This is a genomic window from Paenibacillus massiliensis subsp. panacisoli DSM 21345, from assembly GCF_000426545.1.
Lineage (GTDB): Bacteria > Bacillota > Bacilli > Paenibacillales > Paenibacillaceae > Paenibacillus > Paenibacillus panacisoli.
The window spans coordinates 31,517-73,166 of sequence record NZ_KE384537.1 but is presented as its reverse complement, the minus strand read 5'-3'; the positions used below and the strand labels follow the sequence as shown (position 1 = coordinate 73,166).

37 protein-coding genes and 1 pseudogene are annotated in these 41,650 nt (G+C 48.8%); 26 read left to right on the top strand and 12 right to left on the bottom strand.

Features of this window, described 5'->3' with window-relative positions:
- Positions 1-807 precede the first annotated feature (807 nt).
- The 8 genes from K331_RS32085 (at position 808) to K331_RS0128385 (ending at position 9,601) form a co-directional block, all read left to right on the top strand.
- Positions 808-1,275 carry a hypothetical protein gene (locus tag K331_RS32085; RefSeq protein ID WP_156897735.1) on the top strand — a complete coding sequence of 156 codons (468 nt, stop codon included), beginning with the start codon at positions 808-810 and terminating at the stop codon, positions 1,273-1,275.
- Positions 1,276-1,495: 220 nt separating this feature from the next.
- Positions 1,496-2,485 (top strand): hypothetical protein, encoded by a 990-nt coding sequence (locus tag K331_RS0128415; RefSeq protein WP_028592948.1) that lies wholly within the window; start codon positions 1,496-1,498, stop codon positions 2,483-2,485.
- Complete coding sequence (locus tag K331_RS0128410; RefSeq protein WP_028592947.1) at positions 2,485-3,768, top strand: hypothetical protein; 1,284 nt, start codon at positions 2,485-2,487, stop codon at positions 3,766-3,768. The genes K331_RS0128415 and K331_RS0128410 overlap by 1 nt, the downstream gene beginning before the upstream one ends.
- 9 nt (positions 3,769-3,777) lie before the next feature.
- Entirely contained in the window at positions 3,778-4,443 is a 666-nt protein-coding gene (locus tag K331_RS30785; RefSeq protein WP_084165610.1) for an ABC transporter ATP-binding protein, read from the top strand.
- Positions 4,444-4,951: 508 nt separating this feature from the next.
- Positions 4,952-5,755, top strand: coding sequence for a VanW family protein (locus tag K331_RS0128400; RefSeq protein WP_028592946.1), 804 nt, complete (start codon positions 4,952-4,954; stop codon positions 5,753-5,755).
- A 107-nt stretch (positions 5,756-5,862) separates the two neighbouring features.
- The gene (locus K331_RS0128395) at positions 5,863-7,353 is read left to right on the top strand and encodes an aminotransferase-like domain-containing protein (RefSeq protein WP_028592945.1); all 1,491 of its coding nucleotides are present in this window, start codon (positions 5,863-5,865) and stop codon (positions 7,351-7,353) included.
- A gap of 129 nt (positions 7,354-7,482) precedes the next feature.
- Positions 7,483-8,421: a D-alanine--D-alanine ligase gene (locus K331_RS0128390; protein WP_028592944.1), complete on the top strand. Its 939-nt coding sequence runs from the start codon at positions 7,483-7,485 to the stop codon at positions 8,419-8,421.
- Entirely contained in the window at positions 8,414-9,601 is a 1,188-nt protein-coding gene (locus K331_RS0128385) for an aminotransferase class I/II-fold pyridoxal phosphate-dependent enzyme (protein WP_028592943.1), read from the top strand. The genes K331_RS0128390 and K331_RS0128385 overlap by 8 nt, the downstream gene beginning before the upstream one ends.
- A gap of 167 nt (positions 9,602-9,768) precedes the next feature.
- Here the strand turns inward: K331_RS0128385 and K331_RS0128380 are convergent, their stop codons facing one another.
- From K331_RS0128380 to K331_RS0128360, 5 genes are all read right to left on the bottom strand, one after another.
- Entirely contained in the window at positions 9,769-10,557 is a 789-nt protein-coding gene (locus K331_RS0128380; protein WP_028592942.1) for an energy-coupling factor transporter transmembrane component T family protein, read from the bottom strand.
- Positions 10,532-12,136 (bottom strand): ABC transporter ATP-binding protein, encoded by a 1,605-nt coding sequence (locus tag K331_RS33260; protein WP_226383719.1) that lies wholly within the window; start codon positions 12,134-12,136, stop codon positions 10,532-10,534. The genes K331_RS0128380 and K331_RS33260 overlap by 26 nt, the downstream gene beginning before the upstream one ends.
- Positions 12,137-12,138: 2 nt before the next feature.
- Entirely contained in the window at positions 12,139-12,738 is a 600-nt protein-coding gene (locus K331_RS0128370; protein WP_028592940.1) for an ECF transporter S component, read from the bottom strand.
- A gap of 572 nt (positions 12,739-13,310) precedes the next feature.
- Positions 13,311-14,846, bottom strand: a complete 1,536-nt coding sequence (locus tag K331_RS0128365; protein WP_028592939.1) for a flavocytochrome c — start codon at positions 14,844-14,846, stop codon at positions 13,311-13,313.
- A 227-nt stretch (positions 14,847-15,073) separates the two neighbouring features.
- A complete protein-coding gene (locus tag K331_RS0128360; RefSeq protein WP_028592938.1) occupies positions 15,074-15,652 on the bottom strand; it encodes a hypothetical protein in 579 nt (192 codons plus the stop codon).
- A gap of 372 nt (positions 15,653-16,024) precedes the next feature.
- Here K331_RS0128360 and K331_RS0128355 point away from each other — a divergent pair, with 372 nt between their 5' ends.
- The gene (locus tag K331_RS0128355) at positions 16,025-17,035 is read left to right on the top strand and encodes a MerR family transcriptional regulator (RefSeq protein ID WP_028592937.1); all 1,011 of its coding nucleotides are present in this window, start codon (positions 16,025-16,027) and stop codon (positions 17,033-17,035) included.
- Positions 17,036-17,349: 314 nt separating this feature from the next.
- Here K331_RS0128355 and K331_RS0128350 read toward each other — a convergent pair whose 3' ends face one another.
- Positions 17,350-17,829 carry a GAF domain-containing protein gene (locus K331_RS0128350; protein WP_018887404.1) on the bottom strand — a complete coding sequence of 160 codons (480 nt, stop codon included), beginning with the start codon at positions 17,827-17,829 and terminating at the stop codon, positions 17,350-17,352.
- Between the two features lie 241 nt (positions 17,830-18,070).
- Here K331_RS0128350 and K331_RS0128345 point away from each other — a divergent pair, with 241 nt between their 5' ends.
- The 3 genes from K331_RS0128345 to K331_RS0128335 all read left to right on the top strand — a co-directional run bounded on the left by K331_RS0128345 (position 18,071) and on the right by K331_RS0128335 (position 21,006).
- Positions 18,071-18,370: a hypothetical protein gene (locus tag K331_RS0128345; protein ID WP_028592936.1), complete on the top strand. Its 300-nt coding sequence runs from the start codon at positions 18,071-18,073 to the stop codon at positions 18,368-18,370.
- Positions 18,371-18,726: 356 nt separating this feature from the next.
- Positions 18,727-19,305 carry a GNAT family N-acetyltransferase gene (locus tag K331_RS0128340; RefSeq protein WP_028592935.1) on the top strand — a complete coding sequence of 193 codons (579 nt, stop codon included), beginning with the start codon at positions 18,727-18,729 and terminating at the stop codon, positions 19,303-19,305.
- A gap of 192 nt (positions 19,306-19,497) precedes the next feature.
- On the top strand, positions 19,498-21,006 hold the full coding sequence (locus tag K331_RS0128335; protein WP_051290092.1) for an MDR family MFS transporter: 1,509 nt from the start codon (positions 19,498-19,500) through the stop codon (positions 21,004-21,006).
- Between the two features lie 114 nt (positions 21,007-21,120).
- Here the strand turns inward: K331_RS0128335 and K331_RS0128330 are convergent, their stop codons facing one another.
- The gene (locus tag K331_RS0128330) at positions 21,121-21,588 is read right to left on the bottom strand and encodes a MarR family winged helix-turn-helix transcriptional regulator (protein WP_018887400.1); all 468 of its coding nucleotides are present in this window, start codon (positions 21,586-21,588) and stop codon (positions 21,121-21,123) included.
- 305 nt (positions 21,589-21,893) lie between these two features.
- Between K331_RS0128330 and K331_RS0128325 the strand changes: the two genes are divergently transcribed.
- Positions 21,894-22,310 carry a hypothetical protein gene (locus tag K331_RS0128325; RefSeq protein ID WP_036636124.1) on the top strand — a complete coding sequence of 139 codons (417 nt, stop codon included), beginning with the start codon at positions 21,894-21,896 and terminating at the stop codon, positions 22,308-22,310.
- Positions 22,311-22,540: 230 nt separating this feature from the next.
- Here K331_RS0128325 and K331_RS0128320 read toward each other — a convergent pair whose 3' ends face one another.
- Positions 22,541-23,812, bottom strand: coding sequence for a BaiN/RdsA family NAD(P)/FAD-dependent oxidoreductase (locus tag K331_RS0128320; protein ID WP_028592932.1), 1,272 nt, complete (start codon positions 23,810-23,812; stop codon positions 22,541-22,543).
- Positions 23,813-23,960: 148 nt separating this feature from the next.
- Between K331_RS0128320 and K331_RS0128315 the strand changes: the two genes are divergently transcribed.
- The 3 genes from K331_RS0128315 (at position 23,961) to nadE (ending at position 27,311) form a co-directional block, all read left to right on the top strand.
- The gene (locus tag K331_RS0128315) at positions 23,961-25,670 is read left to right on the top strand and encodes an ATP-binding protein (protein ID WP_226383718.1); all 1,710 of its coding nucleotides are present in this window, start codon (positions 23,961-23,963) and stop codon (positions 25,668-25,670) included.
- A 171-nt stretch (positions 25,671-25,841) separates the two neighbouring features.
- Complete coding sequence (locus tag K331_RS0128310) at positions 25,842-26,276, top strand: BrxA/BrxB family bacilliredoxin (protein ID WP_028592930.1); 435 nt, start codon at positions 25,842-25,844, stop codon at positions 26,274-26,276.
- A gap of 225 nt (positions 26,277-26,501) precedes the next feature.
- On the top strand, positions 26,502-27,311 hold the full coding sequence (gene nadE / locus K331_RS0128305; protein WP_028592929.1) for an ammonia-dependent NAD(+) synthetase: 810 nt from the start codon (positions 26,502-26,504) through the stop codon (positions 27,309-27,311).
- 145 nt (positions 27,312-27,456) lie between these two features.
- On the opposite strand, the gene K331_RS0128300 is transcribed toward nadE, so the two are convergent.
- On the bottom strand, positions 27,457-28,284 hold the full coding sequence (locus tag K331_RS0128300; RefSeq protein ID WP_028592928.1) for an alpha/beta hydrolase family protein: 828 nt from the start codon (positions 28,282-28,284) through the stop codon (positions 27,457-27,459).
- A 202-nt stretch (positions 28,285-28,486) separates the two neighbouring features.
- Here K331_RS0128300 and acpS point away from each other — a divergent pair, with 202 nt between their 5' ends.
- The gene (acpS, locus tag K331_RS0128295; RefSeq protein ID WP_028592927.1) at positions 28,487-28,885 is read left to right on the top strand and encodes a holo-ACP synthase; all 399 of its coding nucleotides are present in this window, start codon (positions 28,487-28,489) and stop codon (positions 28,883-28,885) included.
- A gap of 27 nt (positions 28,886-28,912) precedes the next feature.
- Positions 28,913-30,307, top strand: coding sequence for an A/G-specific adenine glycosylase (gene mutY / locus K331_RS0128290; protein ID WP_028592926.1), 1,395 nt, complete (start codon positions 28,913-28,915; stop codon positions 30,305-30,307).
- A 212-nt stretch (positions 30,308-30,519) separates the two neighbouring features.
- Here mutY and K331_RS0128285 read toward each other — a convergent pair whose 3' ends face one another.
- Positions 30,520-31,131, bottom strand: a complete 612-nt coding sequence (locus K331_RS0128285) for a superoxide dismutase (protein WP_018887391.1) — start codon at positions 31,129-31,131, stop codon at positions 30,520-30,522.
- 602 nt (positions 31,132-31,733) lie between these two features.
- On the opposite strand from K331_RS0128285, the gene K331_RS0128280 reads away from it, so the two are divergent.
- The 7 genes from K331_RS0128280 to K331_RS0128250 all read left to right on the top strand — a co-directional run bounded on the left by K331_RS0128280 (position 31,734) and on the right by K331_RS0128250 (position 38,137).
- On the top strand, positions 31,734-32,159 hold the full coding sequence (locus K331_RS0128280; protein ID WP_018887390.1) for a GNAT family N-acetyltransferase: 426 nt from the start codon (positions 31,734-31,736) through the stop codon (positions 32,157-32,159).
- Positions 32,160-32,285: 126 nt separating this feature from the next.
- On the top strand, positions 32,286-32,879 hold the full coding sequence (gene lepB / locus K331_RS0128275; protein ID WP_028592925.1) for a signal peptidase I: 594 nt from the start codon (positions 32,286-32,288) through the stop codon (positions 32,877-32,879).
- Between the two features lie 254 nt (positions 32,880-33,133).
- Positions 33,134-35,023, top strand: a complete 1,890-nt coding sequence (gene queG, locus K331_RS0128270) for a tRNA epoxyqueuosine(34) reductase QueG (RefSeq protein WP_051290093.1) — start codon at positions 33,134-33,136, stop codon at positions 35,021-35,023.
- Between the two features lie 47 nt (positions 35,024-35,070).
- Positions 35,071-36,099, top strand: a complete 1,029-nt coding sequence (locus tag K331_RS0128265) for an HD-GYP domain-containing protein (protein ID WP_028592923.1) — start codon at positions 35,071-35,073, stop codon at positions 36,097-36,099.
- A gap of 105 nt (positions 36,100-36,204) precedes the next feature.
- A complete protein-coding gene (locus tag K331_RS0128260; protein WP_404821539.1) occupies positions 36,205-36,456 on the top strand; it encodes a YneF family protein in 252 nt (83 codons plus the stop codon).
- A 54-nt stretch (positions 36,457-36,510) separates the two neighbouring features.
- Entirely contained in the window at positions 36,511-37,104 is a 594-nt protein-coding gene (folE, locus tag K331_RS0128255) for a GTP cyclohydrolase I FolE (RefSeq protein WP_028592921.1), read from the top strand.
- A gap of 193 nt (positions 37,105-37,297) precedes the next feature.
- Positions 37,298-38,137 carry a lipoate--protein ligase family protein gene (locus tag K331_RS0128250; RefSeq protein WP_028592920.1) on the top strand — a complete coding sequence of 280 codons (840 nt, stop codon included), beginning with the start codon at positions 37,298-37,300 and terminating at the stop codon, positions 38,135-38,137.
- A gap of 88 nt (positions 38,138-38,225) precedes the next feature.
- Here K331_RS0128250 and K331_RS0128245 read toward each other — a convergent pair whose 3' ends face one another.
- Both K331_RS0128245 and K331_RS0128240 read right to left on the bottom strand, forming a co-directional pair.
- A complete protein-coding gene (locus K331_RS0128245) occupies positions 38,226-39,338 on the bottom strand; it encodes a superoxide dismutase (protein ID WP_028592919.1) in 1,113 nt (370 codons plus the stop codon).
- 253 nt (positions 39,339-39,591) lie between these two features.
- The gene (locus tag K331_RS0128240) at positions 39,592-40,626 is read right to left on the bottom strand and encodes an alpha/beta hydrolase (RefSeq protein WP_028592918.1); all 1,035 of its coding nucleotides are present in this window, start codon (positions 40,624-40,626) and stop codon (positions 39,592-39,594) included.
- A gap of 545 nt (positions 40,627-41,171) precedes the next feature.
- On the opposite strand from K331_RS0128240, the pseudogene K331_RS32560 reads away from it, so the two are divergent.
- A pseudogene (locus K331_RS32560) lies at positions 41,172-41,650 on the top strand (collagen-like protein); the annotation flags it as partial.

Genomic DNA, 41,650 nt, shown 5'->3' with positions numbered 1-41,650 from the left:
CCAATCGTCGCACTCTACACGAGTGCGTGGATTGAAATCCGTTGACGCTCCGCCTCCGCCCGGAAAGTTGTCTAGTCGCACTCTACACGAGTGCATGGATTAAAATCGTCAGAAGGCCCGCGAATGGATCGGTTGTCATGTAGTCGCACTCTGTATGAGTGCGTGGATTGAAATCTAATCTATACATGAACATAAGATGCACTGATATTTCCAATCGAAGGTATGAGTCTTTTGACTGGAGAGTAGTGCTTGAGGCCATGACTTTCGAGGGTGGAACCCCCGTTCACGTCGTAGCTGAAAACTGCACGAATTATGCAAATCGGGTGGGATACGGCATTTGGCTTTGAAGGTTGGATGTTATATATCGATAGAATCATACAAAGATGTCGTTACAATATTCCGAGACGCGCAATCTGACATAGAGGTCAGTGCGCGTTTTTTTAGTGGATGTTTGGCGAAAAGCAGGATTATGGAAAGAGTAGATGAGATTACTGCTGTCAGTTAAAACCACTAAATCTAGCTTATAAGCCAATTAAAATATATGCAAGGAATGAGACGTGAGTGTAGCGCCAGTGGGTACACAAATTGTAATGGATACTACAAATTTTGGAATAAGGATAATTTTGAGTGCAAAGATAACCTCCTTACTATGATAGGTTCATTGATTACAAAAAAAATAATAACAGATATACCTGAAAAATAAACTTACAATCTCGAAAAAAGAAATAATTTACAAAATATATTTATTTATGGTATATTTCTGATGTAAATTTATTTACAAATTATCAATAAAAAGGAGATGGGATTTTGTTTAAAAAAAGATTGCTATTAGCTGTACCTATTTTGGCACTAAGTCTTTTTAGTATTGGTAGTGTTACTAATGCCGCAGAAGGAACTTTCTTAGGACAAACTTCAGGTTTACAAGGAGTATATGGTGGTTGGAGTGAAGACGAAGGATATTTTACTATTCAACCTGCAATTAGTCCCAATGCAATTACTCCTTTTGCACCAAGTGCGGCGCCTAAATGGCATAAAGCTGATATTAGATCGTATTCTGCAGGCGCCTCTGTTATACGTGAGTACATTGTTGCAACTACAGAATGGCCAGATGCATATCATTACACTGTTGCGCAATACGAAAATAAATACAATGGTAATGTCCAAGCAAGTAGTGGGCGAGTTTACGGAATGGACCAAACAACTGCAATCAGTGGAGATGTAGATGGAGAATTTCGAGGGCTTTATTTAAAAGCAAAATCATATTATGGTAGATAATAGTATAGCATGTATTTTGTTGATCGATTAGATATATAAATTAAAAAGAAGAATTAGACTGATTTTATGTTGATGATCATACCCTTAATGTACCCCTTCGTCCTATTATTACATACATAGTTATAAACAAAATTAATGAAGGGGTTACCCTTTTCTAAATTTCCTCCGATAAGCAATTTTTAAAATGTAGATAGCTAAACATGGTTAAGGATGCGATAAATTGTCATTATCTCAGATCAGTCAACGCCGGTTTTTTCGCCTTGGAATTGATGCTAGATTTTATATTTTGTTTTTAGCTCTGCAGATGCTGTCTGTAGGGATATTTTACTTTCTTGCCTATATAGATAATCTCAATATGCTACACAACGGCTACGTCAGTAAGCAATCCATCACGTTCAGAATGACGAGCATCCATCAACCACTAAGGTTTCCTGAACAGGATTATTTACTGATGCAGTATAATCCTGTCCAGCCGCAACTAAAAATAGTGCGAATTAGTGGTGATATCAAGCTTCCACCATTGCAGAGCCAGTCTGATCGACCGGATGACATAGATAAGTGGAATACAGAAGCACTAATAGGAAAGGCGTTAATTGGTGATAAAGTGAATCCTCAATTTATTCCTGAAGGTTATGTATTTGCAGGACAATTTGATGTTCCCGCCGATTATCAATTAAGTACCCAGCAGTGGCTGTTTCCAGCTTCTAATAAGGTGTCACTAGCAGATGGTGAATTGTTTGTTATGAGTTCTCCTAATGCTAATACGATGGATCTAGTTCAAACAGTCTCCAACCACAATCCGATTGAACTTATACATACCGAATTCAAGGGCACGTATGCCTTGTTATCCAATCAATGGCTTGTGCATCTCCTATGGGTAGTATTAGTATTTACGAGCTGTGTAGCAATCTTGATCATGCTATATTGGCTGAGACAGGAGCGGGCTTTCATTCGTATTTGCAATGAACATGGGTGCACGTTTTGGCAGATGTACATGCATATGCTCGTCTATAAATTGTCTCCATTAATTGGAGCAAGCTTTGTAATGGTGTTACTTTGCATCTCAATCTTCCAGACACTCATGCAGGTATGGAGCAGGCATTGGCAGCTTCAATCATGGTATATGGTAGGTGTATTTAGTCTACTTATCATCCTTATTACCTTCGTTATAACATGTTGGTACAGTACAAGGTCAAGGAGAGTTCGTTGATGAAGATGGTTTATTTGTTATTCAAAGGACATAAAGGCTTCCACCTATTTCATATATTTCTAGCAGCCATACTATTCTTGCTGGTCCTTCTAATGCTGTTGAATATCCTCCAGTCTCGGATTGAGCTTCAGGCTACTTCAAGTTTTAAAGATAAAAATATGTATCAATTGGCAGATAACCTGTTCAATGACAAGGAGAGGTTGTTCTTTCAGCAACAAGCTAGTTACAGCATCCTCAAAAATTTTGGTGATCGTCTGAAGACAGAGCCGCGCTTTCAATATGCGGTTGTTAACTGGCAGCCAATCCATGTTGTAGATTTTAAGGGTGATGAGATTTTTGAAGCCTACTATGAATTAGGCCAATCGCAGGATTCGCAGACATACAGGGGGTCTACCTACCGGAATATAAAGTCTTTACAGATGAATCAGGGTTCGTTTGATGTCTTTCAGATCAGGATCAGTTCTGGTCATGGCTTCCAGGATAATGATTATACATATGACGGTTCTAAAGAGACAATCCCCTTAATATTAGGTGCTGAGTTGAAATCTTACTACAAACTGGGCGATACGATTTCTCTGATGCTATATAATGAGCCTTTCACAGGGGAGGTTATTGGATTTACTGACCCTTCACAGGTGGTTGTTAGTGCGAGATCACAGGAGACATTGATTGATCGTTATATCATCATGCCAGCACTACAGTTTGACAAGATTACGCCTGATTTGCTACGTAGTCATGAAGATACGCCATTTATACGTGCTTCACTATTTAGTTCGATTAATGGCTTTGTATTTACAACCGAACAGCCACAGGAAGTGCAACGTATAATGGATACGATCTCCAACGAGGTGAAATTCTACGACTATTCTATCATCGGTGCTGATGGTGGGGTTTTGGGCGTGTTGATTCAACTTACAGACCAGAATCGAAATTTATTGTATTTAACTGTAGCTGTAGCTTTTGTCCTGATCTTGTTGCTGTATTTATGGACAATAGCTATACACATTCGGTACAGTCTAAAAACCTATGCAGTCTTACTTATCAGTGGATATCATCTGCAGAATATTCCCCACATAGTTGTCGTGCAGTTGGTGATTATGATGCTGCTGGGGAGTGTGCTGCCAATGCTGCTACTTTTACTTGTATGGCAACAGGCATGGATTCTACTGTTAGCCTACATTCTGTCGGTGTTGCTGGTGGTTGGTATATTAGCAGGAATGACACTTCTTTGTACCAGACGGGTCTTGGCTCGGATCGACATGATTCAACAATTGAAGGGATGAGTGTAGCTTGTGGCGACGATTGAATTAGACCAGATGGACAAGGCATTTGGCAGAAAGGTAATATTTCAGAAGGTTCGGTTGGCGGCTAGAGCAGGTGAATGTGTAGCTATTAAAGGGAAAAGCGGTACCGGAAAAAGCACGCTATTAAATATATTGGTTGGCTTGGAGGTTGCTACTACAGGGAGCTATCTGCTAAATGGGATTGAGATGACCAGGCAAACGGCACAGCAGAAAGCCCAGATACGTAGTAATCTAATCGGTTATATTCCTCAACAAAGTCCGGTTATATCAAGATTGACAGTACAAGAAAATATCTGCATACCGATCTGGGTAGGAAATGGTAAGCACAGCAGTGAGCAAATAGAATACATGATGGATTTATGTGATAGGCTTGGAATGACGTCTTTGTTACAGCAGAAGGCAGGCAAGTTATCTGGCGGAGAAATTCAGAGAGTTGGGTTAATCCGCGCTTTGTTAAAAAAACCTGAACTGATCATAGCAGATGAGCCGACAGGTGCGCTTGATGATGATACGGCTACCAGAGTAATCCAATTAATTCAAGAGCTATGTCAGCAAGGAGCGACGGCAGTGATTGCTACACATAGTCAGCATGTCGCTTACCATTGTAACAGGGTACTGGAGCTTACATACGATGGACTTCTTGATTTGACTTAGGCCTATCGCGGAACATTTATGTGGATATTTTTGAGTTTTTATTCATGTACAATATAATATCTCCGGATGAAGAAGAGAGGAGCATACCAGTTTTAGAGACAGCCTTGGGAGTAGTAATCTTCATTTTTACGTTGTTTTCCGCTGTCGCACTCTTCACGAGTGCATAGATTGAAACCCTGCAACGTTTTGATCCCAGCCGTTTTGACTGTATACGGTTGTGGATTTGAACGATCTGAAGAGAGCGTGGTTAGCGGAAAGCGGGGAAGCCCTAGAGAAACGGAGTGCCCATCTTTAAGCTTGCTGTTCATCCGCTTTCCATTGTATTCGAAAGAACAGCAAGCTTAACCATGTTCGACAGGGCTCCCCGCTTGCAGCGGCTCTACACTCACATTTAATCTGGTCAAGGTAATAGTTGTACTTTTGATAAGTGCTCTGCTTAAAATGGTCATTGTCGGTCTGTTACGCCATCGTTTGAATAGTCGTACTCTACAAGCAGTGGAGGGATATCATGAAACCAAAACAAAGATCAAGGCTTAGACTACTAGCAGGATCTTGTTATTTCAGGTTCAGAAGATACTTGAAGTGGTATTTTGGACATGAGAAATTTGCTTCTCGCATAGAGAATGAAGAACTTCCGTATATCACCTTTACACACCAGACCCCTCTGCTAAGAAAGCTTAAAGAGGTCGATATGTGGCTGCAGCACAACAAAATCATTAATCTGAAGATCGCCAAGCAAAAGCTAAATAAGATCACGATCGCTCCGGGAGAGACTTTTTCATACTGGAAGCTAATCGGCAAGCCTACCAAAAGAAAAGGCTACGTGGAAGGAATGACGTTATTCTACGGGACGTTCAGGCCTGGTGTGGGGGGAGGGCTTTGTCAGTTATCCAATCTCATTTACTGGATTACGTTGCACACGCCGTTGGTCGTGACTGAAAGGCATAGACACAGCTATGATGTGTTCCCAGATGCGAATCGGACACAGCCATTTGGTAGCGGGGCCACGTGTTCATATAATTATCTTGATTTGCAGATATTCAACCCGACAGATCAACCCTACCAGCTAGTCATTGACATCGACAAGGAGTACCTGTACGGTGAGTGGAGAACGACAGCGAAGCCTACCCACATTTATGAAATATACGAACGAGATCATAAGATCACCCAAGAATACTGGGGTGGCTATGTAAGAACTAATATGATATATAAAAGAAAATATAATCTGCATCAAGAGCTTGTATCCGATGAGTTAGTCACGAAGAATCATGCGCTTATGATGTACCAGCCATTTTTAGAGTCACCGCTGTAATCTCTATAATAGAAGAACCAGAACCACCGCAGGATGAAAAATCCAGCAGGGTGGTTCTTTTTTTCACCTGTCTAGTATGCCATCATTATAGCTGGGGGCGATAAAGGATGTTCCAGGATTTCAGGCTGGTCGGAGACCGCCCGGTTGCATTACAAGTGAAAGAATACGTCACACGTTTAATTATAAAAGGATCACTCCAAGCGAACCAGAAGCTGCCCTCCACGAGAGAAATGAGCACGCTGCTGCAGGTGAGCCGCAATTCGGTCATTGCAGCCTATGAAGACTTGCAGGATGACGGTTATACGTATGCCCTTCCCGGCAAGGGCAGCTATGTCGCAGCCATGGTTGGTCAGTCGGCGGCAGCTCAAGGAGTGGCTGATGACACGGCAGCTTGGCAGATGGACTGGAAGTCCAGAATGAACGATTATGCTGTCGCAGCCGTAGAGCTGGACATGATGAAGAAGGGCATTCGTGCGCCCAAAGGCACGATTTCGTTCACAAGCATTGCCCCGGATGAGCAGCTGTTCGATCTGGGTGATGTGAAGCGTGCCTTCATGGACCGGATGGCCATCGAAGGGCAGGTGCTGCTCAACTACGGCTACGCCAAGGGCTACAAGCCGTTAATGGATTATCTGATGCGTTATATGGAGAATAAGGGCGTCGATCTGAGCGGCAAGGATATGCTGATTACCAGCGGGTTCACCGAGGGGTTCGACATCGTGCTCTCAGCACTGCGTCCTACGGTGCGTCGTGGGGCAGCACTTTGTGAGAATCCGACCCACCATACGGCGATCAAGAATTTGAGGCTGCATGGTTTTGAGATTACAGGCATTCCGATGCAGCGCGATGGTCTGGATGTGGATCAGCTAGAGCAGGTATTGGAGCAGCAGACCGAACAGTTCGATCTGGCCTATCTGACACCCTCGTATCACAATCCAACAGGCATCGTCATGTCACCCGCCAAGCGTAGTGCCGTAATGCAATTGCTGACGCGCTACCAGATCCCAGTGATTGAGGATGGCTTTAATGAGGAGCTACGTTATTCAGGAGCACATGTGGCTCCATTAATCGCGACAGCAGGGAAGGGGAACGGAGTCATCTATATCGGCAGCTTCTCCAAGGTGCTGTTTCCTGGTCTGCGAGTGGGCTGGGTGCTGGCTGACAAGGCACTCATTGATACGCTGGAGAGCATGAAAAGGGCACGTACCATTCATACATCAACGATAGATCAATCGATTTTATATCAATATTTGCTGAACGGAAATTTTGATAAATATGTAAAAAAAGCGCGTGCCGAATACAAGCGCAAATATGAATGGACCAAGACATGCTGTGAGACGCATCTTCCAGAGGCCCAACTGTCTGGTGATGGGGGCTTGCATCTGTTTCTTACTTTTCCGGCTGGCCTCGATACACGTCAATTGCTGGAGGCTTGCTTAGAGCAAGGGGTTATTTTTACGCCAGGGGACAGATTCTTCGTGCAAGCAGGCGAGGGGGAGAACACGTTGCGGCTAGGATTCTCGCGAGTAACGGATGAGCAGATCGAAGAGGGGCTTCGGATGATCGGTGAGCAGGCGCGTCGCTTGCTCGGGAAGTAGAGTTATATTCAGAAATTGTGGAGCAGCAGCAATCGAGAGGATCATTCACGTGGCTTCCTCTCACATAGCCTTCTATTACTAATTCAGGAAGTGCCACACAACGAGATGAGGGGAGAACAGAGTGTCATGATGAAAATCGGCGTAATTATGGGTGGAGTATCCTCCGAGCGTGAGGTGTCCCTACAGACGGGTCAAGAGATGATCAGGCATCTGGACCGTAGTCGCTATGACGTGGTGCCCTTGGTGATCGGGCAACGCTCCGATCTGATCACGCAGGTACAGCAGACAGGGATCGATCTAGCGCTACTGGCGCTGCATGGACAATATGGAGAGGACGGCACAGTACAGGGAGCTCTTGAGACGTTAGGCATTCCGTATACAGGCAGCGGTATTCTGGCAAGCAGCCTATGCATGAATAAGCAGCTCTCCAAGCAGTTACTGAAGGCAGCGGGCGTACTTACCCCATCGGGGCTATGCTGGCAGGGGATGAACGAGTATGATCCACAGGCAGTAGAGCGGCTGGGCTATCCTGTCATTGTGAAGCCGAATACGGGAGGCTCCAGCATCGGCATCCAGCTCGTGCGAAATGAACATGAGCTACTGCCAGCCGTTCAGGAGGCGGAGAGTCTGGGAGAGTCGATCCTGATAGAGCCCTACATTCAAGGCAGCGAGCTTACTTGTTCGATTCTGGATGGCGAGGTGTTGCCGATCATCGGCATTCAGTCAGCACATTCGGAGTGGTTCGATTACAGAGCGAAATATGAGATTGGTGGTGCTGAGGAGAAGGTCATCCAGCTTCCGCCCGAGATCGAGCAGCGTGTGCGTAAAGCGGCACTAATGAGCTACCGACAGCTGCAATGCAAGGTCTATGCCAGGGTCGATATGATTTTGCGCCAGGATGTGCCTTACGTGCTGGAAGTGAACACCTTACCGGGAATGACGGCTAACAGCCTGTTGCCGAAAAGTGCAGCGGCAGCGGGAATCACCTTTTCACAGCTGCTGGATCGTATTATTACGAGCTCACTTCATGAACGAACACAGGAATGGGGGATGGCCCAGCATGTGTAGCGAAGAGCAGACAGGGAGCTTCCTATCCTCTCGTGTACGGGATATTCGACCATCGGGCATTCGGGCTTTCTTCGATCTGAATGCAGCAGGAGGGGATACTATTGCGCTCGGGGTCGGAGAGCCTGATTTTGTGACCCCGGCGAAGGTACGCGAGGCTTGCATTCAGGCCCTGCGGGATGGACGGACGAAATACACCTCGAATGCAGGCATGCTAGAGCTACGGGAAGAGCTCGCAGCGTATCTGTCCAGCAGCTTCGCGCTGTCCTATGAGCCTGAGCACGAGATCATCGTAACCGTGGGCAGCAGTGAGGCCGTCGATCTGGCGCTGCGGACCGTGATTGATCCGGGTGACGAGGTGCTCATTCCCTCACCAAGCTATATTGCCTATGAGCCCATCTCTCATCTGCATGGCGGAGTCATTGTAGAGGTGGCAGCTACAGCAGAGGAGCAGTTCAAGCTGACTCCGCAAGCGCTGGAGGCAGCCATTACTCCGCGTTCGAAGGTGCTCATGATTAATTATCCATGTAATCCGACGGGTACAGTGATGACAGAACAGGATTGGTTACCGATTGTAGAGCTGGTGATCCGGCATAATCTGGTTGTCATTTCCGATGAAGTGTATGCCGAGTTAACTTATGGGAGACAGCATGTGAGCATCGCTGCTCTACCGGGAATGAAGGAGCGTACGATTGTGATTAGCGGCTTCTCCAAGGCGTTCGCTATGACGGGCTGGAGAGTAGGCTATGCGTGTGGCCCGCGTGAGTTGATTGCGGGTATGCTAAAAATCCACCAGTACACAGCTATGTGCGCACCTACCATTGCCCAGATTGCTGCGCTTGAATCTCTGCGTTATGGGCTGACAACCAAGGACGAGATGATGGCTAGCTACAACGAGCGCCGCAAGCTGTTTGTCGCGGGTCTGAATGCGATCGGGCTAGCCTGTCACGAGCCAGAGGGAGCTTTTTATGCTTTTCCTTCTATTGCGGCTACGGGTATGTCATCGGAGCAGTTCGCGCTCAGGCTGCTGACGGAGGCTAAGGTAGCTGTCGTACCTGGGCATGTATTCGGATCAGGCGGTGAGGGCTATATTCGTTGCTCCTATGCAACCTCACTCGTCGATCTGGAGAAGGCACTGGAGCGGATGAGCCGTTTCATGCAGATCATGCAGCCTGTTGGATGAAGAGCATGCATTACCAGTGCTGTGATGAGCATCCTTCCTTCAAGCACAAAGAAGATCGCCCAGTCCTACCTGTGTAGGTGTCATCTGGCGGTCTTCTTTTCATAGCTGCAACCATTTCGACCCTAATCATGAATCGTATGGTGCGAGTGTGCGTATCATGGCCATGCTTATCGAACATCCAGAGCATCGAAGTAGGGGAACAGGCTCCCCGTCCAGATCGCTGCCGCAAATACCCCCGTAAAATAGATGCCCAGCCAGATATCTGCTTGCGAGTAACCTATTACATAATAATAGGTGCGCTTCTTATCGGAGAGTCCTTTGGCCTCCATGGCAATGGCTGTACGCTGCGCGCGGCGGATACTTTGCGCAAGTAGAGGGATCGCATACATCTTGATATGGGCATACAGATTCCAGCGGCTGACATGGCGCCTCGTGCCCCGGATTAACAAGGCATGCCGGAGTGTCTGGAATTCGTCCAGCAGCATAGGAATCATCCGCATGGCCGCAAGAAAGCTATATGCATACTTTGGGGGAAGCCTCCATTGCTGCATCAGAGAATAGAAAAGTCTCACAGGTCGTGTCGTCAGACCGAACAGCAGTCCAGCAACTGCCATACAGAGGGCGCGGCAGCCCAAGTGAATACCACGTAGAAAGCTCTCCTCCGTAATATGCACAAGTCCCCACCTCCACCAAGTTGTCTCTCCCGTCCCGAAGAACATCATCCCCGTAGATGTTGAGATAAAGATCAGGATGAATGGTGAAGCATACAGCAGCAATCGTCTCCATGGATGCCCAGACCATAGGAGCAACAGCAGCATTCCTGCAGCAAGATTAATCATGATATTCAGATTGTGAATCCAGATCACCGCTGGAAAGAGAAGGGCGAACACGAGCAGCTTCAAGCCCGGGTTAACCCGATGCAGCCAGGTCTCATGATGAGGGAAAGTTATTTGCATACTCAACCCTCCCGTGTCGGACCCGCCATTCATCCGTGCAGTAGCGGCGGACCACTTCGGCATCATGAGTCACCATGATGATTGCCGTCCCAGCACTACGAAGCGACTCCAGCAAATCCAGAATGGAAAAGGTGTTGCGGGCGTCCTGACCAAAGGTAGGCTCATCCAGCAGTAGCACCTCAGGCTCACGAATAATGGCGGTGGCAATACTCAAGCGGCGTTTCTGCCCGAGCGATAGCTGATAAGGATGTCTGTGCTCCAGGTGCAGCAAGCCGAATCGGGCCAGGAGCTGCTGCACCGTATGCCTCCGCTGCTCTGGATTCGGAAGATCGAAGAGTACCGAATATTCCACCTCTTCATACACCGAATTGGTGACGAACTGGAACTCGGGATTCTGAAATACGAAGCCAATATGCTCTGCCAGTTGTTCTGTCTTACCTGCAGGCCGATGGCATAGCTCGTATCGTCCCGTCGTCTTGAGCAGACCCATCATGGATAGCAGGAGGGAGCTCTTGCCCGCTCCGTTTGGACCGGTGATCCCAATCCATTGACCGGGAAAAACCTGGACCTTCTCCACTCGGATAACCTCCGTTTTGCTTCGCATTCCGGCAAAGTTACCTAGTTCCATGACCGGGGAAGCACCATTACAATAGAGGTTGTCTTTGCCATAAAGGCTATTGGCTACGAAATGGGCCTGCTCTGCTGCATCGTTCGACAGCCGCGGAGAGGTCGCCTCACTCCACACCCCAGGGTACCAAATGCCGAACGCTCTCAACGTATCCCGAGAGGTGGCGAATACCTCTTCCGGAATTCCATCGGCGATGATTTCTCCGTCGGGAGACAGTACGACAATCCGATCCACCAGTTGAATAATGTCACTTATCTTATGCTCCACGATGATCAAGGTCTTATCCGCAGCTATGCTCCTGATCGTGTCCCAGACCTGAAGGGTTCCTTCTTCATCCAGTAACGCGGTAGGTTCATCCAGGAATAGTACCTCTGCCTCTGCAGCGAGCACGGAAGCGACAGCCAGCCGTTGCTTCATTCCTTGTGACATCGCCTGAATAGGCATTCTGGCTGCTTCTTCTGCCAATCCGACCTGTGTCAGACAGTCGAGTATGCGTGATGGCATCTCCTCGCGCGGAATACAGCGGTTCTCCAGCACGAAGGCTAGTTCTTCATCGGCAAAAGACATACAGAACTGGGTATCCGGGTCCTGGAATACTACACCCGGACGTTCAGGTGTGATGATTTCATCACATTTCATTGGCACCTCGACAGAGTGGGGGATCATGCCGCTAAGTACCTGTAGCAGTGTTGATTTGCCGCAGCCGCTTGGCCCAAGCAGCAGTAGCTTTTCCCCTTTGCGAACGGACAGGGACAAGCCCTGAAAGAGTAGCTCTCGTGCTTCTGGGAACTTCAGTCGCAGATTGCTAACACCCGCAGCGATATCGGGAGTGTGCCCTAAATGCTTCAGATGCTCCACATGCTCCAAATGATCCTTATGCTCTACATGCGCCAGTCCCCAATGCCGCTCATGTTCTACGTGTCTCGAATGCTCCACCCCCTTAAGAGCCATACTCAGTTCAAAGCCTCATAGTCCTCACGAGATGCCGGGCGGAGTGATTGGGTCACTCCAGTCAGCTCAAGCGCCCTCGACAGATAATAAGCGAAGATGCCTGCAATGATGATGCTTCCTAGCAGACGAAGACCGATGAAGAGCGTATAGTTCCAGGCCGTCAACGATTCGATGTATCCATAGTGGAAATCAAGCAGAAGTGAGCCGGCTGCCGCGCCGATTGCGGCCAAGCAAGTCACCCACAGATTGTTTTTTCGGTAGAGAAACAGGGCAAAGAACAGCTCTGCACCCAGTCCCTGCACCAAACCATAATACAGGGTAGAGATTCCCCATTCGCTGCCTAATAAGGCGCTGACGGTTGCCGCAGCTACCTCTGCAAGGATAGCCACCCCCGGCTTACGGATGATCAGATAGGCGAACGTTCCTGCCATGAACCACATGCCATAGGTAATCTGCTCTGCGTGCAAGCCGAGGGGCTTGACCATGTCATAGGCAGGTCCCCAGATTTTGTACACAATACCGAATACCACTGCGATGACGATCGTGACCAGAATGTCGGTCAGCTTGAGAGCTGCACCTTTTTTAGAAATAATTGCTGTCATGAGCTTCAACTTCCTTCCCCTAAATAAAATAAAAAAACCTGCCCCGATCCGGGCAGGTAGCTTGCGCAGTATGAACTTCATTTGCTGTCAGATATCCATTATCAGACGGCATCAGGAAATAGCACGCATCGGCGGCGCCTATTCCATCTGCAGGTCTGCTTGAATGCATACCGACTGCATTTGGTCTTCTCTACGCTGGCATTACCCAGATCAGATTTCACGGTCGGCGGCATACGGCCACCCTCTCAGCCTGACTTCATCAAGCTCCCGTTTCTTATTGGAATCTTAGATTAATGTACACTACATTCGTTAAGCTGACAATAACCTTTTATAGAAAAATTAGGAATGAAGGGGCTGTCCCAAAAGTATTCGCATGACATGGGAACATCCCTATTACAACACAAAAAAGGACCTCAAATTCACTGTATAGTGGATATTGAGGTCCTTTTATTCGAAGAAATTCGGTTTAAAGTGGGGGCCAAAAAATCACAAATTGACTTTTGGGACAGCCCCATTTTGCATAATTCGATTGAACACGCTCATGTGTATATTCATTTAGATAAACCTATTACCTATTGTTTTGATTGCACAAACTCAGCGGATTTGATACCTGCTTGACGTCCGAAGATAATAATTTCAGCAACAGAGTTACCGCCAATACGGTTTTCACCATGCAAGCCGCCTGTCAATTCACCTGCTGCGAACAAGCCTTCAATGGCTTTTCCATCCTTGTCTAACACTTCTGTGTTGGTGTTAATCTTCACACCACCCATAGTGTAGTGAATCCCAGGAGCGATTTTGATGGCATAGTATGGTGCGGCAGATAGGTCATGATCCATACCTGTTGTTCTTCCAAATTCACCATCTTGTTTGTTCTTCACTGCTTCGTTCCAAGTGTCTACGGTTGCTTTCAATGGATCGGCTGGAACGTTGATGGCTTGTGCCAATTCCTCGATTGTGTCACCTTTCACGACGAAGCCCATCTTGTCATATTGCTCAATGGCCTTCACACGAGATTTCACGCCAGAGTCAAATACTAATGTAGCTGCTTTCTCAGGCAGGGCATTAATTGCTGCGGTTACTTTATCACGTGTATCCAATTCGTTCACGAAGCGCGTACCTTCAGTGGAAATAAGGAGTGCACCTTCACCGCGTACAGCTTCACCAATTAAGTACGATTTATCTTGCTGTACAGTTGGATGAACCTGGATTTGATCCATATCAACAGTCGTACCGCCAAGCTGCTCGATCATCTTAATACCGTCACCTGTGCTACCAATTTGGTTGGTTGTTACTAAGCCTTTTAGGTCAGGTCTAACCTCGGAGATCATCTCCGCATTAGAACCAAAACCACCACTCGTTACAACAACGGCTTTAGCAGTAATTACTTTTTCATCGGTTTGATCAATCAATACTTTAACACCGTTTACTTTACCATCAGCTTGCGTTATTTCTTTTACATCCGCATTGACGAACAATGGAATCTCTTTTTCATGTACATTTTTAACCAACCCAGCAACTAGATACTGACCTATTGCTGAACCATCCTCAGGACGGTGTGTACGTTTTTCTTTCATACCGCCTGTTATTGTAAGGTTGTTCAATCGGATTCCGATCGAATCTAACCAATCAATTGCATCTGCAGAATGATCAACAAAGAAACGTAGCATTTCTTTATCATTGGTGTTATGCCCACCCGCTAATGTCTCTTCATAAAATAAATCATTGTTATCTTCAATGCCTTGTTCCTTTTGGAATTTGGTCTGAGAAGCATTCATCCCGGAAGAGGATTTGGTTGTATTACCACCAGCGACTGGCATCTTTTCGAAAATAACAGGGTTCATTCCTTTTTCCTTTGCTTCTAATGCAGCGGTCATACCAGCACCACCAGCACCAACAATAATAATGTCATAGCTATCTTTTAATTGATCAATTGGTGTATAGCTTGCTTGTGACGCACCTGACACCGTATCCGTCTTTTTCTCTTCGGTTGTGCTTTGGCCTTCATTTGCTTTTTTCTCACTATTACTACTAGTATTTCCGCAACCTGCAATGACAAGAACGATCGATAGAAGCAGTGTAAGTAGTACGGTTGTTTTCTTTTTCATTTCTGCATTTCCCCCATTGTGCACCATTTCACAATATTATTGTGCATTATTTCACAAATGTTATAGTAATAAAGTGAACGACGGATTGTCAAGGAAGTTTCCGATAGTTTCTTTGGAAGAGATTTGCTAGCCCTTACAATCCGTCTTATGGAAAAAGGAGAAATTGAATAGTTTAAATACAATAGAGTATAGTCTGAGCTATACGCCTATAGGCGAAGTATATACTTTTATTTCATGATTAAGTCATTGAACGCAACCGAATCAAAATGATCCTCCTGTACCAGCCACTTTCCCTCTTCATAGGATAGTGTCAGTGTTCCCTGCATCGGGACACGTTCATTGTCGCTGCTGACGTCATCTCCTAAAACGAGATCAACCTCATAGATCAGATCAATCATGTTCTCCTCGCGGCCAGATACGGAGAAGCTCAAATTTTCCGGGTGCAGGGAGGTGTTCTGTATATGTGCAGCGTGGAATGGAACGACAGTATAGCGAGTTCTTAGGGCCTTTTCCGAGAAATGCTCAGTGAAGTAAGGCTTCATCTCTTCCGTGCGCGCCAAGATAGAATCGTCAGATAGCATATCCTCTGATGCGGTCACGGAATATTCCTTGGTCTTGTAGGCTTCCGCTGCCTGTATAGCTTCCTGTACCATTTCCTCACTGAACGTTGATTCGGGAGCAGCTTCATTCCCCGCTACTGGATCCCTCGAAGATGGGGTTGTAGCATCCTTGCATCCTGCCAACAGCATAACAGCAAGTATCGCTGCGACGATGTACCACGTACTATTCCTTGAATTTCTCTTCATGGAGTCCCTCCTCTGTAATTGAAAAATAAATACCATATATTACTTGATAATACGTATAACATCCAGATGGGTCTCGCTTTTCTGGCAAGGAATTCATCAGCATCCTCTATTTTCTTGAGTGGAAGGTAGCACTTCAAAACTGGTTCGTAATGTGCTATCGGGGTAATGGAAAGTACCAAAGAATACAACGCCAGCATCCGTATTTCAACATGAAATAAATGAACAAGTGGGAAGAGAGGGACAGTAAATTAGAGGTAAGACAGACCATACAGATATGTCAGACTATATAAACAGATACAAACAATAAAAAATAAATAAATAGTACAAACAGTACAAACAGATACAAGGAAATACAGGGAGGTGAGTATCGAGATGGCCTATACATTGGAGGAAGTGAGCGATATGTCGGGAATGCCGCTTGAGGAATTGAACCGCTACGAACACAATGGCTGGTTAAAGCCGTCTCTGGTCTCAAAGGATGGAGTTCATTATTACGATGAGCGGGGGTTATTGTGTCTCCAGCATCTCATGATCTGTCAGGAGCTGGTCATGCCAGGTGAGGAACTGGCGATGTGGATGCATCGCTATATGGAGGCTCCGACTGATGTATTGCTGGAGCATAGGCTCAGGATTATGCAGAAGGCTCAGCGAATGCATCAGCTTGTTCAGACCATTGATCTAACCTTGAGTCATCTGAATGGCGAATTCCCGTTGGAGCATCGGAAGCTGTTCAGCGGACTTCAGTTGCAGCAGGGCTGGAACAATATGCATCAGTTGAACCAGTATAGCGCCCAGCAAAAGCTTCATCACAGTGAAGTAGAGCCGCTTGAGGTGAAGCCTAGTGCCATGGGGTGGTATGACGAATTGTCAGAACATGAAGTTATCACGGAAGATACAAGGACGGCAGATACGAAGAGGACAGTTACGAAGACGAGTGGTGTGAAGGCTGTGGATCGTGCAAGACAGCGAGGTCAGGGGCAGATGTCTGAAGAACAGATCGAGAACAGATCGGTCAATCTCTCAGCATCTGTAAGACAGGAGCATGAGGATCGAGAGGAGAAAGAGCAATCTCAGCACCCAGAGGCATGGCCGAAGGAAAAGTATCTGCAATCTCAAGCAGAGGTTGAGGAGATCCACCGTGAGCTGATCGCCGCCATCAAGGATGGGGAGGAGCCGGGGAGCAAGAGAGTGCAGGCGATTATACGACGCCATTTGGAGTGGATCAGCCACTTCTATACACCTACAGCACAGATCTATAGCGATCTGGGTGATTTGTATGTGGAGCATGAAGATTTTCATACGATGTATCGTGAATATCATCCCAGGTTGGCAGAATTCTTACGAGACGGCATGAAGATCCTTGCTGCGTGCGAGCTTAAATAGCAGGTGCAGACTAGCGCAGGATAAAGTATCGAGGTTAATAGGGACATGGTAAATAAATTGGGGTTACGACGCTCGTGGTGGGGGCGTTTTTTTTGTTGATAGCCTGTCATTGAATAGCCCTGCCACCAGTAACGGGAGCAGGGCTATTCAAAGTTAGCTGTGCCAGTATGATTTGTCATGATCTTGCACCTAACCTTGTCAGGCGCGGGCGTTGCAGCTGCTACAGTACTTACTATAGTAACTAAGACTAGTTACAGCTACTAATGTGTTACTAGGGTTACAGTTACTAATGTGCTACTTCAGTTACTACAGATTTACAGCTGCTCGATCAGCAGTTCTGCGAATTGCTCCAGGAAAGCCTGATCCTCGGCATCAAACCGATTTTTAAGCGGGCTGTCGATGTCCAGCACTCCGATCAATTCACCGTCTTTGACTAAAGGAACGACGATCTCACTATTGGATGCAGCATCACAGGCGATATGTCCTGGGAACAAATGAACGTCCTCTACAACTACAGTGCGGCGTTCTTCAGCGGCTGTACCGCATACACCGCGTCCCAGTGGAATGCGAATACAGGCTGGAAGTCCCTGAAAGGGACCCAATACCAGCTCATGCCCATCATAGAGATAAAAGCCGGTCCAGTTGACATCGTTCATAAAGTGCTTAAGCAAGGATGCGGCATTCGCCAGATTCGCCACTCGATTCGGTTCATCATGAATCAGAGCCTTCAGTTGGTTCAGTGCAGAAGCGAATTGCTCACTGCGTGTTCCTTCATAAGGGATTGCTTGAAACATACCTTCACTCTCCTGCCTGTGGACATTTTGCATAAGCTCCATGAGCCGCTCCCGACTCTGAAGCTTAAAATTGCATCTACCAGCGGTTAATTAATTTAAGATATACCGGAATCATGCATGGAGTCAAGAGTTACATATAGGTTCCTTGCAGGTGAAATTTGGCTGCTGGCTTGTTTACCTTCCGGCGCTTGAGGGTAATACATCCATATCTTGAAGGCTTTAGCCGGAAAGGGGTGTTGCTATGCACGCCGAGGTTCAGAATTTGTTCATCCGTATTCATATGCTTCATTTTGCCCAACAGCAAAATTTGTCGGTAGGTGAGTTGCAGCCTGTACTTGAGAGCCGTGGCTACAGAGTAGGGGAGCGCGAAATCAAGCAGGAGCTGGAACATCTGACCCAGGAGAATTTTTTGACGGCCCATGGTGATCAATTCAGTATTACGGGCGCAGGTATTGTCGAGCTTAAGGAGATCCGTGTACAGCTAAGTACGCTCTGCAAGGATATCGTGACGGAGCAAGCCCAGAAGGAGCCGCAGCATTAGGATAGCTCATCATTTCAGATATTCATCTGTGTCTGGCACGAAGCCATCCGTTGAATGATGATTTAATCTGTTGAAATGAACACTATACATCCGTGGGGACAGGGAACCGGAGGCTTGGCATCCGTTGCCTGCTCCTGAGGGTGTATTTGGCGTACAGCCGAGTATTCGCTACTTATATTTGCCCTACAGTGCCCCATATTTCTCCATATCCCTCTATCGCGCTCTATATTGCTCTATATTGCTCTATATTGTCCTAGATAGGTTGCCCTTTATTAGAGCTGTATGGTTAAATTATGTATGGCTGTAGCGATGTGGAAGCGCTAACCATAGGGAGTACATTCAGGAGGTAGAATTCATTGTATACTTGTAATGGAAATATCCCGGTGCTGGAGGGGCCGCGGCTTAGATTACGCCGTATGGACACGAAGGATGTTAAGGATATTTTTGCGATCTGGTCGGACCCTGAGGTGACACGTTATATGAATATCTCAGCGATGTCTTCACCGGATGATGTTCAGGAAATGATCGACTTGCTTAATGCTTTGTCCAGAACTGATGATGCACTTCGCTGGGGAATTGAACTGAAATCCAGCGGTAAAATCATTGGAAGCTGCGGACTGAACAATTGGCAGCTAGACGGCGCCTTCAAGGCCGAGATCGGCTATGAGTTAAGCCGTGAGTATTGGGGGCAGCGCTTCATGACCGAGGCGCTGGAGCTCATGTACGCTTTTGCCTTCGATAAGATGAAGATCAATCGGCTGGAGGCACTTGTGGACCCGCGAAATGAGCCTTCCCAGAAGCTCCTGGAGTCTATGGGCTGGGTGCGCGAGGGGTTGCTGCGTCAGTTGCAGTATACATCTGCGGGATATACGGACATGCTCATCTACTCCTTGCTGTATGAGGATTATACGAAGCGAAAAGCCGCAGCAAAATAGTAATTGTGTAATTGACAAAAGCTCAACCCCGATCGACAATATAACATGTACTGTCAGGCGGTCCGTCAGGTCCGCCTTTTTCAGCTTTCGAAGGCTTGTACAGGCCGTTGAAATTGTCAGATTATCTGTTTGTTGAATGATCAGTTTGTTGAATTATTGGATTATATGAGAGCAAGAGAGGATTATGAAGTCATGAATAATCAAGCATCAACTAGCACTCCGGCATCAACCAAGCGTGGGCTTGTGCTGATCGGCGTGCTGCTAGCGACCTTCCTCGCTGCGATTGAAGGCACGGTAATTGGACCTGCTGGACCCACAATTGTAAGTGATCTGGGCAGTGTCGGTCTATTGAGCTGGATTTTCACCGCGTATCTATTGACGATGGCGGTCACGACCCCTATTTTCGGAAAATTAAGTGATTTATTCGGACGTAAGCCCGTGTTCCTGATTGGCTGCACGCTATTCGTACTGGGCGCTCTGCTCTGTGGTCTGGCAGGGACGATGGAGCAGCTCATTGTATACCGGGCCATACAGGGCATCGGTGCTGGGGCCGTAATTCCAGTGACCTTCACGATCATCGGCGATATGTACTCGATTGAGGAGCGGGGGAAGGTACAGGGAATGATCAGCTCTGTATGGGGAATCTCCTCATTGCTGGGGCCTATTCTGGGTGGATACGTTGCACTCTACGCGGGCTGGGAGTGGATCTTCGGCTTCAATATTCCCTTTGGTCTACTGGCGATCTTCTTCATTGCTCGTTATCTGCAGGAGGGCTCGGTTCGTCGCAAGGCGAAGATCGACTATGCAGGGGCGGTCACCTTTACGATTGGTATGACGTCGTTGCTGCTGGTGCTTACGATGGGCGGGCAATATATGGATTGGGCGTCCGTTCCGCTGCTGTCCCTGCTGCTGGGAGCGCTGGTATTCCTAGTGCTGTTCTTCGTCATTGAGCGGCGTGCTGAGGAGCCTATGGTGCCGTTGAAGCTGTTCAATATTCGAGATATTGCTGTAGCGAGCATCGCCTCCGTTCTCGTGAGTGCCCTGCTGATCGGCCTGACAACCTATTTGCCATTGTGGGTACAGGGTGTACGAGGCGGTGATGCTGCCGCTTCAGGGCTAGCACTCGCACCGATGTCCGTCGGCTGGTTGGTCGGATCGGTATTTGGGGGGAGGCTGCTAGTGAAGCTGGGACCACGTTTCACTTCCCTGTTAGGGCTATGCTTCATTGTTCTGGCTTCCTTCATGATGCTACTGGCTAACGAGAGCTCTCCGATGGGAATCGTCTATGGAGCCACATTTATCTATGGACTGGGCTTTGGCTTCTCGCTAACGATCTTCACGATTATTGCCCAATCTGCTGTGGGCTTCGAACTACGGGGGGCTTCAACGGCACTGAATACCTTTTTGCGGACCTTGAGCCAGACGGTGAGTGTGGCCGTGTTCGGGTCTTGGCTGAATTATAGTATTATGCGCAATACGATGGATGATCGTTTACTGGAGAAGGGAATTACTCAGGAGGACATCAGCGGTCTATTGTCCGCACACTCGGGTGGCGGCATTAGCAATGAGGCAGCGCAGCTGCTTAGACATGTGCTTGGAGATAGCATTCATGGGCTATTCTGGATCATGCTGGTGATTGCAGTAGCAGGCTGGCTATCTGTTATGTTGTTCCGCAAGCGACTTGCCGAGGCTGGCTCCTGAGACACAAAATAAGACCACAGCGTGCGAGATGCCAACGCTGTGGTCTATTCATGTTGCAGGACATTGTGTGCAGTTACCGATAAGGTATCCACTTTCGTGATGGTAGGTACTGGCTTACTTATGGGAGCCTGCAGCCAGATTCTCAGCGCTGCGTCCCAATTTTTTCAGGAGACGAATGAGAGTTTCCTTCTCGTCTTCGCTAATCCCACTGAAAGCCCTATCAATTTGTCTGGTGTAGGAAGGGTAGATTTCATCCATGACTCTTCGTCCCTCTGGGGTCAAATCAGCGTAGATAATCCGGCGATCCTGTGGACACGGCTGACGATACAGATAGCCTTTGCTCTCCAGCTTATCAATAACGTAGGTGACATTACCGCTCTGTAGCAGCAACTTCGCTCCCACCTGCTGAATCGGCTGTTGTCCCTTATGATACAGTACTTCCATAACGGCGAATGCCGTAGGATTGAAGCCCGCTGTCTTAATTCCTGTCACTGCGTGTTCGCTTATACTTTTGAACGATTTGGAGAACACGCTGTGAAGATGCATGGATTGCTGCGTCTGCAGCGTTGGGGTATCAAGCATATTCATTCCGCCTTCGATATGAATTTGGGGTCCTCGACCGCTCGATCCATAGTGACCGGGCAACCATGCCCATGAAACAAGTGTACAGGAACAGCCGAACATCGCGACATGAGGTTTGTCACACTAACTGTATTTTTAATTATTCAATTTTAAAAGACAATCAATATTTCACGTAATCCTCACAAAATCTCTTGCTCAGACCTCACGAATCAACCTCGTTAGCCAGATGCTTAATCAGGCCATTATGAAAAGGTTGGAAGTGGTTATATTAATAATAAGAAATCTTGAATGTGGAGGGAAAAGTGATGAATACAGAAGCGGCGTCAATTCAGTTCTACTTTGCCAATGAAGGAGCAGCAGCATCCGCATGCGACACCTTGCGTGAGATTGGCTATGAGGCAGAGCATGCAGGGGGAGGAGAGGTCAGACTGCAGATTGAGAATCAGGACGTGGAATCTGCACTAGAGATTTGCCAGCTTCATGGAGGGCAGCTACAGCTACCAGGAACGTCTCTGGCTTACGATGCTACACCTCATGCGTACGAAGCTGGGGGAATTATTATTCCTGCCCACACCGTGAATGAGGATTGGAGTGAGGCCTATAGCACAGGAGCTATTGATAGCTATCAGTCGCTGGAATCCTCCATGTCTGGTCGGAATGTGAGCAGTGATAGCCTGCCGGAGCCAGATGTTGACGGATTCTCGGGTAGCGTGAAGGCATAGGACCATCAGGGGACATAACGGTGAAAGCCAGAACTATGAATACGAGCACAAGCCCTCTGTACCGCATTCCCACGATGTAATCATGGGGCGGCAGAGGGCTTGCTTAATGATGTGTAGCATAAAGTGGGGCATACAGTAATAATTCGAACCTACGATACTAGTACTTAAAGCGTAGCTGACAGGCTCTTTGTCTGCAGTGACCAGCACTCACATTGAATCTGATTACGGAACTAGCCGCGACCCTTCAAGGTGGAAGCCGCATGCGTCCCGGCATTATGCCCGGTGGTGAAGGCAGCCGTAATGTTATAGCCTCCAGTATAACCATGAATGTCGAGAATCTCACCACAGAAATAGAGCCCCGACATGAGCTTCGATTCCATACTGCGAGGATCAATCTCCTTCAGATATACACCACCGCCGGTGACAAAGGCTTCCTTAATGGAGCGGGTCCCGCTGATTCGGACGGGAATGGCCTTGATGCATTTGGCAAGCTCCATCCATTGCTGCTTCGGAATATGGGCATAGGTGATGTCGCCAGATAGTCCGCTTTGCTCCAACAGGATCGGCACGAGCTTCTCCGGCACGTATCCTTTGAGTACATTCCTGATGGCCTTCTTGGCATCCTGTGCAGCCAGCGCATAGCTCTCGTCATAGATCTCCTGCTCACGAAGCTGTGGAAGTAGATCAATGGTCAGCAGAACGTTACCGCCGCCATTCTTCTTCAGCTCCTTCACGACGAACTGGCTACAACGCAGGGCCGCTGGACCCGAGAGGCCAAAGTGGGTGAAGATCATATCTCCCTCGTGGGTGACGATCTTTTTATTCTTGGCACTCCACACGGTCAGTGACACCTCACGCAGGGAAAGACCTTGAAGCTCTTTGCTCTGGATCACAGGCTCATTTGACACTAACGGTACTTCAGTCGGATACAGCTCTGTGATCGTATGCCCAGCTTGCTCTGCCCAGGCGTAGCCATCTCCCTCCGAGCCGGTATGGGGGACGGATTTGCCGCCTACGGCCACAATAACCTTCTCGCAGCGAATCTTCTCGCCATTGCGCAGGCGAACGCCAGAGACTGCTCCTTCTGTATACAGCACCTCCGCTACGGGACAGTTCGTCCGAATATCCACTCCAACACTGCGTACCTTCCGTACAAGAGCATCAACCACAGACTTGGCTTTATCCGTGATCGGGAACATTCGACCATGATCCTCTTCCTTCAGTCGAATCCCCAACTGCTCGAAGAAGGCAGCAATATCCCTGTTGCTAAAATTCGCCAGCGCGCTATGCAAAAAACGCCCGTTACCCGGAATATGGCGAATAAGCTCATCTAATTCCTTCGCATTCGTCACATTGCAGCGTCCACCGCCAGAAATACCGAGCTTCCGCCCCAGCTTGTCACCTTTTTCGAGCAAAAGCACACGTGCTCCCGCTTCACCAGCAGCGGCAGCAGCCATCAGGCCCGCTGAGCCAGCCCCTATTACTATCAATTCATATGTCATTGTTATATTATCTTCCTTTTTCATTAGTGCTAAAGATACATTTTTCCGACTTAACTGAACATAATCTCGGAAGTTATTACATATTATTGTAATATATTGTTGCCTATGTTTTAATCGAACTATCAGTTGCAGCCATTAGGAGGAGGAGATGGTCATTTTTACCGTGATGAAGGACATTGTACTCCAGATTCTTCTAGCTGCTGTAACGGCAGGCCTATTCTGCGTACTGCCCAAGGGATGGATCACGGGCTACTTCAAGCGCAGCGGCAAGAGTCAGTTGCATCTGGAATGGGTGATTCTGCTTGCTTGTCTGCCGTCGATATGGCTCAGCACCTTGTTTCAACAGGAGTTAATCCCCGGCGTCATTCTGAATCTCGGAATTGTTCCTTTGATGACCGGCGTACTATATGGTAACACGTTAACGGGCATAATACTCCTATGCTCCAGTATGCTTCTTCACTTTGGAGCCTCAGACCTCTTGTCGATGTCGAATCTGGTTCTCCATTCTGGTGTGCTACTGATTCCATTACTATGGCTGGTTTCATTTCATTTTAAAATGAGATCCACCGCCCAGAAATATTGGATTATCTCCACATTGTCTGCGATTCACTGGAGCCTGGCCAGCTTGATTCCGTGGCTATCCTTTGATTATACATATTTATTTCGATTGCCAGGTGTAGCCATCTTGCTCAGCAGCTTGGCTGCGATGCTCTTGCTTCCACTACTTCATGTCTATGCCGTTGAGAGGGTTACAGAGAGTCAGCAGCGATCGAGGGACTTCGACCAGCTTATGACGAAATATCTGAATGAAGCCGACAAGTTCAGGCAAATCTCTGAGGCACTGCCACTAGCTGTCATGGTGCTGGATCATGAGGAATCTGTTGTATTTATGAACAAGATCATGCTTCGCCTGTACCAGCGGGATCAAGTGAGTCTGCAAATGGAAGACGTGATTGGGAAGAAGATACCAGAGTTCACCTCGCCTCATTATATGAACGGTTTTCGAAGACGTTTTCAGGCCGTTATGGGGGGAGATAAAGTCACGGAACTGCTCCGTTACGGTCAGCACTCCTACTTATCTAATCTTGCTCCTCTACGTGACTATCAGACACAGGAGATTACTGGTGTGCTGATCTCCGCGCAGGATACGACAGAGCTGGAGGTGCTCCGCAGCGAGATGGGCAATGTCGAGAGACTCAGTCTTGTCGGCCAGATGGCAGCAGGTATTACGCACGAGATCCGCAATCCGATGGCTGTAGTGAGGGGATTTCTTCAGCTGATGCGTGAGAAAAGCCCCGCCTCCTTACACCACTACTACCGAATTGTGATGGATGAGCTGGATCGAGCCAATGGAATCATTACGGATTTCCTGTCTCTGGCACAGAATCGTGCCGTCGAGAAAGAGGAAATGCACCTTCATAGCATTATACAGGAACTAAGTCCACTTTTGTGGGCTGATGCCAATCTTAGAGGACAGAGTATAGAGCTTAAGCTGTCAGACAGCGTATCCTCATTGCATATGAATTCTAAGGAAATGAAGCAGCTGATACTTAACCTGTCGCGCAACGCGATGGAAGCGATGAACGATAAGGGGACTTTAACTCTGTCGACTCGCTCCTGCCCCGATTACGTTGAGCTGGAGGTGCGTGATACTGGACCTGGAATCCCGCAAAGTCAGATTGACCGATTGTTCGAACCCTTCTACACGACCAAGAGCAAGGGGACCGGACTAGGACTTGCGCTGTGCATGAGCATAGCTGAGCGCCATCATGGTACGATCATCGTGAAGTCTACGGAAGGGGAGGGAACCTCTTTCATCGTGAAGTTTCGTAAAATTGCAGAAGTTTCTGCTGTATAAAGGGTTTCGTGCAAGCGAGGACGCGGGTTCTACTTTGCATTCGAAGAGCTTGCCTGTATAATAAGTAAGAAAATAAGTTTCAGTTGTGGCGATTTTTATATCAAAGTTTATTGACAGAGAGATCTGTCAACAAATAACCAATCCAACGGAAATGAAGGAGTGGACATACACATGTCAATGTCATTCGACCAATATATGAGAGACATGGTTCAACCTATGCGGGATGAACTGACTGCGCTGGGCGTTCAAGAGCTGCGTACTGTCGAAGAGGTAGAAGCTCAGCTTCCTAATGCCAAGGGGACTGCCCTTGTAGTCATTAACTCGGTATGCGGCTGTGCGGCTGGGCAATGCCGTCCAGGTGTAGCACAGGCTCTGCAGCACGATATCACACCAGACCACCTGTTCACAGTCTTTGCTGGACAGGATAAGGAAGCAACGGCCAAGGCACGCGAGTATTTCGCGCCGTATCCGCCTTCTTCCCCATCCATTGCATTGCTTAAGGACGGCGAGCTGGTTCACTTCATCGAACGTCATCAGGTTGAGGACCGTTCTGCACAGCAGATTGCGGAGGATCTGACTAGCGCGTTTGACCGTTTCTGCCGTTAAGACAACGGACTCCATAACGCTCCTGCATCTTTCGTCTATCGAAAACTGCCGGGGCGTTTTACATATTTATTACGGTCTCTCACCCCTGCCTGTTAGAAAGTACATCGAGCAGCTGTAGGACTCCGTTTTATAATTGATGTAGGCTCGAACCACATATGTGGTTAATGAAAGTCATGTGTAGAATGCATAGACTCAGGAAATAACAATTAAAAATGAGGTGTAAGAATGAGTTTACAGGAACAAATCATTGCAGAGCTGGGCGTTCAGCCTACCATTAATGAGGAGACAGAGGTACGCAAGCGGGTTGATTTCCTGAAGAGCTACGTCCAAAAGACAGGCTCTAAGGGCTTGCTGATCGCCATTAGCGGGGGAATTGATAGTGCTGTAGCGACAGCCCTGTGCAAGCGGGCAACCGATGAGCTGAATGAGGAGCAGGAAGGGCCATTCATGACGCTTGGCGTATTCCAGCCTTTTGGTACACAGCAGGATATTGAGGACAGCTACTCTGTAGCCAAGGCTTTCAACCTGAAGCACACGGCCGAGACGAATATTGAACAGCCTGTGAATGATATCGCACTGGAGGTCGAGAAGTCCTTCCAATCCATGGGGATGGATCGCTCCATGACGTATCAGGGCAAAGGTAATGTGAAGGCGAGAACGCGCATGGTCGTACAATACGCTCTGGCGAATGAGCTGAATCTGCTCGTTGTCGGGACAGACCACGCTTCCGAGGCGATTACCGGCTTCTACACCAAGTGGGGTGATGGAGCGGTAGATATTACGCCGCTGTCGAGTCTGAACAAGCGTCAGGTCCGCCAGCTGGCAGCCTATCTGGGTGTGCCTCAGCCGATTCTGGACAAGGCGCCGTCTGCAGGGCTGTGGGAAGGTCAGACAGACGAAGGCGAGCTGGGCATCAGCTATGACGATAATAGCGATTATCTGGAGGGCAAGGATATTGATCCCAAAGCCCGTGAGATTCTGGAGAATTATTTCACCCGCACTGCTCATAAGCGGACAAGCATCCCAGGCATCTAATGACCGTTGATTAAAGCCGCAAGGCTCTGGATAACCATCTGGAGTCTTGCGGCTTTTTAAGATTGATTTTCTTACATACCTCTACCTATGTACTAGGGTATAAGAGACTGCATCTTAGGTGGCTGAGGATGTGACAGGGGCAGTATCAGGCAAGGGATGGGTTCAATAATCGCTCCATGAAGCGATGCGTCTCTGTAATCGCCTTGTTGAGCTGCGGCGTCGTTCCTGCAAAGGGATGGACCGTATTGAAGGTATGTCCGCCACCTTCAATCTGCACCCATTCTATATCTGGTCGAACGGCAGTCAGGCGTGCGGAGCCCTTGCGCAAGCGGGAGCTGTCCTCGGTGCCTTGAATAAGCACAGCCTGCAAGGGTGAAGCGGCGAGCCGATCAATGATCGCGTATTGCTCCTTGTTCCGTTCCAGATCCTCCAGAATGATGACATCGAGCGGCAGTTGCTGGCCTGTCCGGGTATTCTCAACATGAGAGCGGCCCAACTCGCGCATCTCCTGCTTTTGCTCCTCCGTAAATAAATCGAGATCCGTGACCCCATTCCAGGAAATGACGCCTGTCACCTGATCCGGATGATCCAGTGCATAGACGAAGCAGCTCCCTGCCCCGCGGCTATGGCCGAGCAGGAATAAGGGGAGCTCACGCAGATCGGACCTGTCCTTCAGAGCATGGATGACAGACTCCAGATCAGCCTGTTCGCGTCTGTAGGTATTCACAGCGAATTTCTCCAGCTCTGTGAAGCTCTCCATGTCCGCGCCTATACCATTGTGCGAGAAATTAAAGGTAACTACATGATAGCCGGATCGCAAAGCTTCAGCTACATAGGGGAACATGCCCCAGTCCTTAAATCCCTTGAAGCCATGTGCGATAATGATGACTGCTTTGGCTCGATTATGAGCCGTATACAATGAGGCTTGGATGGCTTGGTCAGGTCCAGCGGAGATGGTCCATGTCTGTGGCATTTTCAGTACCTCCTTGAATATAAGGGATTCTATTCCATTTTAGCATGCAAGCTTTTGGAAGGCGAAGAGACTCGCCAGCAGGCACAGCAACCTGCTACAATAAGGAGTGGCCTATTTCATGGCGAAAAGGCTTTACTACCAACATTGGTGCTACAATTGGAGCCAAGTCGTACATTTTGAAGCAGAAGAGAAGGTGATGAACATCATCTACGGGATCGGACACGATATCATTGAGATTGGCAGAATCACTGCCATACTGGAGCGCTCAATAGGACAGGCATTTATGCGAAGGGTGCTGACCGATGCGGAACGGACGCTGGCGGAGCAGCGTGCAGCCAGACTTGCTGAATTCGTGGCCGGACGATTCGCGGCGAAGGAAGCCATCAGCAAGGCATTTGGCTGCGGAATTGGGGGTAAGCTCTCTTTTACGGATATAAGTATATTGCCTGCCGAGGGCGGGCGACCTGTGGTGTGTATCTCAGATGAGGCTTGGCATAGGCTGGGGCTGCAGGCACAGCAACATACAGTTCATATCAGCATTACGCATCAGCCAGCCATGGCTTCGGCTTTTGCCGTGGTAGAGCGGGTGACGACGACATAATACGGTTCACAGGAGATATGGTATACAATGAATAGAATGGAGCATCAACGGTATTTTAGTAGAGAGCTACTAGGCTGGTATATGGTTAATAAACGTGATTTGCCGTGGCGAAGACATCGTGATCCTTTTTTCATATGGGTGTCCGAGATTATGCTGCAGCAGACGAGAGTGGATACAGTGATTCCCTACTTTCACCGATTCATCGACCGTTTTCCGACCATTCAGGCTTTGGCAGAGGCACCGGAGGAGGATGTGCTCAAGCATTGGGAAGGGCTGGGCTATTATTCCCGTGCCCGGAATCTGCAGCAGGCTGCCAGGCAGGTCATGGAGCTGCATGGGGGTAACGTCCCCGATGATCGTGTGGCTGTAGCTGCGCTAAAAGGGGTTGGACCCTACACGACCGGGGCTATCATGAGTATCGCCTTCAATCGTCCAGAGCCCGCTGTGGATGGAAATGTGATGCGTGTGCTATCGCGTCAGTTCCTGATCGAGGACGATATTATGAAGGGCAGCACTCGTGCTGCGATGGAGGAGCTGGTACGCGAGCTCATTCCCGATCAGCGGGCCTCGGATTTCAACCAGGCCTTGATGGAGCTGGGGGCACTCGTCTGTACGCCAAAATCGCCGCATTGTCTCACCTGCCCTGTGATGGAGCATTGTGCTGGAAGACTTGCTGGGCGAGAGGAGACCTTACCCGTGAAGACGAAGGCCAAGCCGCCACGCTTGGAGCAGCGCTCGGTAGCCCTGATCGAGGGTGTGGGCGAGCACGCAGGGCGTATTCTGGTACGTCAGCGTCCGGCTACTGGGCTGCTGGCTCGCATGTGGGAGCTGCCGCATGTACCTGCTTCGCCGAGCGGTGTAGACGGTCCTGTACCGGATGAGCCGGCGATGGATTGGCTTGCAGGCAGTCTGCGTGAGGAGGGCATTGGGCTGCAGCCGCTAGGCTTCCTGCGAGAAGCAGAGCATACTTTCAGCCATATTCACTGGAACCTGCGGGTGTATCGTTGTATGGAGGAGCCCACGCTGGTGAAGGGTAATCGAATCGAAGCCATGGCTCTTACGACAGAAGGCGTACAGGCTGGCATACAGCCTGAAGTGATATCGGACTCGGAGCAAAGAGTCGCGGAGTCTAGGACAGAATATACGCTGGTACCTGATCGTGGCACAGCGGATGGTACTTCATCAGGCAGCGCTTCATTGGACGGCGACTCATTAGGGGGGAGCTTATCAGCTGGAAGTTCAGCAGATGGCGGTTCACTAGATGGAGGCTTGTCTGTGATGGTTGAAGTGGGCGGACATGACAGCAGTGAGCAGCTTGCTGCCGCACCGTCATTACGCTGGATTCAGGAGAAGGATATGGAGACGCTGGCGTTTCCGAAGGTCTTTTTGGATATTATTCGTGGATATTTTCAGCAGCAATGAGTATCAGCGATGGTAGAAGCGATATTCTGTGAACCATCATTGTGAATAGCCAAGAGGCGCATTCCATAGCTATATGGGATCGCTCTTGGCTGTTTGTATTGTCCTGCAGGATTGGAACGAAAGCTACAAAAATATAACACAATAAAAATAATACAAAAAAAGTACCCCGCCGACCTCGGAAGGTCGACAGGGTACTCGTCACGTCACACCGCTTATTTTGCTGCTGCGTAGCGTTTGTTCACTTCATCCCAGTTGATTACGTTGAAGAAAGCTTCAATGTAAGCAGGGCGTTTGTTCTGATAGTTCAGGTAGTATGCGTGCTCCCACACGTCCAGTCCGAGAACCGGAGTCTGACCTTCCATCAGCGGGCTGTCTTGGTTAGGCGTGCTAGTGATTGCCAGCTTGCCGTCTTTGCCAACTACGAGCCATGCCCAGCCACTGCCGAAGCGAGTGGTAGCTGCTTTGGTGAAGTCTTCTTTGAATTTATCATAGCCGCCAAGCTCGCTGCCGATCGCGTCAGCGATTGCGCCAGTTGGCTGTCCGCCGCCGTTCGGTCCGATCACTTCCCAGAACAGCGTATGGTTAGCATGTCCACCACCGTTGTTGCGAACAGCAGTACGGATGCTTTCAGGAACGCTATCCAGGTTGGAGATCAGGTCTTCCAGGCTTTTGCTTTGCAGCTCAGGTGCGCTTTCCAGTGCAGCATTCAGGTTCGTTACATATGTGTTGTGGTGACGGTCGTGGTGAATCTCCATAGTCAACGCGTCGATATGCGGTTCAAGTGCGTCATTGGAGTAAGGAAGTGCTGGTAATTCAAATGCCATGATAAAATCCCTCCTGAGTTAGATAGTTGTTAAGGTGTTCCTATGTAATAATACCCTCGACACTTATATTAAACCGCATTCCACATATTTTTTCAACATTTTTGTTTAAAAAATACCTCGAGGTTAGGAATAGGCATGTCATAGCATTTCCTGGAACAGAGAAGCTATACATTTCTTGAAATACGAACGTTTGGTTAAATATAAGTAAAAATGTAAGCGTTTTATAGTAAGCGGTTGCACAAAAAATGAGATGAAATATGACTTATTTTGTGGTTTAATAATTGAGTGAGCCCTCCTAGTCGGCTTTTTTTGTCACTTTATTGTCACAAATATTTTACAATACTAGGAGAGTATAAAGAGCGCTGAAGTAGAAATCTAATGTAGATTCCTTATGGCAGGCCGCTTTTTCCACATGTCACGGTCGGGTGTCCCATTTTCGACACATTCTGCGAGTTGTCAGTTGATTCGCACAACATTTGTCACTGCAAAATTACATTAATCCAGTACATATATAGTATAGGCAGCTCAACCGGCTTTGTCTTGTGTGCTGGTTCCGGATGAGTGTACATTTTATTATGCTACGAAAAGGGAGATATTACATTATGCAGATTCGTTCCTTTCAGTTGAGTGATGTTAGCCAAGTTACTGAACTTATGCAAGATGCATTATCTGAAGAGTGTTACACTAATACTATTGGGGCATTTGCCCGTCAATTGTCTTGGGATTCGGATCTTATTGTGGTTGCAGAGGACGAGGGTAAGCTGGTAGGTGCCTTGATTGGCACGATTGACCAGAACCATGGCTGCTATTACCGCATTGCCATTCATCCGGACCACCGGAGACAAGGCATCGGCAAAGCTCTGGTAGAGGCTATGGAGCAGCGCTTCCAGACTCGCAAGGTTAGCCGGATCTGGGTAGCTGGCGACGAGCACAACAAAGCGGCTATGCCACTGTATGAAGCAATGGGATATGGAGCGAATCAGATTCTCCAGGCATTCCAGAAGCTAAGTATTTTGGCGCCTAACTGAACAGCAGGCTGGCAAGCTGTTTGTGAAAATTACCATAAAGGCATATCTCCCTAACCGTTGCAATCGGCCAGGAGATATGCTTTTCTATTTGTACGGCTTCTGTGCGCACTAGGAAGGGGCGAGGATATGGATACGCCGGTAAGGGACAGGCTTCCAAGCGGGGAAGACACGGGTCAGAAGACCACAGATGCTCCGTGGCTCACAGAGCTTAAGGAATGGCTGAGGATGGCGGTAATGGGTATGCTGATCGTGCTGCTGATGAACCTGTTCATCGTTAACCTATCTACGGTTCGAGGCTACTCGATGCACCCGACATTAACAGAGGGCCAGCATGTGCTTGTGAATAAATGGGTCTTTCATTTCTGGCAGCCCCAGCGGGGTGAGGTTGTGGTGCTCCGTGATCCCCAGCCGGATGGCGACGGGAGAAAGCTGCTAATCAAGCGTGTCGTAGGCGTGCCTGGAGATACGGTCGAGATCAGAAATGGACAATTATATATTAATGGCAAGCTTCAACTGGAAGCCTATACGGTGTCCATGATCGAGGGAGACAATTACGGGCCCTTGAAGCTGCAAGAATCACGTTTTTTTGTCATGGGAGATAATCGTCACTACGGAAGCAGCAAGGATAGTCGCTATTTCGGCAGTGTGGACAGGCATCTTATCAGTGGGCGAGCTGAGTTCGTGTTCTGGCCTTGGGATGAACGCAAGCTGTTGAGGTAGCGGAGCGAGTCTAACAATGCTGTGGCTTGAGATATGAAATGTCCAGAGAAGTATGGAGTGTCAGTAAAATATGGAATTTTAGAAATACAGAATCATAGGGGAATACAGAATACGAGAGAAGGATGAGCACGAGGGAGTGAGTATCGGCTCTGTGTGTAATCTGTGAAAATATGGATGCGTTCACATGCGTCGATAAGGAGGGATAGAAGTTGGTTACGAACCATGCTGCCACCCCAGTCAGAGTCAACTGGGAGATGCTGAAGCAGGAAGTGATAGCAGCAGCACCTGATTTGGGAATAGATGCGATTGGCTTTGCTGCGGCTGATCCGTTTCTCTCCCTGAAGAAGCTACTGGAGGAGCACCGGGCCAAAGGCTATGAGTCTGGCTTTGAGGAGCCAGATATCGAGAAACGCGTCTACCCGGCGCTGGATGATGCGGTTCCGGCTTCGTTGATCTCTATTGCTGTCGCGTATCCATCCAAAATGAAAGACCCGCCTCGCTCTGAGCCAGGGAAATATCGCGGTATATTATCACGATCAGCCTGGGGGCGTGACTACCATGAGGTACTGAGAGAGGCGATGTCCAAGCTGGAGGCGTATTTACGAGACCGCGTACCAGGTGCTGTCATCAAGAGCATGGTTGACACGGGAGAGCTGGTGGACCGTGCGGTAGCGGAACGGGCTGGCATCGGGTTCAGCGGAAAGAACTGTGCAATCATCTCTCCTGAGCTAGGGTCATGGATATACCTGGGGGAGCTGGTGACGAACATTCCCTTCCAGCCAGACCAGCCCGTGACGGAGGGATGCGGAGAATGCACGAAGTGCATCGATGCCTGTCCAACGGGGGCATTGGTCGGACCAGGGGAGCTGAATGCACAGCGCTGTATTTCTTTCCTGACACAGACGAAAGGCTTTCTGGAAGAGGAGTTCATGAAGAAGATTGGCAACCGACTCTACGGCTGTGACACCTGTCAGATCGTATGTCCCAAGAACAAGGGGAAGCATTGGGACAGGCATCCAGAGCTGACACCAGACCCCGAAATTGTGAAGCCGCTGCTGCTACCATTGCTGGATCTGAGCAATCGGGAGTTCAAGGAGCGTTTCGGACAGAGTGCCGCTGCCTGGCGGGGCAAGAAGCCTATCCAGCGCAATGCAGTCATTGCCCTCGGGAATTTCAAAGACAAGAGTGCTGTCCCAAAGCTAACCGAGGTGCTACTGCATGATCCACGGCCTGAGCTTAGAGGTACGGCTGCCTGGTCATTGAGTCAGATTGGAGGGGAGAGTGCCATGAGAGCAGTCCAATTAGCAACAGAGAAGGAACAACATGAGCAAGTATTAGACATGCTTGATAAGGCCATTTCCCGTCTAAAAGGGGAAGAAGACGGAGCAGTAAGCAACACCGAAGGTGGAACCAAGTCTCAACGTGAAGCGGAGCATGAGCACACCGCAGCCGAAGATTCACAGGCAACCACAGCTATGTTGTCTGCGAATATGCAGAATGGGAGCTCACCCCGTCAAGCGGCGAGCATGGAGCCAGCATCTCAGGATAGAGGAGACTTACAAAGGGTAGAGACTCCCAGTCAAACTACGAGAGGTACCGTGAATGTCCACCGGCAGCAGCCTGACAGCCGTCCGGTATACTATGATGAGCTGCACACTCCCATAGGGATCTTGACGCTATGCGCTACGGAACAAGGACTATGCCGAGTCGAATTCGGAGCGTATCAGGTGCAGGAGGCGGTGCTTCAGCAATGGGCTCGCACATGGATCGGTGATTATACCTTTATACAAGAACCAGAGCGCCTTGCCGAGGCGGGTGATCAGCTGAAGGCTTATTTCGCGGGTAGCAGGGAGGCGTTCGAGCTTCCTTTGGATATCAAGGGAACGCCGTTCCAGCTACAAGTATGGGGCGCACTTGCCGATATACCTTATGGGGATGTGGTGTCCTACACAACGATTGCCCAGCGGATCGACAGACCAAAAGCAGTGCGTGCAGTAGGCGGAGCGAACAACAAGAACCCGCTACCTATCATTATTCCTTGTCATCGAGTAGGCGGAGCAGACGGTCGGCTCGTAGGCTACGCAGGCGGCTTGCAAGTCAAGACGTATCTGCTGGATCTTGAAAAATCGCGCACGTTCCGTTGATATACCGACTTTAGCAGAGCGGATGCTCATTCACGGGGGAAGACACGATGAAATATGTAAGCATAGATAAGGTGGAACCAGGTCAATATCTGGGGAAAACAGTATATTCGGGCAATGGGGCAGTATTACTGTCCGCAGACGTGCAGTTAACGGTGTACATGATTAATACGTTGAATCGTATTGGTGTTACGATGCTATATATTAAAGACCCGACTTTGGAGGACATCGAAGTTGAGGAAGTACTGAGTAATCAGACCAAGACAGCGGTCATCACCGAGATGAATCAGACATTCAGTGCTCTACGCTCAGGTAAAGACTGGAGCCCGCGCAAGGTAGCAGCTAGTGTGGATCAGATTCTGGACGAAGCTATGGGTAACAAAGAGACGCTCATACAACTGACCGATATTCGTACTGTAGATAATGCGCAATATGTCCACGGTATTAATGTATGCCTCATGTCTACCATGATTGGAATTAATATGGGATTGAACACCACCCAACTGAGAGAGCTAGCCATAGGTGCACTCTTGCATGATATTGGGAAGATTGACCTGAGTTCCGAGACGAAGCTTCTGGATATCACCCGCAACCATCATACATGGCAGGGCTTTGAGCTGCTCAAGTCCAAGCGTGAATTCAATCTGCTGATCGCTCATGTGGCGCTTCAGCACCATGAACGGGTCGACGGTGAAGGTTTGCCAAGGGGACTAGCGTCAGACGACATCCATATCTATGCCAAGATTGTAGCTGTAGCCAATACCTATGATAATCTCGTGAATCCGTTTAATGGACGTGGTATGCTTCCGCACGAAGCCTGTGAGGAGCTTATGGCGATGTCGAACCGTGAGCTGGATCATGAGGTGTTAATCGAGTTCAATCGCATCATCTCTGTGTATCCGAATGGCAGTGGGGTACGTCTGTCCACGAAGGAAGCAGGTGTCGTTGTACGTCAGCATCGTGGCTTGCCGAGTCGTCCGGTTATCCGGATTGTGAAGGATCATGGTGGAGATCTGGAGGTTAAGGAAATTGACCTCGCGGTACACACGACCGTATTCATTGATTCGGTCATGGTATGATCCGTCAATTTGTTTGCCGGGAATGATGGAAAATGCTATGATATCGTAGTGCGTAGAGCCCAAAGCACACGCAACATATGAACATACAGAGGTGACAAGCTCATAATGTGGAGTTACATTATTCCAATTATTACGCTCATCGTAGGTTTGGTCGGGGGATTCTTCATCGGAGCCTATTATCTCCGCAAGCAACTGGAGAAAATGCAAAGTGACCCTGCGGCTCTGCAAAAAATGGCCAAGCAGATGGGCTACAATCTGAACAGCAAACAGATGCAACAGGCACAGCAGATGATGAAAGGCCAACAGTTTGCCAAAAATCAATCCGGACCGCGTAAAAATCAAGGTCGCCGGAAATAACTAGCATGAGCACAGACAGCAACAACAGCTGATATGGCGTAAGGAGGTTGAACAATGGCCGGAGTTAAGGACTACGTGAACGACAAGGTAACAGAGAACCGTGAAAAAATCGAATATCATGTGGAGCAAATCCTGAAGCTGATTGGCGAGGACCCTCAGCGGGAAGGGCTGCTGGAGACACCGGCACGTGTAACCCGGATGTATGAGGAGATTTTCGCGGGCTATGCAGTAGACCCCCGTGAAGCGCTGGGTATTACCTTTGACGAGAACCATGAGGAGCTTGTCATCGTGAAGGATATTGTGTACTACAGTCAATGTGAGCATCATATGGCCCCTTTCTTCGGGAAGGTCCATATTGGATACGTGCCTAGCGGCAAGATCGTAGGTCTTAGCAAGCTGGCAAGACTAGTAGAGGCGATTACACGCCGTCTGCAGGTGCAAGAGCGTATTACCTCCCAGATCGCAGACATTCTTACGGAGGTTGTTCATCCGCATGGCGTGATGGTGGTCGTGGAAGGCGAGCATCTGTGTATGTGTGCGCGCGGAGTCAAGAAGCCCGGAAGCAAGACCGTAACATCGGCTGTACGCGGCTCCTTCCGTCAGGATGCAGCACAGCGGGCAGAGTTCTTATCACTGATCAAGGAATAAGGTTCAGGGACAGAGCTACAGATCATCGGTGGCACGTATACAGGCTGATATAAGCTGGATCACGATAAGCTGTTCGTAGCAATTCAGTATATTTTATCTAACAGACAGGAGGCATCCCAAGCAGATTTTGAATCTGATGGAGTGCCTCCTGTCTGCGTAATGGCTACTTTGTGGATGAGGAGGTCAAAGAGACGTGACTAGACAAGACAGTGGTAACCAGAGAGTATCGTCGCTCCCCGCAGAAATTCTGTTGCAGGTGGCACCGCCAGAGCTGAGCGCAAAAGGTGTGCTATATCCGTTAGCCTGGGAAGAGCTGATGGGTAGAAAGGTGGGGCGGGGAGAGTTTGGTCCCGTACTACATCTATGGCAGCATTCTGGAGCTGTGGTCATCGGCCACCGTGATCGACGGCTCCCCGCAGCTACAGCGGCATTAGAGAAGCTACGTCAATCCGGTCTGGATGCCTGTGTCCGTCCATCTGGCGGGGCAGCAGTACTTCTGGATAGCGGTGTCCTGAATGTGTCCTTGATTATGCCGAACCCGCAGCATAGCATCGGAATTCATGCTGATTTTCAGCTGATGGCACAGCTGCTTGGTGATGCGATCCGTCTCTGGCATCCGCTCGTGAGAGCAGGAGAGGTGTCAGGCTCCTTTTGCCCAGGGGACTATGATCTAAGCATTGACGGGCGTAAATTTTGCGGAATCGCGCAGCGGAGGCAGGCCAAGGCCTACATGATTACCGCCTTCGTTATTGTTACCGGAGCAGGCGTGGATCGGGGGCGCACGGTTAGAAGCTTCTATGATACTGCAGCTGGCGGGTCGGCGCATGACTACCCACAGGTGGTACCAGAGACGATGGGCAGTCTGGCCGAGCTGGCCGGGGTTCCATCGGTTGAAGCCTACATACAATCACTTCTGACTAGTGTGCAAAAAACAAGCACCCTCCAGATGCTGAAGGATGCCGAGGCTGGGTTATCTGATCTTGATGAGCAGGTGGAGGCTCTAAGAGTCCGTTATGATACCGATATCAATTGAACATCACTATTTTCATTCACATACAACTGCAATTATAGAGGGCTTCGTTGGGCAACCTTGGTGGAATATTACCGACGTAGAGTCCCCGTCAATAAGGTGTCCAGCGTAGCTTGGAGGCCTTATTGTAGCGCTCCTGAACAGCAGGCCAGTAGACTACATTCCACCAGTCCTCAATGTACTTCTTACGCTCATTTTGATGCTTCAGATAGTAGGCATGCTCCCACACATCCAGCGGCAGCAGGGGGATGACATCCCACTGGGACAGGTTCTGGTGCTTCTCGGCCTGGAGAATCTCCAGACGACCCGCTCTTGGACTCCAGACAAGAATGGCCCAACCTCCGCCTTCCACCTTCTCGGCTGCCTGACTGAATTGTTGCTTGAAGGCCTCGTAGCTGCCAAAGTCCTGCTTGATCTGCTCAGCCAAGGTTCCCTCCGGCTTGCCCCCTCCCTTGGGATTCATGATCGTCCAGAAAATGGTATGCAGGTAATGCCCCGCACCGTTAAAGGCCAGCTCTCGCTCCCAGTGCTTGACCAGATCGAAGTTCCCTGTCTTGCGAGCCTCATCCAGCTTCTTCTCCGCGGTATTCAAGCCATCTACATAGCTCTGGTGATGCTTGTCGTGATGAATCCGCATTGTTTTCTCATCGATATAGGGTTCCAGAGCATTGTACGGATAGGGAAGGGGTGGCAGCTTGTGTCCTCCGATGGGAACTGGACGCTCGCCTTGCGGATTGTTGGCGCGATATTCAAAGATACGCAGGATGGCCCCCTCGTGCTGAAAGGGGAGTGTAGAGCTGAGGAAATACCGACTATCCTCTGTAGCGTGGCGAAGTACGTCAGCTGCCGATGGATAGTGTCGTAGTGAACGGCTCCTTGTCTCTAACAGGGATAGTTGATGAATGAACTCCTCCGATTGCCTTTGTGCAGCGGCTAGTAGCTGCTCCAGCTCTTCACCCAATTCCAGTGCGTGCTGCTCATCTGCCTTAAGCTGCTCCTCCCACAGCTGATTGAACAGCTCCCCTGCCTTATAGCGCGTCCGCTCAAACACGTGATCCCAATCCTGCAAATGATGAACATATGCAGGCTCCAGCTCAGGTACAGCCGAGATTACCGTCTGTACATGTCTGCTCTCCAGGTGCTTCCAATGCCAGATCTCCTCCAGCATGCGCAGTGGCAGCAGATTACCGTAAATATGCAACATGAGAATATTACCTCCCGATTGGACGAATTGACGCTGTTCATAGTGTATTCCTGGTAGCTGTTGTCCTATGACATATGTATCCAATCAGGATAATCAGTCCGGTAATTCAAGCGAACATGGATGCGAGGGCCTGGATGCTGTGCTGCATGAGGTGTGTCTGCTGCTGATATCCCCTTGCTTACACTGCGCAAGTTCATTAGGCCAAAAAAAGCGACAGCTACGGGTGTATCTCAATCCGTAACTGTCGCTCCGTTCACATGCCCGTCGTCTCTACTGTACTCGTGGTGGAATCAACCGGTTCATCTCCAATCTGTGCCTGGCTCAAAAAGGTGGACACACGCCGCAAGTATTCCCGCGGGTGCTGACGGAACAGTAGCTCATGCAGTCCATCTTGTATGATCCATACATCAGAGGCCGGATTCGTCTGATTCGCAGCGAGCGTCTCGGCAATAGGATACGGTGCCTTCTCATCCTCTGTACCATGCACGAACAGGATCGGGAAGGGATAATCCTCACTCTTGACTTGCATATAAGGAATCTGCTGTACGCCAGTGCCGTTGACAAGCGGGAATAGCAGCTCCAGGATCTCAAGTGACGGATGACGAGGCAGATCAATCTGATTCTTGATGTTATGGTACAGTGTGTCCGGCTCTAGCAGGAAGGTACTGTCGAGAATCATGGCATCCACGTCCTTGGTCTGCAGTCCAGCCTGCAGTGCTGTGCCTGCGCCCATCGAGAAGCCCCATACGACCACCTTCTGTGCCCCACGCTGCTTGGCCAGCTGAATGGCCCCAAGCAGCTGTTGGGCTTCCACCTTGCCGCCTGTTGCGACCTGCTTGCTGGTCTGTGAAGCGAAGCCATAGTCGAACATAATGACATTGAAGTTCTGACGGTGCGCGTAATGGGCAAGATCATACATAGGAATCCAGCTCTCTTCACGATTGGCGCCATAGCCATGGCTGAAGACGATCGTCTTGTCGGATTTCTCTGCTGGAATGTACCAGCCCTGCATCATGCGACTGCCATCCTTGGCGGGAAAGCTAATCTCTTCATAGGCCATTCCTTTGGCTTGCATCGGGTTCGAGAACAGAGGGGCTACCGTTGGATTGGACAGCACCCAGGCGATATAAGCATGCAGGGCGATGAAGCAAAAGAGCAGGAAGAAGATGACCGACAGTAACAAGGCAATGACAATATGCTTGAACCGGATTAACCGGGGAGACAACTCGACGGGCGGCTCTTGGGCGGTAGCATGCAGATGCTTGCTATGCTGGGGTGTAAAGATCATCTGGGAGCCTCCTTACTTCTATAAGCTATTGTAGTGCTGTCGTCACAGCACCTACATGGATCATATTTATTCATCGTAAAATGCAGGAAGGTAGAAAGTCAATCTTACATGGCGAATTGTGAAGGATTGGCATCGAAAATGGCTGATTCTGTCATAAGGGTTACCGCCTACCTCTGTACTCTTTATTTATATAAACGCTTGAACCGGCCTTATACCAAAAGATATGTGCACTGGTGTAAGAGGAGGCTATGCAATAAGGAGAGCTGGCTCTCTGCATACCAGCTATCTTGGTTTGAGAATGTCAGTGTGCTGTTGGGCATTGGCCTATAACTTGCTGAAGGGAACAGAAATCAGCAGATGGACAGAGAAAGAGAAATACAGGCTTTATTCATATCACCAATCATTTTCAGCAACATACAATATTTTGTCTTCTGTACTATGCCAGATGCCGAACCGGAATAAGGACAGAAGAGACTTCTGAGGGTAGTTCGTCATCATAGAATAAGGATAAGAATAAGTTTGAATTTGAGTGTAGGAGGGGTAGCATGTCTCAACCGAACATACCTAATATTAGTCCTACTATAACCTTAACAAGAGATGACGCAATTAACTTACTTTTAGCGTCCATTGCAATGGAAGAGCTGGGCCTGGGACACATCATTAATGCGGAAGCAGAGAAGATTCAGTATGCAGTGGGTACACTTCCGGGTCTGACAATACCTGCAACCATTAGTGAACTGTTAATTGTGAATCAGAGTGTCCAGTCCACATTGCAGGAAACGATCAAGAAAGAATTATTGCTTGATAGTAAGCTGCAGACTGTGTTAAGCAGTGTAGGACCAGTACCTACAGGATTTACTGGAGCAACAGGAGCCACTGGCGCTACTGGAGCAACAGGAGCTACGGGAGCACAAGGAGCGCCAGGAGCAACGGGAGCTACGGGTGCAACAGGAGCAACAGGAGCAACCGGTCCGACAGGTCCAACAGGTCCAACGGGCGAAACGGGAGCCACGGGAGCAACAGG

Excerpts from the sequence above, each read along its gene's own strand:
- lepB (WP_028592925.1), top strand. The coding sequence starts at position 32,286 with ATGGATACGCCGGTAAGGGACAGGCTTCCAAGCGGGGAAGACACGGGT.
- K331_RS0128280 (WP_018887390.1), top strand. The coding sequence starts at position 31,734 with ATGCAGATTCGTTCCTTTCAGTTGAGTGATGTTAGCCAAGTTACTGAA.
- K331_RS0128365 (WP_028592939.1), bottom strand. The coding sequence starts at position 14,846 with ATGAAAAAGAAAACAACCGTACTACTTACACTGCTTCTATCGATCGTT.
- K331_RS0128410 (WP_028592947.1), top strand. The coding sequence starts at position 2,485 with ATGAAGATGGTTTATTTGTTATTCAAAGGACATAAAGGCTTCCACCTA.
- folE (WP_028592921.1), top strand. The coding sequence starts at position 36,511 with ATGGCCGGAGTTAAGGACTACGTGAACGACAAGGTAACAGAGAACCGT.
- K331_RS0128325 (WP_036636124.1), top strand. The coding sequence starts at position 21,894 with ATGAATACAGAAGCGGCGTCAATTCAGTTCTACTTTGCCAATGAAGGA.
- K331_RS0128380 (WP_028592942.1), bottom strand. The coding sequence starts at position 10,557 with ATGCAAATAACTTTCCCTCATCATGAGACCTGGCTGCATCGGGTTAAC.
- K331_RS0128260 (WP_404821539.1), top strand. The coding sequence starts at position 36,205 with ATGTGGAGTTACATTATTCCAATTATTACGCTCATCGTAGGTTTGGTC.
- K331_RS0128285 (WP_018887391.1), bottom strand. The coding sequence starts at position 31,131 with ATGGCATTTGAATTACCAGCACTTCCTTACTCCAATGACGCACTTGAA.
- K331_RS0128245 (WP_028592919.1), bottom strand. The coding sequence starts at position 39,338 with ATGTTGCATATTTACGGTAATCTGCTGCCACTGCGCATGCTGGAGGAG.
- K331_RS0128240 (WP_028592918.1), bottom strand. The coding sequence starts at position 40,626 with ATGATCTTTACACCCCAGCATAGCAAGCATCTGCATGCTACCGCCCAA.
- K331_RS0128395 (WP_028592945.1), top strand. The coding sequence starts at position 5,863 with ATGTTCCAGGATTTCAGGCTGGTCGGAGACCGCCCGGTTGCATTACAA.
- K331_RS0128265 (WP_028592923.1), top strand. The coding sequence starts at position 35,071 with ATGAAATATGTAAGCATAGATAAGGTGGAACCAGGTCAATATCTGGGG.
- K331_RS0128300 (WP_028592928.1), bottom strand. The coding sequence starts at position 28,284 with ATGCCACAGACATGGACCATCTCCGCTGGACCTGACCAAGCCATCCAA.
- K331_RS33260 (WP_226383719.1), bottom strand. The coding sequence starts at position 12,136 with ATGGCTCTTAAGGGGGTGGAGCATTCGAGACACGTAGAACATGAGCGG.
- nadE (WP_028592929.1), top strand. The coding sequence starts at position 26,502 with ATGAGTTTACAGGAACAAATCATTGCAGAGCTGGGCGTTCAGCCTACC.
- K331_RS0128360 (WP_028592938.1), bottom strand. The coding sequence starts at position 15,652 with ATGAAGAGAAATTCAAGGAATAGTACGTGGTACATCGTCGCAGCGATA.
- queG (WP_051290093.1), top strand. The coding sequence starts at position 33,134 with ATGCTGAAGCAGGAAGTGATAGCAGCAGCACCTGATTTGGGAATAGAT.
- K331_RS0128400 (WP_028592946.1), top strand. The coding sequence starts at position 4,952 with ATGAAACCAAAACAAAGATCAAGGCTTAGACTACTAGCAGGATCTTGT.
- K331_RS0128310 (WP_028592930.1), top strand. The coding sequence starts at position 25,842 with ATGTCAATGTCATTCGACCAATATATGAGAGACATGGTTCAACCTATG.
- K331_RS0128370 (WP_028592940.1), bottom strand. The coding sequence starts at position 12,738 with ATGACAGCAATTATTTCTAAAAAAGGTGCAGCTCTCAAGCTGACCGAC.
- K331_RS0128345 (WP_028592936.1), top strand. The coding sequence starts at position 18,071 with ATGCACGCCGAGGTTCAGAATTTGTTCATCCGTATTCATATGCTTCAT.
- K331_RS0128390 (WP_028592944.1), top strand. The coding sequence starts at position 7,483 with ATGAAAATCGGCGTAATTATGGGTGGAGTATCCTCCGAGCGTGAGGTG.
- K331_RS0128385 (WP_028592943.1), top strand. The coding sequence starts at position 8,414 with ATGTGTAGCGAAGAGCAGACAGGGAGCTTCCTATCCTCTCGTGTACGG.
- K331_RS0128330 (WP_018887400.1), bottom strand. The coding sequence starts at position 21,588 with ATGCTTGATACCCCAACGCTGCAGACGCAGCAATCCATGCATCTTCAC.
- K331_RS0128335 (WP_051290092.1), top strand. The coding sequence starts at position 19,498 with ATGAATAATCAAGCATCAACTAGCACTCCGGCATCAACCAAGCGTGGG.
- K331_RS0128355 (WP_028592937.1), top strand. The coding sequence starts at position 16,025 with ATGGCCTATACATTGGAGGAAGTGAGCGATATGTCGGGAATGCCGCTT.
- mutY (WP_028592926.1), top strand. The coding sequence starts at position 28,913 with ATGAATAGAATGGAGCATCAACGGTATTTTAGTAGAGAGCTACTAGGC.
- K331_RS0128350 (WP_018887404.1), bottom strand. The coding sequence starts at position 17,829 with ATGTTTCAAGCAATCCCTTATGAAGGAACACGCAGTGAGCAATTCGCT.
- K331_RS0128320 (WP_028592932.1), bottom strand. The coding sequence starts at position 23,812 with ATGACATATGAATTGATAGTAATAGGGGCTGGCTCAGCGGGCCTGATG.
- K331_RS0128315 (WP_226383718.1), top strand. The coding sequence starts at position 23,961 with ATGGTCATTTTTACCGTGATGAAGGACATTGTACTCCAGATTCTTCTA.